The following is a 51,232-nucleotide window of genomic DNA, read 5'->3' on the forward strand; positions in this document are numbered from 1 at the left end:
GTTGAGCATTTCGCGGAGTACATCGGCGACGAAGGTGTGGGACTCACTATCCCGGCACCGGTGATTCATGGTCGGGTTCCGTTCATCGCGAACCTGCATCAAAAGTGGGCGGGGCTGGAGGCCGATACCTTCTTCACGGAGCGTCTGGGGCGCCCGGTTACGCTCGTCAACGACGCTGACGCTGCTGGCCTCGCGGAGGTGCGCTACGGGGCAGCCCACAACAATCAGGGGGTGGTTGTCATGACCACCCTTGGAACGGGCATCGGCTCCGCCATCATCCACAAGGGAGTCCTGCTACCAAACACCGAGCTGGGCCATCTGCTGCTTGATGGTCAAGACGCAGAGAAGCTAGCTGCATCTTCAGTGAAGGACAGGGAGGGCCTGAGCTACGAGGAGTGGGCGGTGCGCCTGCAGCGCTACTACGAGCACGTCGAGATGCTGTTTTCGCCCGACCTGTTCGTGATCGGAGGCGGTGTGTCGAAGGATTGGAAGAAGTTCGGGCACCTGCTCACGCTGGACGTTCCCGTCGTACCCGCGCAGCTGCGGAACAAGGCTGGCATCATCGGCGCCGCGATGGTGGCTGCGGATAGTTAGTGCGGCTGTTGGGGCGACACTGAGCGATTGGAATACCCCAGGGGGGTTTTGCGTTCTAAGGGCATGACCAACACTCAGCTCACGTTCAATCTTGCGGTACAAGCCTTCGAGGCGCGCGACTACGCCACTGCGGTCGATCGTTTCCAGCGAATCCTCGACGACGATCCGGGCCTGACGCTCGTGAGGGAGTATCTGGCTCGAGCGCACTACCACCGAGCCGCCCTGCCGCTGGCGGAGCGCGAGGCCCGAGCCCTGCTGGCGCACGACCCGACGGACACCTTCGCGCTGCTGCTCTTGGCCCGAACTCTGGAACGGCAGTCTCGTACCGAGGAGGCGCTTGGTTTTCGGCGCCAACTTGCCGCGCTGACCGGTGACGCGAGCCAATTGGAGTCGCACCAAGCCGCTAGGTAGCGGTGCTCGGTGTTGTTCAGGGGGCGCCTTTGCGCCCCTTGAGCAACGCAGCGAATCCGCCCGGAATCTCTCGAATCTTCCCATCGTCTTGCACTGATGCTCTGAAACCGGCCACCGAAGTATCCGCTCTCAGGACCCGGCTAACGAGTTCGCCTGCGGCCCGTCGGACACGAACAAATAGGTCCTCATGCCCGGCGAAATCATCGGTGGCCGCGAAGACTCCCGTAGGCACTATATCGGCGCGCAAATAGGCAAACAGGGGACGCATCGCATACTCGATTACGAGAGAGTGTCGCATGGTGCCTGCGGTTGCAGCTAGCAGCGTCGGCTTTCCGATGAGAGCGTCTTTATCCATGGAGTCGAAGAACATCTTGAACAAGCCGGAGTAACTTGCCGAGAAAACTGGCGTCACAGCCACCAGGCCGTCGCTGCCCAGGATTTCCCGCTCGATCGCTTGGAGGTCGGGACAGGGTGTCCCACTGGTCATCCGCTTAACCAGGTCTGCGGCCAGTTGACGTACCTCGACTTCAACGAAATCCACGCTCTCGCCCCGGGAGGTGACCTCAGTGTGCAGTGCGTTTCTGATCTGTTCCGCTAGCTTCCCAGTGGTAGAAGGGGTACTGAGGCCGGCGCTCACAATCGCTATTTTTCGGGTCATCTACTTCCTTTCAGCTGCTCTGGTCTGCCAGCGTCTCCTCAGACCCTGGGTCAACCAGCCGGTGCGGGTGGTTCTTCGACGTCGAGACCAACGTCTCGTGCGTTGGCGGATCGCTTGGCACGTCGGCGGGGCGCCTACGCTCGAACTCTGCCCGAAGGACCGGAATCACGTCGCGGCCCAGATACTCAATCTGTTCCAGCACGAGGTCGAGAGGCAAGCCCGCATGGTCAATCAGGAACAGCTGTCGCTGATAGTCCCCGGCGTAGTCAGCAAAGGACAGCGTCTTCTCAATCACCTGCTCCGGCGTACCCACCCGCAACGGGGTCAGTGCCTCATACTCCTCCAGCGAGGGGCCGTGCCCGTAGACCGGAGCCACGTCGAAGTACCGTCGGAAACGCGATTTGGCCTCTGCCTCCGAGTCAGCGAGGAACACCTGCCCGCCCAGGCCCACGATGGCCTGCGCGGCCGAACCGTGACCGTAATGCTCATAGCGGCGCCGGTAGAGCTGAATCATCGTCCGGGTGTGCTCTTGGTTCCAGAAGATGTTGTTATGAAAGAAACCATCCCCGTAGTAAGCAGCCTGCTCTGCAATCTCGGGCGAACGAATCGAACCGTGCCAGACGAACGGAGGCACGTCGTCAAGCGGCCACGGGGTGCTCGTGTAGCCGCGCAACGGCACTCGGAACTCGCCTTCCCAGTTAACCACCCGCTCCCGCCAAAGCCGACGCAACAGGTGGTAGTTTTCCACCGCAAGCTCGATGCCCTTGCGGATATCCTTGCCGAACCAGGGGTACACCGGGCCGGTGTTGCCCCGCCCAAGCATCAGATCCATCCGCCCGCCGGACAGGTGCTGCAGCATCGCATAGTCCTCGGCAATCTTCACCGGGTCGTTTGTGGTGATGAGCGTGGTCGCGGTGCTGAGTCGCAGCTTCGTCGTCTTGGCTGCGATGAACGCCAGTTGAGTGGTCGGGGAGGAAGGAACGAACGGCGGATTGTGATGCTCACCCTGGGCGAAGACGTCGAGCCCCTCCTCCTCCGCTTTGAGGGCTATCCGCACCATGGCTTCAATTCGCTCGCCCTCCGACGGGGTATTCCCGGTAACCGGGTCCTCGGTCAGATCCCCAACGCTAAAAATACCGAACTGCATACTATCCTCCCGGATGCGCGCCAAAAGTGGGCGCGTTTCACTACCTACACAGTAGTTGACCTGACAAGATTACCCAAGCCTGACCCCCATCGATTCGCCAGCATGATCAAAAGCGGACAGTCTTCACCTCATCTGCACGACGAGTTCTTCGTCGCGAAAGCGTGCGTTGACCACCTGCCGTCCCGACAGAGCGTCGGGCAGGGCAATGCGTCGACGCTCGTTCCGGTAGGCCAGCAGCAGATCGGTGCCATCCTGGCTGAGGTCCAATTCGGCCTTGTCCGCGTGCGGCAGGCTGAGATGCAGCAGAAACGCGCCGCCCTCCCGGGTGACGCGCAAGTAATCACCCCGGTAATTTATCGCCGCCAGGTCGGCCTCACCGTAGGTACGCTCAGCCAATGCACGCAGCGCATCGATCCCGACTATCTCCCTCTCTTGCAGCGGCAGCCGGTGGATCGGCAGATGGGTGAAACTCTCCACCACCTGCTGGATACCCGCCTCCTGGCTGAACTTCCACGGCGCGAAATATCCGCCGAGCGCGGCCGTCGGGTAGATGCGATTGAGGATTACTGCGTCCACGACGAACCCGTACATTGTGAGCCAGGTGTGCGCGCGGCGGGTTTCCGCGACAACCACCCTCTCCGGGGTGGTGACCAGCCTCAGGGTGGTGGTGCTGCCGTCGCCGAGCAGGGCGCCGAGCCGCTTCAGCCGATCGAGCAAGCCGAGCGCATCATCGAAGAGGCGGTCCTCGGGCATGGGGATGCGGGTCAGTTTCTCGATGGGCCTACCGAGGAGCTTCACGAGCGCCCGTTTCGTGGGCAGGGCGGTTCGGAACAGCTGGTCGAGACGCTCCGGATACTTCAACAGTGACATGGTCTCGCCCGTCGGGGCGCAATCCACTACCAACACGTCGTAGCGCCTGGACGACGCGTGGTCGAGGATCCGCAGCAGGCTGAACAGGTCGGCGAGGCCGGGCAGCAGCAGCATCTCCTCGTCAGCCAACGTCATCTCCTGACCTCTAGTCAGCAGCCTCCCCAGATATTCGCGCAAGTTGGCCCATGCCTTGTCGTTCTCAGCGAGGGCGTCGATCTCCAGCGCGTCGACGCGGGGGGCGACGCGGGCGGGCTCGTTGGCCAGGGGCAGGCTGAGGGCGTCGCCGAGCGAGTGTGCTGGGTCGGTGCTCATCACCAGCACCCGATGGCCTTGGTCGGCCAAGCGCAGCGCGGTGGCCGCCGCGACGGTGGTTTTTCCGACGCCACCCTTTCCTGTGTAGAGGATGATTCGCATCCTTACTCCTCGATGTCGATCCGCCGGGGGCCGGTAGGCGTGCCGGGCTCATCTTCCGGGCGCTTCTCGCGGAGACATTCGACGATGAGCGCCCGCCATTCGCGCTCGATCGTGCGCAGCCGTTCGCGTTGCGCGGGCGGAACCAAACTGAGTGCGGCCTCTCGGAGATGGCGGCGGGCTGCGAGGAGATGGGTGACGAATTCACGGTTCATGACTGGGCCTCCTGGGTGGAGCGGAAACGGACGGTGAGGGCGCCGTCGCGCAGCCTGGCGCCGGCGACGTCGTGGTGACGGAGGGCGCCGGGCAGGGCGATGTTGCGCCGAAAGCTGCCGATGCGCACGCTGAGGTCTGCGGGGCTGAGGCTGAGTTCGACGTCGTCTGCGGTGACCCCAGGCAGCGGCAGCTCCAGGTCGTAGCCGTCGTCGGCGCTCACGTAACGTTCGTGGGCGAGACCGGGCACGACGTCGAAGGCGGCCTTGCCGATCGCGAGATCGGCGAGACGGGTGATGTCGTCCAGGCCGCAGAGATCTTCGGGGAAGCGGGTGACTCGGGTGATGGGGAGGTGCCCGAACGATTCCTTGATCTCGGCGAGATGCTGGCGCTGGTGTTCCAGCCAGGTGCCGAAGAACTCGTCCACCTTGTCAGGCGGGTAGAGGCCGTTGACGAAGACGTGGTCGACGCTGTAACCGAAGAGGTTCAGGTAGACGTAGCTGCGGCGGGTTTCCTCGATGACCATGCGTTCGGGCAGGGTCACCAACCGGACTGAGGTGGTTTCCGGGTCCTTGAGGAGCCGCTGCATCTCCTGGAGCCGTTGGTACAGCCGTTCGATGTCGTTCATGGCTTGGGCATTGGGCAGCTCGATCTGCCACACGCCCTTGACAAGCGGCCGGAGCGCACGAACCGCCAGCTTTTCAAGCGGGAAGATCCGCTCCATCCACCAGGACAGCAGTTCGGGGAGCTGGAGCAGAGACAGGGTCTCGCCGGTTGGGGCAAGGTCGAGGATGATTCTGTCGTAGCCACCGGTGTCAGCCAACTGATGCACCCTGAGGAGGAAAAAGAGCGGATCGAAGCCGGGCAGGTCCACCACCTGATCGTCGTCCGCCTCGGTAATGATCCTGGTTAACGCGGCGCTCATCTCGGCGAAGTCCTCCTCGGCGACGCGTCTGGCGTCCACCTCGATGATGTCCAGATTGGCCGCCACCGGGCTTAGGGTCGGCGCGGGTGGGCAGTGGAACAGGTCAGCCAGGTTGTGGGCTGCGTCCATGCTGGCGAGCAGTGTGCGGCGCCCGTCGCGAGCCGAGGCGACGGCGTGGGCCGCGGCCAGCGAGGTCTTGCCCACGCCACCTTTTCCGGTCAGCAGGATCATTCTCTCCATCAGCATTACTTCTTTCTGCGAATGCTTCGGTAGGCGAACTATTTGGTATGGTCGGGCTCGGTTGAGCCTTAGTCAGTCAATGGGAATGCGGCGGATAGCGCGCGACTTCGGCGGGCCAGCACGTTCGGCCAGCAGCTTGGGAATGCGGTTCAGCACGCGGATCAACACCTCGACCTCCTCTGCCGTCAACTCGTCGAAGAGGCGACCGACGAGTCCGACCATCTCTTTGAGGCTGTGCGCAATGAGGCTGCGGCCCGCACTGGTAAGCGAGATCAGCACGATCCGCTTGTCATGCGGGCTGTGTTGGCGCTCTACCAGGCCTCGTTGCTGGAGGCGCTGGACCACGCCCGTCGCGGTGTTAAGTGGCGCGTCGAGGTAGGCGGCTAGGTCGCTCATGCGCGACTCGCGAGCGCGGTGCAGGTGCAGCAGCGCCAAGATGTCATTCTTGCTGAGGTCTTGGACGAGGCCGCGCCACCCACCCGCGGGCAGCAGGGAGCGGAAGCTGTCCACCCAGTCGTGGAACATCGTTTCCAGATCCAAGGCCCTACCTCACGCAATACTTCGATGCTCGAACCACTCTAGGGTAGCACTCCACCAGCCTCCAGCCCAGCCCGAGGCGCCGCGCCCCCGCAAAGCTGTCCGAAGCTGACCTTAGCCTTGTAGCTCCGCGAGCACCCCGGCCAGGGTCGTGTCGAAGGGCGTATGGGTTTCGCCCAGGAGATCCCGGGTGTCCTGGTCGTCCATGAGGTAGGGCCCGGTCAGTTGCGGCAGGAGAGAGGCAACGGCGCGCATCGTCGGGGAGAACCACCCCAGCGACGCGAGCAGCGCGCTGGACATAGGACGCAGTCGCGGGTCACGGCCGATCCCGGCGAGCGCCAGGAAACGGGTGGCGGCCTCCCGTCGGCTCACGGCAGGGGCGCTTGGGACGTGCCAGACGCGGCCGCTCATCGTCGCATCCGTTGCGGCGCGGGCGAGTAGGCGGCCGAAGTCCGCGACCGCACTCCAGGTGTGCGGCGCGTCCGGGTCCCCCACGATCCGCACGGGGCGCCCAGCGAGCAGCGGTTCAAAAAACCGCCTGCTCAGATGGGTGATGCTTCCGGAGTCGGGGCCGAAGTAATCAGAGCCGCGCACCTCGACGCCGCGCACCCGGCCAGCGGCGTGGGCCGCAAACAGGCGCCGCGACACGAGTGCGCGCACCTCGCCCAGCACCGTCGGGGGCTGCAGGGGGTCAGTGGCACGCATCGGCATGCGCAGCGAGTGCGCGTAGAGGTTCCCGGCGACTACCAGCGTCGCCTCACGGCTCTGAGCCAGCGTGAGGAGGTTATCAATGGCGGGCGGCCAGCAAGAGCGCCACCCCTTCGCACTATAGGGGAAGTTGCAACAGGCCACCACAGCCTCCGCCGGGGGCAAGTCGGCCAGGCCGTCACCGGTCACGACGTCTACTCTCGCACGCTGAGCGCCGGGCAGTTCGGTGCCCGAACGGGTGCCGACCACGACGTCGAGGCCGCGGGATACGAGACTTCTGGTGGCGGCACGGCCGAGCGGCCCGGCGCCGATGACGATTATGCGGCTCATTGCTTCCTCCTCTAAATACAGTGAACATCGTTCACAGTAGTATCGTATACACCGTTCACACTTTTGGGAAGGGGCCTATGAGAAACTGTCCCCATGACCACCAGAGCCGAGGCACGCAACGAGTTCCGCCGTCGCCTCCTGGCCGCTGCCTACCGCACCCTCGCCCGCGACGGGGCCGCCGGGCTAGGAATGCGCGCCCTCGCCCGGGACCTCGGCGTGACACCGGGAGCGCTCTACCGCTACGTCAAGAGCCGCGACGAGCTGCTCACCGTCCTGGTACTCGACGCCTACAACTCCCTCGCCCACGCCATCACCCAAGCGCACGATCGGATGCCCCGCGCCGACCACGAGGGCCGCTGGGTGGCGATCTGGCTGGGGGTCCGCGAGTGGGCGGACAGCCACCGACACGAATACGCGCTCATCTACGGCACCCCCGTCGAGGGCTACCACGCACCCGAGGAAACCGTCGCCCCCGCCACCCGGCTGACCCTGCTGCTCGCCCGGGTGGCCGCCGACCATCTAGCCGCAGTCGGCCTCGGAGCCGAACCACCGTCGGAGCCGCTGCCCGACGCGCTGGCCCAGGACGTGGCGCGAATCCGGCACTGGCTGCGCACGCAAGACGTGCCCGAAGCCCAGGCTCCCGACGCGCTGATCGTCCAGGTGCTGCGCAGCTGGAGCGCCCTCATCGGAGCCATCAGCCTGGAGTTGTTCGGACACTTCCGGCACAGCGTCGAAGACGGCGCAACCTTCCTCGAACACGCCGCCCACGCCAGCTTCGCCGACCTCACCCGCACCATCGGCCGCTGACTCCCCGCCCGGGCCTCACATGTTGTGCCGGAGGTAGGCGGGCTCCCGCCAACCCAGCAAGGCCTCCATCATCCGAGCCAGCTCGACGTGCCGCGCAACGTCGTGCACCCGCAGCACCCGCGCGCCACGCTCAATGCACCACGCGGCCGCCGCCAGCGAACCCGCGAGCCGTCGCTCCCTCGGTCGATCCAGCGTCTCGCCGATGAAATCCTTGTTTGACAGGGCTGCCAACACCGGCAGCCCCAGCGTCGTGAACTCCTCGAACCGGCCAAGCAACTCCAGCGTATGCCTGGTGTTCTTGTTGAGATCTGGGCCAGGATCGACGATGAGCTGGCTGCGCCGCACCCCAGCCGTCTCGGCCAGCCTCAGCCGATCCGCTAGGAAGGCCAACACCTCCGCCGTCACATCGGCATAGTGCGGACGTGGGTGGTGGGTGCGCGGCGTCGCCAGCGAATGCGTCAGCACCAGGCCCGCCCCCGTGCGCGCCGCCAGCGGAGCCAACCCGGGATCCGCCAGGCCCGTCGTGTCGTTGATGATCGCCGCCCCTGCCGCGATCGCGGCCTCGGCCACCCGCGAGCGGAAGGTGTCCACGCTGATCAGCACATCGCTCTGGGCGCGGACCGCGGCCACGAACGGGCAGACCAGATCGATCTCCTCCGCCTCGGAGACATCGCGCGCATCCGGCGAGAACGGCACGCCACCTACATCGACGATCTCCGCCCCCGCAGCGGCCGCCGCCAGCGCCGCCTCCACCGCGGGCCCCAACTCGTAGGTGGCCCCCGCGTCGAAGAAGGAATCACGGGTGCGATTGACGATGGCCATCACGGCCACGTGCCGATCCAGGTTGAGACGTTCCATCACGAGACCCATTGAACCAGCAGGCAGAAACCACACGACAAGCCCTGCCAACGCGCCACCCCAGAGACACCCCTCGCAGGCGACACAGGTCCTCACATTCGTTCGGGCGCGTCAATCCCCAGCAGGTAGAGCCCCTTGGCCAGAACATCCCTCGTCACCGCACACAGCGCCAGCCGGGACGCCCGCACGTCACCCGCGCTCTTCAACACCGGGCACGCCTCGTAGAAGGCCGAGAATGCGCCGGCCAACTCGTACAGGTAGTTGCACAGCTTGTGCGGGGTGAGACGTTGCGCCACCTCGTCCACCACCTCGCCAAACCGGGTCAGCAGGAGCGCGAGCTGCTGCTCCTCGGGCTGGGCCAACTCGACCACCGCGCCATAGCCGACGCCTTCCGCCTCGGCCTTGCGCAGGATCTGACAGATGCGTGCGTGCGCGTACTGCAGGTACGGGCCGGTATCGCCAGTCGTCTGCACCATGCGCTCCGCGTTGAACACGTAGTCTTTCTGCAACCCGTTCGACAGGTCTGCGTACTTGATCGCCGCCAGGGCGATGTTCGCGGCCGCCTGCTCCTCGGCAGCGTCGAGCAGCGAAGTCAACGTCGCCGCCGAACCATCGCGCGTCTTGAACGGACGGCCGTCCTCACCCAGCACCATGCCGTAGCCGACGTGCTCAGCCACCACATCGTCGGGCAGGAAGCCCGCCTTGCGGGCCGCGGCGAACACCTGAGCGAAGTGCCCGGCCTGGCGGGCGTCGGTGACGTAGATGATCCGGTCGGCCCTCAACTCGCGCACCCGACGCCGGATCGCGGCCAGATCGGTGGTGGCGTAACCGTACCCGCCGTCAGACTTTCGCACGATCAGCGGGGCGTCGAACCCCTCGACGAAAACGCACAGCGCTCCCTGGTCCGGAACAGCAGCACCCGAGGCCGTCATCTCCCCAACCAGCACGGGCAGGTCGCCGTTGTACGTCGACTCCCCGGCCAGGTGCTCGTCCGTCAGCAACACCCCGAGCCGCTCGTAGGCTTCGTTGAACGCCGGCTTCGAGATCTCGACGAGCTGACGCCAGATCGCCAGCGATTCCTCATCGCCGCCCTGGAAGACCGCCACGCGGGCGCGCGCCTTGGCCGCGAACTCCTCGTCCTCCTTGAAGTGTGCCGCCGCACGCTTGTACAGCGCGTCCGCCTCCGCCAGAGTGAGCCTGGACGCGTCGAGCCCCTCGAACAGCACCTGCTCGATGAGCATGCCGAACTGAGTGCCCCAGTCGCCGATGTGGTTCTGCGGCAGCACCTCGTGGCCCAGCGCAGACAGCACCCGGTTGAAGCAGTCGCCGATGATCGTCGTACGCAGGTGCCCGACGTGCATCTGCTTGGCGACGTTCGGCGCCGAGTAGTCGATCACGATGCGCTGCGGGTAGTCGGTGACGCTCAGCCCGTGATTCGGGTCTTCAAGGATGGCGGTGGCCGCCGCCGCCAGCACCTCCGGCTTGAGCCGGAAGTTGATGAAACCCGGCCCCGCGATCTCCAGCGGCTCGCAGAGATCATCCACCTGGAGTCGCTCGACGATGCCGGCCGCCACCTCACGCGGCGGCTTGCCCGCCTCCTTCGCCAGGCGCAGCGCGACGTTGGACTGGAAATGGCCGAACTGGGGCCTCGTGGCGGGACGCAGCTCCGGGTCGACACCGGTGAGGGCGTTCAGGCGCGCGTCAAGCAGGGCAGGCAAGGATTGCATGGCAGCATTCTTCCACCTCCCCCAGCCAGGCCCCAACCTGAGGACTTCTCAAACCTGAGGAAAGCATGAGAACTTCCTCACAACTCTCTCCGCAACGCTTCATGTCGCCTCACTACAGTTCCGAATATGCGAATCTCAGTCATTGGTTGCGGATACCTCGGTGCGGTACATGCCGCCTGCATGGCCGAACTCGGCCACGACGTCGTCGGCCTCGATGTTGACGCCGAGAAAGTAGAGAAACTGGCCAACGGCATCGCCCCCTTCCATGAGGAAGGGTTGCCCGAGTTGCTAGCGAAGCACGTCGGAGGCGGAAAGCTGCGCTTCACTACCGACCCGCGCGAGATCAGCGACGCGCAGATCCACTTCATCGGCGTCGGCACGCCACAGCGCAAGGGGCACATCGCGGCGGACATGACCTACGTCGACGCGGCAGTGAGCACCATCATTGAATACGCGACGCCCGGGGATCAGCCGGTGCTGGTGGCGGGCAAGTCGACCGTGCCGGTGGGCACCGCGGCGCGCCTGGCCGAGCGTCTAGCGGGCTCCGGAAAAAACTTCATCCTGGCGTGGAACCCCGAGTTCCTGCGCGAGGGCTATGCGGTACATGACACCCTCACCCCCGACCGTCTGGTCTACGGCCTGCCGGAGGACCGGGAGGTTGGGCTGCTGGCTAAGGGAATGCTCGACGAGTGCTACGCACTGCCGCTCGCTCAAGGCACGCCGCTCGTCGTGGCCAACTACCCCACTGCCGAACTGGTGAAGGTGGCAGCCAACTCTTTCCTAGCCACCAAGATTTCCTTCATCAACGCGATGGCCGAGCTATGCGAGGCCACCGGCGGCGATGTCACCCGCCTCGCCGAGGCCATCGGCTACGACGAGCGCATCGGAGCGAAGTTCCTCCAGGCCGGCATCGGCTTCGGCGGCGGCTGCCTGCCGAAGGATATCCGCGCCTTTATGGCCCGTGCCGGCGAACTGGGCGTTGACCAGGCCCTCACCTTCCTGCGTGAGGTGGACGGCATCAATCTGCGCCGACGCGACCACGCCGTCGCCCTAGCCGAGCAAGCCGTGGATGGACGTCTCGTCGGGAAGAAGGTGGCGGTGCTGGGCGTGACCTTCAAACCCGACACCGACGACCTGCGCGACTCGCCGGCTCTCGACATCGCCACCCGGCTGTGGGCTCGCGGTGCTGAGCTAGCGATCGCTGACCCAGCAGCCGCAGACGAACTGCGCCGTCGACGCCCAGACCTGACCATCGTCGACACCGCTGAGGAGGCCGTGGCTGAGGCCGATGTTGTGATGATCCTCACGCCGTGGCGTGAGTTCGTGAATCTCGACCCACAACAGTTGAGAGAGATCGTCGGGACCGCGAACATCATCGACGGCCGCAACGTCCTCGATCCCAAGGCCTGGCGTGCGGCCGGGTGGACCTATTACGGGATGGGGCGCGGCGACTCCATCTGGTGATTCGTGTGGGCGGCGGTAACCCGCCGCCCACACGAAATCTGCGCGGACTGTGCGGGCTCGGCTAGGGGCGAGCCCGCACAGTTAGGCGTCACGCGAGCTGCGCACCCAACGCACGCAGTTCGTCTGCGTGTGCCGCCACGAGACCCGCAGCGTCAAGGCCGGACTCGCCCATGAACTCCTGGAAGCTGAGCAGCACGCTGCCCTGAACCACCTTTGCACCGACGTTTTCCAGCAGCTGCGTGAGCGGAGGGACCGCTCGGCCTCCCCCACCGAATCCGTACCCAACGATGGCGGTGGGCTTCTCAGCCCACTCTGGGCCCAGCGTATCGATAGCGTTCTTGGCAGCAGCCGTGAAGAACCCGTTGTACTCGGGGGTCACCCAAACCACGGCCTCCGCATCGGAGATGGTCTTTGCCCAAGCCTTGGTGTGCTCGTTTTGGTAGTTCCCCATACGAGGCATCTCAGGCTCATCCAGAAGGGGCAGAGCAACCTCGCGGAGGTCAACGAGCTCGACCTGCTTCCCCGAGGCCTCCGCCAGAAGCGGAGCAATTGCCTCCGCGATGTGACCGCCATTGCGCAGCGGACGGGTGCTGGTGACGATGATCTTGATTACCATGAAGCTCCTACTGGTTGATAATGAATTGCCGCCAGTCTAGCTCAAATCATCAACCCTCGTAACGGGGCGAGCGGCCGCTGAAGAGATCCCACTCCATCTTTATCACGGCAAAAGGTTCACGGATCGCAGCCTTCCACCAATATCCTGGCCATTCCCGGCTCAGCCGCTTATCCCCCACCCCGAGCGTATCGATCCCCACCCAGCGGCAGATCGCCACCGTACGCCGAATGTGGTAGTCCTGGCTCAACACCACAGCCTGTCGCAACCCGTAAACATCATGAGCCCGCTTGCAGGTGTCATACGTGTCATACCCGCCCGGATCCTCGGTGATAATGCCGGGGTCGATCCCCTTGCGCTCCAAATACCCGCGCATCACCCGGGGCTCGTTGTTAGCCCCGGGTCGGCCATCGCCAGAGACAATCACTCGGCTGAGCCGCCCCGCGCGCACCAACTCGACGGCGAGGTCCAGCCGGAACGCGAGCGATGCCGAGGGCTGCTCCGGGTCCGCCCGCGCACCCAGTACGATGCCCACCCGCCCGGGCGGCACCGCCGTCGGCTCGATGTAGCGGCCCCAGGAAGCGGCCAGCGAATGCGTCAGGCCCAGAACGGTCGGCATCGTCGCAAGCAGCGCGACACCGACCGCCCAACGCCACCGACGCCTAGCCACGGTTGGCTCGGTACCACTTCACCAAAGACTGCGTGGACGGATCCTGCTTGGCGAGCGCCTCATCGTCGCCGAACACTGCAGGAGCGATCTCCAGCGCCAGCTTCTTACCCAGTTCGACGCCCCACTGGTCGAACGAGTCGATGCCCCAGACGATCCCCTGTACGAAGGTGATGTGCTCGTAGAGCGCGATCAGCTGACCCACCACCGACGGCGTCAGAGCGGGCGCCATGATCGACGTGGTCGGTTTGTTCCCCGCGAACACCCGGGCCGGCACGATGGCCTCCGGAGTACCCTCCTCGCGCACCTCGTCGGCGGTCTTGCCGAAGGCCAGCGCGGCCGTCTGCGCGAAGAAGTTAGCCAGGAACAAGCCGTGCACATCCTTGTCGCCGTCAACGAGCGGCCGTGCCGGGCTGGCCACTGCAATGAAGTCCGCCGGGATGAGGCGCGTGCCCTGGTGGATCAACTGGTAGAAGGCGTGCTGGCCGTTGGTTCCGGGTTCACCCCAGAAAATCTCGCCGGTGTCGCTGGTCACCGGGGTGCCGTCGGCGCGCACGGACTTCCCGTTCGATTCCATCGTGAGCTGCTGCAGGTAGGCCGCGAAGCGATGCAGGTACTGCGCATAGGGCAACACGGCGTGCGAGTGGGCGCCAAAGAAGTTGACGTACCAGATGTTGAGGAGACCCATCAACAGCGGCACGTTTCGCTCGGGAGCGGCCGTGCGGAAGTGCTCATCCACGGCGCGGAACCCGGCGAGGAAGTCGCGGAAGCCATCCATACCAATCGCCAACGCCACCGGCAGCCCGACGGCAGAGTCGACGGAGTAGCGGCCGCCCACCCAGTCCCAGAAGCCGAAGGCGTTCGCCGGGTCGATGCCGAACTCGGCCACCTTGTCCAGAGCCGTGGAAACGGCGACGAAGTGCTTGGCGATGGCAGAACGCTTGGCCGCCGCATCGTCGCCGATCGCCCCCTTCTCGACCAGCTTGTCGAGCAGCCACTCCCGAGCGAGACGCGCATTGGTAAGGGTCTCCAGCGTCGTAAAGGTCTTCGAAGCGACGATGAACAGCGTGGCCTCGGGGTCGAGGTCCGCCGTCTTCTCGTACACGTCGGAAGGGTCAATATTGGAAACGAAACGGCAGCTCAGGCCCTCCTTCTTGTAGGGGATGAGCGCCTCGTAAACCATCACCGGGCCGAGGTCGGAGCCGCCGATACCGATGTTCACCACGGCGGAGATCGGCTTGCCCGTGACGCCCACCCACTCGCCAGAGCGCACGGAGTCGACGAAACCGCCCATCCGGTCGAGTACCTGGTGCACGTCCCCCACGACGTCCTGACCGTCCACGATGAGTTCCGCGCCCTTGGGCAGTCTGAGCGCGGTGTGCAGCACGGAGCGGTTCTCCGTGACGTTGATCCGCTCTCCGTTAAACATTGCCTCCCGACGCTCGGCCAGACCCACCTGCTCGGCGAGCTCCAGCAGGGCAGTTACCACCTCATCGGTGATCAGGTTCTTGGACAGGTCGACGCGCAGGTCGGCCAGGTCGAAGGACAGTTCCTCGGCACGGCGCGGGTTGGCCGCGAACCAGGCACGCAGGTCAACGTTCAGGCTTTTCTTCAGCTCGCCTAGCTTCGACCAGGCGGGCGTAGTGGTGGCATCTACTGGCTTGTTCATGGCCCAAGCCTAGGCCGTGGTTGGGCCGGAGAACACCCCCGCCTGCACTAGGACACGTTTCGAAAGTCGCGCGGGACCCGATCAAGCGACCCCAACGCGCCGGGCCGTCCTAGGCCGACGCTCCACTACGCGGGTCCTAGCGCACGCTGATGTGCACGTGGTCGTAGTGATTCGCAGAGACCGAGCCGCGATCGCTCATGTGGCGCCAACCATCGCCGGAGCGCTGAGTGGTCCAGATCTTCTGCTCGTAGATGACCTCGATGACGCCGAGTTCGCTCGCGTTGGCACGCGCCCAGTTCGCGATCTCCCAGCCGGCCTTGCCAGAGATCATCACGTCAATGGCTCGCCCTGAAGAGTGGTATGAGCCACCGCCGGCTCGACGGCCGTGATAGCCGCGTACGTTGGGGAACTTGTTGCACACCGCGCGCAGCACACCCACGGTGCGGTCGGTGAGACCGCTCTCGATGCGCGCCGCCTGCGGGCAGGAACTCTTCCCGCCACTGACGCCCTGGGCCTCCGGTGCGGCCGCAGGCTCCTCGTCGGTGAGGAATTCGCTGACAATGAAGCCCTCGTGCTTGCCCGCCTTGACCTGCTGCCAACGGCCCTCAACGACGGAGGTGACGCTGACCTTCTTACCCGCACCGATCGTCGCAAGAATGCCGAAGTCGGTACCGGGACCCTTGCGCACGTGCACGGACTTGGTGGCCCACTTCTCCCCCACGATCTCGCCGAAGGCCGGCACGGCGGGGCTGGGCGTTGGCTGGGCGCTGGTGGGCTCTGGCGTGGGTTCAGGGCTCGCCTCCGGGGTGGCCTCCTCCGCAGGCTCGGGCGTCGCCTCGACGGCGGTCTCCGTGGCTTCCGGGGTGGGCTCGGGCGTGCCGCTGGCTTCCGGGGTGACGCTCGGGGAAGCCGCGAGCGGCAGCGGGGTGCGCTGGTTGGTGCGACTCAGGGATTCCGAACGCTCCGACGGCAGGGCGAGCGTGTTCGGGTCGGTGTGGGCGGCCCCGTCGACCTCGCCGGGCACCAGCAGGACGCTACCCACCAGGAGTCCCACCGTGGACAGCGCGGCCAAGCCCCAGCGCGTCACGGACGACAGCCGCCTGGCCTGGGGCGTCTCGTCATCCAGCAGTGCGCGGCGTGCAGGCTTTGCCTCGGCGATGGGCGCCGTGTCTTCGGCCGTGTCGTCACCGATCAGTACGCGTCGAGCTTCCACAGCGAATCCTTTCCTAAGATTCTCTCAGTCAATATTAAGAAACCGGAAACGGGGAATCAAATCGGGCTTGCGCCTGCCGGGTTTCCTTGACATGCTCAGGCTTGGCAGAAAGCCAGGACGCTTCGAGGTCAGGAGTTCCCATTCACCCACGACGCACGCGGTTTACCGCCTGGGCCATCTCAGTAGCAGTTGTTCTGCTCGGCCTGTTCGCGCCCAGCGCGTCGGCGGCCGGATCGCACATTGACATTGACGTGCAGCTCAGCGCGGAGTTGGAGGTGCATGTCACCGGCACCCTGTCCGCCGACGATCGCAAGCCCATCGTCGGCGGCCGGGTCAGCGCGCTTCTCGAAAACCGGACCCTGGCGTCGGGCTCTACTGACAGCTCCGGACGCTTCGATCTCAAGTTCATCGTGCCCGGTGACCTGCGCGGCGGTCAGCGACCGCTGACCGTGCGCTTCGCGGGCGATCAGCAACACTCCGCCGCGCAGAGCGGCGTCACTCTCGACATGTCGGAACTCGCCGCCCCGGCAGCCCCAACGGAGGCACCCGCCGACGGCAACAGTGCGCTGACCCTGAACGCGAGCAATCCCACCCCGAGCAACGGTGATGTGGTGACGCTCTCTGGGAAGCTGCTTTCCCCCCAGGGGCTGCCACTCACCAACGCCGGACTGTCCCTGTACAACGGCGATGTCGAGATCGAAGAGTCCTACATGATCACCGACGCCGAGGGCACATTCACCACGATCTTCGAGGTCCCAGCGGACCAAAAGGATCCGGTCACGCTCTCCGTGCGGTTCGCCGGTGGCGAGGGCTACCCGGCGGCAGAAGCCAGTGTCTCTCTAGACATTAATTTCCACGAGATCGGCTCCAGCACGCCTTCACCCTCCGCGACGCCCTCCGCAGAGTCCTCTCAAACTCCTTCGGCCAGCCCGTCAGCTTCGGCCAGTGCGACCGCCGCTCCCCAGACCACTGCGGAGCTGGACAACTCGCTGTTCTCCGGCGTCGGCGCCTGGATCATCGGGGCCGTGGTGATCGTCGGCGGCTTGGCCCTCGTGACGGTCGCCCTGGTTTTCAGCAGCTCGCTGCGCGCCCGAGCCCGGCACAGCCAGCAACTGGCGGAGGAGCCTGAGGAAGAGGGCACGCTCGACATCTTCGCTGAGGAAGAGAGCGACTCCCCCACCCCGCGCCACGGACCCTAGGGGCCCCTCCGAAGACGAGACCATGCTCGTCTTTCGCACCAGGCCTTAGGACTCCGGTTGAAGTTTCCGGAACGCCCCGCACCGATCGCGCAGCTGACCGAGGTCCCCCCCGGCCGCAGCATCGCCCAGCAAGGTCGCATCGACAGCGGCGGCCGGGGCCCCCGATTCCAGCCATTGGCTAGCTGCGTAGGCTCCGAGACCGCCCATCGGGATGACCCGATCGATCAGCCCCACCCTGGCCAGATGGCCAGCCATGGTGTGGCCGACGATGTCTGCCGGCCACAGGAGCGCCCCGGAGGCCCCGCCGGCCAGCACCGAGCGCACCTCCGTCGGCGTACAGGCCGACGCGTACACCGCCACCCCGGCCTCCCTGGCGATGCCGGCCAGCTCCCCGTCGAACCGATCGGCGAAGACGAAGTCCGCGCCCGCATCGACGGCCCGCTCCAGCTGCCCGACATCAGACACCTGCCAGGCGCCAAGCGTCGCCCGCGCAGCGAACACCGCGCGCAACTCGCCCAACACGGCCACCGGCACCGCGAAGCTCGGCAGCCGTTCCTGGATCAGCACCTCGGCCACGCCGATGAGTTCGTCGCAGGCCACATCGGGCAGGCAGGTCACGATTCCGCGGGGAGTGTTCATAGCTCTCATTGTGCCAACTTTCGTGCCGCCGTCGACCCCGGGCTTCACGGCAGGAGAGCCCTCGGGAGCGGGTGCCGTGGCCCGGGATAGCGATCTCGTCCTGGGCCCCAGGCCACCCGATGGAGCCCCACCCAGCGACCCCGCCTGCCGAGATGGGCCCAATCTTTGCAGACCAAAGTTCGGGCTGCGCTCCTCCTGCGGCGTAACATGTGTTCAGTAACCACGGACGAAGTTTTAGGAGCCGGTGTTGAAGGCAGAGGGTGTTGGTCGCCGCAGCGTAGTTAAGTTGCTGGCTTGGACTGTTGCGGGTACGGGGTTGGCGGCATGCGCCAACTCCCCTGCGGATACGAGGGGCCGCGACGACGGTTCCGCAACCGAAACGGGCACTCCCGGCGGCGAGTCGCCCGCACCGGACCAGCCGCAGGACAACCAGAGCACCGAGGCATCCTCCGTCAACGTGGACTCGGCGCTCGTGGCCGGCTATTCCACAGTTACGCTGGCGGTCGGCGAGGGAGTGTCCGCCGTTACCCCCCGGTTCGCCACTGCCCGTAACCTCTCCCAGGCCTGCGAGATCGTGCGCGACCGTTTCCTGCGCGGAGCCCGCTGGGTGGATGCGAAGAAGGTGGACATCTCGGCCTCGTTTGTCGCTTGCTCGGCCGATGTCGTCGGGGTGCAGTTCACGAGCACGGTGGACGGCAGGACCGATTACGCGATGCTGTGGTACGACGCGCGAAAGTCGCAGACCTTCTCCTCCCCGGAGTTGATCGAGCCCTACGGCTGGGGCAATTTCGCACAGGCCGTGCACGACGCCGCCACCGAGAAGGGCCTCGATGCCGCGAAGGTGGATGAGGCTCTGATCGCCCGTCAGGCCCCCTACGGCCCCGGCCCTGGGATGTACTTCGAGAGCGACGGCCGACTCAGGATCACATTCAACTCGGGCGTGCTGGGCGACGCTCCGCACAGCCTGACCCTCGACGCGAACGACTGGCTCAGCGAGTTTGGTTCGCTGGCGCAGAGTGCTGCCACCAGCCCCGTCGAGTTCACCGGTAAGCCCAGCCGTAAGGAGACGCATTTCACGCCAGGCAAGGAGCGCCCCGCCCCCATCTCCTCGCCGAACGCCCCATCCGACGGGGACACGCACGACAAGCTGCCCAAACCGAAGCCTGGCGGAAAGGTGCGCCCCAGCACCGCCGTCGGCTACGACCCGATCGTCGAGCCATGCGTGGCCCTCACCTACGACGATGGCCCGGGACCGCGCACACCGGAACTGCTGAGCATCCTGGACAAGGCCAAGGTCACAGCCACTTTCTTCGCCCTGGGCAACAGCATCAAGTCCTACCCCGACACCGTGAAGCGGATGGCGCGCAGCGGGTACGAGGTGGCCAGCCACACCATCACGCACGCCGATCTGGCCAAGCAGAGCGTCGAGAAGATCCAAACGGAGGTCAACGGCAACTCCGAGCTGATTGCGCAGACGACGGGCTATGCCCCACTGCTGTTCCGTCCGCCCTACGGCAGCCACAATGAGAAGGTGGACAACATCCTCACCGAGGCGGAGTTGGCCGTCGTGATGTGGAGTGTGGACACCAACGACTGGAAGCACCGCAACACGGGCCAGACGGTGGCCAAATCCGTCGGCGAGGGAATGAAGTTCACCCAGCCCATCGTGCTGATGCACGACATCCATGACTCCACGATCGATGCGGCTCAACCGATCGTGCAGCAGCTCACGGAGAAGAACTTCCACCTGGTTTCGGTCAGCGAGCTGACCGTGAACACCGGTGGCTTGTTCGCCGGGCACTCGTACTGCCGGGGCACCGGCATTCTGCAGGAGGGATTCGGCTGCAAGGGCTAATCGGAGGGCCGATCATAGGCTGGGGTGGCGACCAGCTAATCGGAGGACCAACCAAAAGCTGGGGTGACCAGACGATCTGGTGGCGCGCCCGCCCGGCAGTTCTCCCTGAGAGGTCGAGCGGCGGGTATTCGTCCCTACGCTCGATGTACGACCGGGTGTTGCAAGCGGACTTGCTGGGAGTTTCCGGGCTGATTCTGGGCCCCGTGCTGGCCGCCGACCCGTCGGACGGTGGCTTGGTGGATGCGCTGCGCGTCGACCCTCGGCTGGGTGAGGAACAAGACCTTCGCGCCGCCGTGCTCGGCTTCAAGTACGAGGGTTTGAAGGTGCTGATGGAGGCGTCGTTCGCTCTCGTCAGCAGGCAGCATCCCGACGTGGCGCGCGCCCTGCTCGGCGGACCGGACTCGCCGGAGGGCCGGCTCTTCGACATCGACTGGGACGCCCCCGGGGGCCCCCGCCCGCGCCCGGCTGACGGCGCCGGGCAGCTGGTTCGCCTGAACCAGTCGAGCGACGAGGCGGTGGAGTTCGCGGCGACCGCGATGCTGCACTGGCTCTCGCGCGGGGTGGATGGCTTTTCCCTCTCGTCGGCCTCCGCGGTGCCGCCCGAGTTCTGGCGTCGGGCGCTGGCCCGCACCCGGGAACTCTTTCCCTACCAGTGGGTGCTGGCCGATTTTGGCCGGGGGGATCTGGTGGATCTCGTCGAGCGGTCGACGGTGGATTCGGCCATGCAGTTCGACCTGCGCGACGGAATTGTCACATTCTTCAGCGACCGGAATCTTCGGAGGCTCGACCGGGTCATTGAACAGCACAACCGCTGCCTGGAGAGCTTTGTTCCGCAGACCTTTCTCACCCTCCCCGGCGAACCAAGCATCACCCGCACGTTGGGCGAGGACAACGCCCGGCAAGCCCTCGCGCTACTGCTTTTCCTGGGCGGGGCGCCGTCGGTCGATTCCGGGTACAAACTCCCTGGTATTACGCCGCCAACCCATCCGATTCTCCCGTGGCAGCGTGCCTCCTTCGGTCCCCGGATTTCGGGCACGTCGGAAAGCTTCCCCGCAATACAGTGGAGTCTTTTGGAGAAACGCGACAAGCTGCGGGGAGGCCGCCAGTGGCGCAGTCTGGAGCGGTCGCGGGCCGAAAGACTGCACCTCAGCGACACCTACGCCGTCTATCAGCTGCGGGGAGAACACCCCGATGTGTTCCTGGAGATCCGCGTGGGCCGCACCGTCTCCGTCCAGGTCAGAGCGCACAGTTCCATGTCCGGCTCGGACAAGCTGATCTGGGGCTGATAGCCGGGGCACGCCGCCGGACGGGCTTCGGCCCCTCAGGGGCGGTTTCCATAAATGGTCGCGTGTTTCGGTCCATAACCCGGGCGGACAACACAGAAATGATGCAGCAGGCTCCCGCGAAGCGCGGAAAGGAAGAAGCTAGTCCCCTTGCCTGATCCAACGCCGACCCGCTCGCCCCTCCCAGCGGGTCGGCGCCGCGGCTGCCGACGACATGCCGCAGGTAAAGCCCGGTCCGGCCTCAGCCACTGCCTCAACAGCCGCAACCGACCGGGGCGCGCACTCAGAATGTGAAACTCTGGCTTAACCCCTACTCGTCGGATTACTATTTCTGCGATTCACAGTCCGGACTTACCGGCCGACGCAGAAAGATCGGCAGAAATGAAGCGCACCACCATCAGCGATATTGCCCAGCTTGCCCAGGTTTCCAGGGGCGCTGTTTCGTTGGCGCTGAACAATAAACCCGGGGTATCCGACGCGACCCGCGCCCGGGTGGTCGCGATCGCTCAGTCCTTGGGGTGGACGCCGCACATCGCCGCCCGGGCGCTTTCCTCGTCGCGGGCGGCGGCCATTGGCCTCGTGCTACCGCGGCCGCGCGCGGGTGCCGACGCGGAGCGCTACTATTTCAAGCTGATCTGCGGCATGGAGGCCGCACTGACCGGGCACGGGCACTCGCTGGTGTTGCAGATGGTGGACGACGTGGTGGAGGAATTGGAGGTCTACCGTTCCTGGTGGGCACAACGCCGCGTCGACGGCGTGCTGCTCGTGGATCCCCGCACCTCGGACCCTCGCCCCGCCCGACTCGTCGAACTGGGCATCCCTTTTGCGACGGCCGGCTCGCCGCTGCCCGGCGGGGGCGCCATCGTGGTTGACGACGCAGAGATCATGGAGCGGGCCCTCAGCCACCTTGCGGCGTCCGGCAGGACGAGCATCGCTTACGTCGGTGGACACAGCGGTTTGCAGCACACGCTGGGCAGGCAGCAGGCTTTCTTCGAGCAGGGTGACAGGCTTGGGCTCATCACCCGGCTGGCGAGCCCCAGCGACTACTCCGAGGCAGCCGGCGGCGCCGAAACCAGGCGTCTACTGTCGAGCCACCGAGTACCCGACGCGATCGTTTACGACAACGAATTGCTCACCCTGGGCGGGTTGTCGGTAATCGTCGAGAGCAGGATCGACGTGCCCACTCGCCTGGCCGTACTCTCGTTGGAGGATTCGCCGTTGTGCCGCGTGGTCAGCCCTCAGGTGACGTCCTTCCTGCACGACCCGGCAGAGCTTGGTGCGGCAGCCGTCGAATTGTTGCTTTCCCCAGATCCAGCCCGAGTTCAGCGACTCGCCTCCCCCGCCCTGGAGGTGCGCGAATCCACCCGATGACGCCTATTGTCACCGGTTTTGGGGCGGGTATTGCTAAGGTTACGTATGGTCAAGCGATCTATTCTCGTCATCTTGGCACTGTGTTCGGCGCTAGTGGGTCTCGCTGCGTGCGCTGATTCGACCGGACAAAGCACCTCCTCAGGGGCTTCACAATCCGCCTCCTCTGAGCAGCCAGCCCGGCATGGGGAAGAAGTCACCGTCGGGATTTTCCATCTTCCGGGGACCCTACTGGTGCCCGAGGATGGCAAACCGATTGCTGTTCTCCTGCTGTGGGGCTCCGGCCCACAGGATCGAGACGAGTCCCTGCCCAACAGCCCCAACAAGCCGTTGCGTGATCTCGCCGAGGGCCTCGCCGACCGGGGCATTGCCAGCCTGCGCTTCGACAAGCGCACCTTCGCGGCGCCACGCAAGCTTGACCTCAGCACGTTGTCGCTGTCCGACGAATACCACGACGATGCCGCAGCGGCGCTGCGCCTGCTGCGCGACCGGTTGCCCGGGTATCGGCTTTTCGTGATTGGCCACAGCCAAGGGGCGATGGTGTTGCCGGACATTCTAGAGGCGAACGAATTCGCAGCCGGCGGTGTCTCTCTGGCAGGAACCCCCCGTTCGCTTTTCGATCTGATTCTGGATCAGCTCCATCACCAGTTGGAGTCCCAGACCGGGCTCTCCCCCGAGGAGCAGGCCCGGCGCCGCGTCGAAGGCGAGGCAAGCATCGCGGAAGCGAAGGCGGTCGACGCGCTGAGCGACGTGGTGCCGATGCCGTTCCGGCTGTCAATGAGCACCCGCTACGTGATCGATATCAACCGCCTGGATCCGGCCAAGACCGCCACAAAGCTTAAGGTCCCCCTGCTCTTCCTGCAGGGCGACGCAGACCAGCAGGTTTTCGCGGATACCGATTACCGCTTGTGGCAGGAGAAACTCGCGGGCCAGCCCAATGTCGAGTTTGAGCTGTTTAACGGGCTGAATCACTGCTTCTACCCCACCAAGGGGCTGGATCCGTTCCGCGATATTCAGGAGCCCGCAACGATCCCGCCCCAGGTGATTGAGCGCATCGCCGGGTGGCTTGTGAAGCAGGCCTGACGACCGGCCACTCGTCGTTGCCGTCCTTGGCTGGTGATGAGACGCGCGTCTCTTCGAACCTCCCCTGCGGACAGGCGGTTTCTTCCCTACCGTGAGTTCCAGGAATCAAGCCCTACCCAGCAGCCACATGTCCGGATTTACGGAGGCATGCTTGGGAATTACCCGCCCCGCGAAACCATTGGGGCGATTTCACGGGGTTCTTCCGATGGATCAAAGAGTCTCAGAGCACCGCTGGCTGCGGCTGCACTGGCAGCGCTGCTCGTCTTCTCCGGCTGCCAGAGCGGCTACCGCTCGCCCAGTTACCCACAACCGTGAGTCAGCCCTCGATTGCTACCAGCGTTGCCCCGCGTGGTCGAGGACGAGCTCGGGCTAGTGAGCGTTTCCACAAAGGCGAAACGCACCGCTCCCCCGCCTACACCATTGCCGTGCTGCTGCGTGGAGGAGCCGGCAAGTTCGTAGCTTCGGAGGGCAGCTACGGCAAAATGAATGGTTCAAGACCACGTACCCACGTCCGGCTCAGCTGTCGGTGGTGTTCTCCAGCAGCGAGATCAACGTAGAGGCGCTGCTGATTCAGAGGCCTGATTTGGCGGCCTCCAGCCCGACAAGGCCGCCGAGTGCTCCAAGGAGTATCTGGCCATCAGAGCCGAGACCGAGGAGAGACCGCCCCCTCTCAGGTTCCGAGTACCACCGTCGTTCAGGCCTTCACCGCAGGAGGAGCCCTCCAGGCAAACAATGGGTCAACGACCGGTCAGGGACTCATAACCCTTGCGCACCGCATCAACGCTGGAGCGGGAACCATCGGCGAGCCAAAAGATTCCTCGGGGGAGGCCAAGACGAAGGCCTTTACTTGGAATACTTCGGCTTTGAGATCGCCGAAAGCAGTCTGAAGTACCTGCTCATCCTGACCGACGGTCAGCGCGCGACGGACATGTTCGACTTCCACCACCGCTAGCCCCCATGATGACGAGGTCGCAGCCGATCCCAAAACATGGACGAGGCCATCGCACATGTCCGTTCTGGGTCAGCTTACTTATCGCCGCCTCCGTCCTACTCTTCGACGTAGCTAGCCCCTTCCTAGTGGGACGCTACGCTATTGGTCCGCGGGAAGCGATGTGGATCATGCTGTGGAATCTCGTTCCCATTGAGCCGACCTGGAGCGGGATCGCCGAGAAAGTGTTCCGGGAGATGTGCTGGCCCCGCACCTGATGGCGGTGCTCGTCGGTGCAGCGCTGTCATGCTCCTGAGCTGTGCGCCAAGGGATGTTCCGAAACTCTTTAGCGCCTCGACATATTGGGGGTTCCGCCGCCGCACCGCTGGCTATCAGCCTCACCGACGCCTACCCGCTCATGGTGCCTGCTCTCCCTCTCGCGATGGGAATCTCTGGCATGATGTTGGCCTGTAGGGCTGGCCCGGGCGAAGGGGAAGACAGCAGCAATCATATTGGTGCTGGAGGGAGCAGCGGTCAGCTCGGTGCTCGACGCTGGCGTGTCCATGATGAAGTAGTTGGCTGATCCGGCGGATGACCTGCTCGCCATCACTTTTGGTGGATGAGCTCCTTCTCCGGGATGCAGTGGGATAGCCTCGCCTTTGCTTCCCTCATCTTCCAGCTGGCCCTACTGAGCATCTTCTCGATCGCCTGGTGATTGAGCCTGTTAACGATGGGTGATTTCGAGGTTCGTCCGGCGAAGTGTTTATCATTCTGGACGCCAACTGCTGCGGCAAGTCAACCCTCGTGCAGGCAATCGTCGAGGAACTTCAACCGAATTGAAGATGAATTCATCTCGGCGTATCGGATATCAAAACTCCCGGCATCAAACACTTGGCGAGGAAAACGACAATAGCTCTCCAGGAGCATTCGATGTAGTTCCCCTTCACGGACCTGAACGTGGCGCAAATAGGGCGCGCCCCGCGCTCGCTCCTGGGCCTCCCACCCGTAGAGATCAATCGATCTACCGGGAAGCTCCTGATGCTGTTGGCCTGCGCGAACTGGACATGGAGCAGCACACACATTTGTCCGGCGGCGAAAGGTAACCGGCCCTGATTGATCGGACCTCAGCACAGCAGCCCGACTTGGCCCTATCGGATGAGCCCACCAGTCACCTCGATTACCATCATGTCGCAACAGTACTCACCACGGCCCACTCGTCGCACGGATTCAGGGCAAGGCGGCGGTGATGTTTACTCACTCACTCGGCCAGGTCTCTCACTGCCCGTCGCGCACCGCCTGACGAAAGATGTGCGTTTCTTCACCATTAGCCCGAGCAAAGAGGTGATGTCTGACGATAACCCCAGCGAAGTCTGCGAAGTGAGGATGCTAGTAGTCACCACACGCGACGATTCCAGCCGCGAGGCACCTCACTTGTCGTCCCGTCCTGGAGCTAGGGAACCTTGAGCTGAATGACCAGGACATGGCTGGGCAAGCGACACCGCCCGCCTGGGACGCTCCGTGCCGCGTTACTCCTCCCAACGCGAATAGGGACTCGCCGCCTGAACGCCGGATTTAAGCCATCCCACAGGTCAATCCTCCTGTCCCACTCTGACAAGGAGTTGAGCCCAACTCGCGGGTTCGGGGATCACACCCCTTTGGAGAGGCGCGGAAGCGCCCTCGACGGACTCGCAAGGCGGTTTCGTTCGCCTCGGTCACACGGGACGCTCCCGGTGGGCGGCGCCCCAAGCGAGAAGATCAGGGATTCTGTCGCACACCCACCCTGTTTGCTCGCCCACTGCGAGAGGATGGGGCCATGAATGATTCTTGGCAGTGGATGGGCCAGTACGGATGGAACAGTAGATTTCTGGATGCCCTCGAAGTTCAGACGGCCGAGGCTGCCGCGTTGCGCCAGACCGTGTCCAAACACGTCGAGGGCATTCAGAAGGAGTTGAAGACAGTACAGGGCAGCGTCGATGGCCGACTGAACGAACTCACCGAGGCTTTCTTAAACTATGCCAAGATGGACGGCTTCGAGAAGGAGCTCGGGACCTTCCCCGGGCATGCCGTGGCCCGCAACCAGGCTCGTGGCAACATTCGTCGTCTCATGCAGGGGCTACCCCCAGAAGCCGCGGAGGACATCCCGTCCTACTGGCTCCCCCCGGCCGTTGCGGCGCTCAGCCCCGACGGAAGCGTCGACACACAGCTGGCCGCGCGAGCCCTTCAACGCTACCCTGAGGCGGCGCGGGACTTCCTGGCGGTGGCCCAAGGCGCACTGGGGCGCGGTGAGGCCGCGCTCGGCGACCTACCGAGCCTCCTCAGAACCGACGGGGATGGCCGCTGGGCACGCTGGCAGGTTCTGGTGTGGTCAGCCGTCGCCAGGGGAGCCTTTGGGCCGAACGCCCTCGCCACCATCCGCGACATCGTCGAGACCACTCTGTCGAGAAACGACGACTGGGAGCAGTGGCTTCGCGAGGAGCACCGCAATGTCCCCAGTCCGGAGCGGGCCGACGATGTGCTCGCCTGGGCGCTCGACCAAGCAGAAGCCCCGGCGCCGACGACTTCCGCACCCAAGCCACAGGAGGGGATGCCCACGGACGAGGAAGTCGGCCGCGCGATGCTGTTGGAGTCTCTCACTCTCCTGCCGCTGGGAAGCTGCCCGGAGGAGGAGGCCCTGCTGGCCCAGGCCAGAGAAACCCGTCGAGCTTTTATCCAGAAGCTGGCGCCCGTGGCTGAAGGCCAGGCTTACGAAAACGATAGCCCTCCCGTGGATGTCGTCATGCTGCTGCGAGACACAGCGGTGAGCCCGGATGTACCGCAGACGATTTGCGCCTGGCTGTGGCAGCGCTTCCTGCCGCGCTTTTCTCCGATCGCGGACGACTACGCGGCCCAACCGCAGCCCGCCCCTCCCGAAATCGCGCTTCCCGGGGAAGCGAGCATCCTCGTCGGCCCGAAGGGTGTGCTCAACCCAAGCCAGCTAACAGCTGCCCGCGCCGCACTGCACGACTCGCTCCCGACGGGGATGGTGTCCCAGGGCTTGCCGGTCAGCTTGGTGGGCGCCGCCGTCGTTTTGCTGTCACTCGGACTGTGGGTGGCCGGTATGGACTTTCTCGGCTTCCCTCTGCTGGTGGCCGGAGGCCTCATCGTCGTGCTGGGCATCAGGCTAGTGAACTACTCTCGGGACAGCCACGATCGGGTGCGCGTCTCGCTGGAGGAACTCGATTCGAACATTCGCAGGACCACCAAGCGCGCCGCAGAGCAACACGAGGAGCAGCTCGCCCTGTGGGCAGTTAGGCGCGACTGCGCGGCGCGGTTTCTTGAGAGGCGACGCCGAGCCTGACCGTCTCGGTGGGGGTGCTTGGAGGGTCGCAGTGGGCCGCCCGAGCGCCCCCGAAAAAGTGAAGTCCCGGGGCGCTCACCTTGGGCGCCCCGGGACTTGGCTTGGTGCGCGAGAGAGGAGTTGAACCTCCACGCCCTTGCGGGCACCGGCACCTGAAGCCGGCGCGTCTGCCATTCCGCCACTCGCGCGTCCCGCCGATCCGTATCGAACCGACGCTGAACTTTAGCACAGTCCGAACGGAACGCACAAAACGGCCCCAGCCACCCTGACCCACGCTGCCGGAGAGCATTTCGAAAGCCAGGCCGGGCCGGAGCCGCGTCGTCGACGCTCCTGGCCCCGCCAGTTCCTTCGAGACAGGTCCTAGGCTAGGGGCATGCGCCTTTACCTGATCCGCCACGGACAAACCGAGTCAAACGTCAAGCACCTACTCGACACGGCCTACCCCGGTGCCCCCCTGAACTCCACCGGCTTGGCGCAAGCTCGCGAGTTGGCCGACCGGCTGGGCGGTGAACCGATCGAGGCCGTATACGCCTCAAACCTCACACGTGCCCAACAAACAGCGGCGCCCCTTGCCGAGGCACGAGGAGTCGAAGTGCAGACTCTCGACGGCCTGCGCGAGATCGCGGCCGGCGTCGAAGAGTTGAACCCGGTGTGGGACACCTACATCGACATGCTCAGTTCCTGGTCTCCGTCGAACATGGACTCAGGCTTGGAAGGCGGCGAGACGGCTCGACAATTCGTCGAACGCTACTTCGGGGCCATCGCCCACATGGCGTCCGCCGGACACGACGTGGCCGCCGCGGTCAGCCACGGCGCGGCACTGCGCGTATTCGGTCTGACCATCTGCCCCGATCTGGATCCCGAAGTCGCCATCCCGTTGGGAAACACCCAATGGATTCTGCTGGACGGTTCCCCCACGGAGGGCTGGAATATTGTCAGTTGGGGAGAAACCCACTTCAACTGAGCCGGGGAAACCCAGAACCCGCCGACTTTCCCACTGCAATTCGCCCCTTGCCAGACTAGGATGATCGTGATCGTGTCCTACTTTTCAGGGGGGCCAATGCGCAGGGAGACGTTCAAACTGAAAATCGACATCAGCCGCAAGGATGCCGCTCCAATTCACGTTCAGATCAGCGGTGTACTGCGCGAGCTGATCGAATCGGGGAGGCTGGCTCCGGGCACCCGGCTTGAGGATGAGGTGTCCATGGCGCGACGCCTACAGATCTCCCGGCCCACGGCGCGCAAAGCGCTGGAAACCCTGGTCAACCTCGGGCTGATCGTCCGCCGGCGCGGCGCAGGCACCGAGGTGGTGGCTCGGCGGGTTGAGCCGCCGCTGGTACTGACCAGCCTCTACGACGAGTTGGTCCGAGGCGGGCACAGCCCCACCACCAGCGTCCTCGACTGGGTTGAGGAGCCAGCCACCCCCAGCATCGCCCAGCTGCTGCGCCTGCCTGAGGGCAGCCCGGTGGTGCACATCCAACGCCTCCGCCTCATCAACTCGCGCCCCCTCGCGATCCTGCGCGACTACCTGCCCGCGCACTTGGCCCCCAGCCGGGCAAGCCTCACCAGCCGAAACCTGTACGACCTCCTCCGGGAAGCCGGCGCAGAGCCGCGCTCCGGCTCGCAACAGATCGGCGCGCGCCTCGCCACCCCCGCGGAGGCGCGCCTGCTGAACGAGCCCGTCGGCGCCGCGCTGCTCACAATGAACCGGGTGGCCTTCGACGTGGCCCGCCAGCCGATAGAGGTGGGCATCCACGTCTACCGGGCAAGCATCTACAGTTTCAACCATCAACTGACCCGATAGCCACCCTGATCGTTTGGGGGAATCGGTCGGCCGGCCGATCGCACGTAGAATCGATGTCATGGCCAACCCGCTCAAACTGATCAAGACCGCCACCGGCCTACTCGCCGCCGCAGGCGCCCTCATGCAAGCGACGCTCGCCCTGTGGAGCGGCCTCAAAGAGAACGAGGAAGTAGCCGAGAAGACGAAAAAGGCTCTGGAACAGGCAAAGCGGGCGCTTCGCTCCCGCAGCCCCGAGACCAGGTTCACCGCCGCCATCGACAGCATCGAATCCTGCGTGTCCGGGATCGAAACACAATTCCCGGACACCGACGAGTTGCCCGCCTGGCGCACCCGAGTCACAGCGCTCAGGATGCGCGGCCAGCTCACCGCCGGAGCGGCCAAAGGACGCCAACGCAAACCGATCTGGCGCGAGCTGAACGCCGAGGCCGCTGCACTATTCGAGGAGATCAACACACGCCTCGCCACGCTCTCGCCCGACGTGGTGCGCGCCGCGCAGTTGGGGTCCGTTGACGCTTCGCCCGAGCCGCCGAGCAGCTGAGCACTTCCCGGGCGATAATGACTGTCATGCGCCAGATAATGCCTTTCATCGCAGCCACGCTGCTCGCCGCGTCGTGTTCACCTCAGGCGGCGGCACCGCCGGACCCCGCACCCGCCCACGCAGCCGGCGTGCAGCTGTTCCAGTACCCGTGGCCGAGCGTCGCCCGCCAGTGCAAGGACACCCTCGGCCCGAACGGCATCGGTTTCGTGCTCCTCTCCCCGGCCCAGGAGCACATCGCGGGGCCCCAATGGTGGACCAGCTACCAGCCGGTCAGCTACCGGATCGAGTCCAAGCTGGGCACGCGCGAGGAGTTCCGGCAGATGGTGCAGGACTGCCACGACGCGGGCGTGCGGGTCGTCGCCGACGCCGTCATCAACCACATGGCCGGAATCGACTCCGGCACCGGCGTCGCTGGCAGCTCCTTCGAGCACTACAGCTACCCGGGCATCTACACCAGCGAGGACTTCCACCACTGCGGGCTGACCCCCAACGACGACATCGCTATCTACTCCGACCAGGCCCAGCTGCAAAACTGCGAGCTGGTAAACCTAGCCGACCTCGACACCAGCAGGCCGAACGTGCGCGAAACCATCGTCGGCTTTCTGAACGATCTGCGCTCCCTGGGCGTGGACGGCTTCCGCATCGACGCGGCAAAGCACATGAGCGCCGACGATGTGGCCGCCATCGTGGGCGCAGTCGAGGGTGAGCCGTTGATCATTAGCGAGGTGATCCGCGCCCACAACGAGCCGGTGCAACCGGAGGACTACCTCGGCTTCGGCGGGGTCTTTGCCTTCGGCTGGTCGAAGGATCTGGCGGGCGTGCTGCGCGGCGGATCGCTCGCCCCCGCCTTCCAACTGCGCGACGGCGCCGTACCCTCCGACAAGGCCTACACCTTCGTCGCCAATCACGACACCGAGCGCGCCGACCGGCACCTGAACCCGCGCGACGAAGACCTCTTCCGGCTGGCCGAGCTGACGATGCTCGCCGGCGACTACGGAACACCGGTGCTGTACTCCGGCTACGCCTTCGACGACCGGGACGCCGGGCCGAGGCAGGACAACGGCCGGGTGCTCGACGTCGTCTGCCCCGAGCAGCAGTTCCGCTGCCTGACGCCCGAGGTGCTCGGCATGGCGAAGTGGCGCTCGCTGGTGGGGGCCGAGCCTATCCAAAACGTCACCTGGAACTCGCCGGTGCTGACGTTGGACCGCGGCGGCAAGGGGTTCTTGGCGCTGTCCATCGCGGACGAGCCTAGGCCTTTCGAGGCCAGCACGGCGCTGCCGGACGGCGAATACTGCAACCTGGCCGCGCCCGACCAGTGCGGCTTCGTGGTTTCGGGCGGCAGGATTTCGGGCAGCGTCCCGCCCAAGAGCGCGGTGGCTCTCCACTCCGAGCGGTGAGTTCCCGCGGCCTGGTCCCGCTTCGTCGGGCGTACGAGGTGCTGGACGCGACGATCGACCCGGGCCGCTGGTGGCCTGCGGACACGCGCTTCGAGATCTTCGTCGGGGCGCTGCTCACCCACAACACCGCGTGGGCGAATGTCGAGCGCTCCCTGGGGCAGCTACGCGCGGCGGGCCTGCTGGACGCGGCATCGCTGAGCGACGTTTCCGAGGCAGAGCTGCAAGAGCTGATCCGCCCGTCGGGGTTCATGGTCGCGAAGGCCCGCTATCTTCAGGGCGCTGCCCGATGGTTCGGTGCCCACGACGACGGCGCCCGCCTCCTGCCCGACGGACCGTTACGCCGCCGGCTGCTGGAGTTGAGCGGCGTCGGCTTCGAGACGGCCGACGTGCTGCTGCTCTACGCCTACGAGCGGCCAGCATTCGTCTTCGATGCCTACGCGCGCCGCATGATCTCAGCCATCGGGGGCGGCACTTTCCGCAGCTATCCGGCCGCCCAGCGGGCGCTCGGCGGATGGGTTGATGACGCCGCCCTCAGCGTGGCCGAGCTGGCGCGCCTGCACGGGCTGATCGTCGAAGCCGGGAAACGGGCTGGTCCAGCTGGTTGGCCGGCGCTCTGGGCGGAGCTTTCCTCCACCCGGGAGACGACCAACCGCTGAACCAACCTGTCCCGGCCCTAAAGGACACACGCTCGGGTGATGTCAACCAGTCTGCGGTTGGCGAGCGACCCAGGACGCGAGATCGACTCGCCGACCGATGCGATAATCCACAGCCACGCCCAGGAGAAGCATCAGCTGATTCAGCCAACCCATCGCGGCAGAAACCGCTTCGGGGGAGTCCGCCTCCGCCAGAAGCACCGCACACTGTGTCCCCATGGCCTGGCCCGCGAAGCACGACGCACCCCGCATCGGGACCATCAGGCCAGGATTGTCCGCAACCCGGTCGGTCGGTTTCTTAATCGGCAGCGGTCCTTGCTCGCCGTAGGCCACCCAGCCCTTGTTGGTGGGGGCTCCTGGTTCTCCCGAGCCCGTTTCTCGCCCTCCAAAGACAACCACGGACGACACGGGGCGCATAGAAATACCCAATGAACCGCCCAGGAGCGCATGGTAAGCGAGTTGCAGCCTGCCCGGCTCAGCAGAGTGCAGCCACACCAGTAGGTCGGCGTCCCCGTTGAAGCCTCCCAGGTCAAAGTATCCTCGCACCTCGACGCCGGTACTTTCCAGCGCTCTAGCTGTCTCGTCTGCGACATCGATGCCCGCCAGAAAGGCCATCTCGGTACGCAGAACCGTGAACATGGTGTATTCAGACAAGTAGGTGCCCCGATCCTTACGCTCCTCCGGCCCGGTTACCGGGTACTCTCCAACCACCGGTCTCCCCATCATCACCGCCTCTCCCAAGCTCCAGCCCCGGGCCTCCGGCCTCCGAGCGCCCTCCGACCCCAACTGCTCATCCGGGTATGCTCTGTCAACGTTCATTTCCATGTCCCTTTCTCAACGGTTTTCCATTCGACTGTCCGCCAGCGTATTCAGCCCGACAGCACCCAAAGGGGTTTTCCACAGCTCCGCGCAGTCCGGGGTGAGGACTGGAAGATTTTGCCGCCTGGTTGGGGAAAACTCCGCTCAGCAGCCGGCTTACGAGGCAGCCCTGCTAAGGGGTCACCGCGCCGTTTCGGCCCCCGTATTCTGGCCATCGGCAGCACCCGGCCAGGTCAGCGAACCGATCCCACACAGCTCATCCAGCGCAGCCAGGTATTCCTCCGCCCGCCCCTCCTCGGCAGCCTGCCGGGCCCGCGCCGACGGGACGTGCAACAGCCTCGTGGCGAGCCGCCGCAGGGAGTGCGCCACATCGTCGCGGGACAGGGGACGATTGGGCAGCCTGCCCAACTCGTCCTCCACCAGCATCAACGCCACTTCCCGCAGCGTCGCGACGGCGTGGTCGACGGCCCGCGAGCGCAGCCGGGCCAGCGCGTTCGCGATGCCCTGCTCCACGAGCGCCTCGGCCTGAGCTGAGTCGTGCGCATAGCGCGGCTGAATGGCGGCCTGGATCGCCGCCAGATCGACCACGCTCACCCCCTCGACCCGATCCACCAGCCGGTCCACATCCCGATTGAGCGACAGATCCAGCAGCTTCATCCCCGCCCGCACGTGGTGCGGGAAAACCACCGGCCCCCGTCCCCGGCAGGTGACGACGAGATCCGCGCCCGGCAGCTCCTGGCTGAGGTCCGTCACTGCGGCCACCCGGTGGCGGCGCGCAAACTCGCCCGCGCGCCCACTGGCGGAATGCACGACGATGTCCCCCGCACCGCGCGCCCGGAGCGCCGCCACGACGGCACCCGCATAGGCACCCGTGCCCAGGATCAGCACCCGCGCCCGCGACCAGTCGGGCAGCTCGACGAGCCGCAGCCCCTCGTTCACCACCGACCGGCCCGCGGAATCAAGGTTGGTGCGATTGGCCACCAGCCGCGACGTCTTCAGCGCCTCCTCAACAACGATGTTCAGCGCCTGCGACGACCGCCCGGCCTCCTGCGCGTCGCCCAGCGCTCGCCGCAGCTGGCCGGAAATCTCCCGCTCACCAACCACCATCGAACTCAGGCCCGCAGCGACGGAAAAGACATGCCGCAGCGCGCCCTCCCCCTGAAAGACGTCCCAGTCCGGCGGCACGTCGAAATGCCCATCCACCACCATCCGCAGCCAGCCGAGGGCCGCGTCGCCCTCCATCAGCAGTTCGACACGATTGCACGTCGCGAGCAGGGTGACCCCCGAAACCCCAGGCTGGTCACGCACGCACGCGGCCAGGCCGTCGAGCTGCTGGCTGATCCGCTCAACCTCCGACAGCCCTTGCCTGTCGTGCTGGATGGAGAACACTCTGATGGCCATGTCGCCGCCTATTCAACCACCTTCCCCTGGTTTGGCAGAATCGCTTGCATGAGCCTGCACCGCCCCGCAATCCACCCGACTCACATACCCCACGCCCACCCGCACGCCCGGGGTGCCCGGTGAGGCTACGTCTGGGCACGCGCGGGTCAGCGCTGGCCGTCGCCCAATCCGAGTCCGTGGCCCAGCTGCTCCGCTCGCGCGGCCACGACGTGGAACTGGTCCGGATCAAGACCCGCGGCGACATGGAACGCGGCTCGCTGACCAGGCTGGGCACTCTCGGCGTGTTCGCCGCCGAGCTGCGCACCGCGATCCTCGACGGCCGGTGCGACTTCGCGGTGCACTCGCTGAAGGACCTACCCACCGCTCCCGTCCCCGGATTAACCATCGCCGCGATCCCCGGCCGCGAAGACCCCCGCGACGCGCTCGTCGCCGGCGGCCAGCGACTGGCGGAGCTGCCCGCTGGCGCCGCCGTCGGCACTGGCTCGCCGCGGAGGGTGGCCCAGCTGCGAGCGCTGCGCCCCGACCTGCGGTTCGTCGATGTGCGGGGCAACATCGGCACCCGGCTGGCGCGCGTCGCCGACGATGACCTGGCGGCGGTGGTGCTAGCCGCGGCGGGCCTGCGCCGCCTCGGCTTCGATCACCTGATCGACGAGCTGCTGCCCATCATCGGCGCCCCCGGGCAGGGGGCCCTGGCGCTAGAGTGCCGCGCGGACGCCGACGATGTGCTCGCCCAGCTGCGACCCCTCGACGACGCCCGGGCCCGACTCGCCGTCGAGGAGGAGCGTGCCGTGCTGGCGCTGCTCGGCGGGGGCTGTGCCGCGCCGATCGCCGCCACCGCCGTCGACGGTGTCCTCTCCGCCGCGGTGTCCTCCCTCGACGGCGCCGCGTCGGCTCGCGCCGTGGTGCCGCTGCGCGTCGGGGCCGGGCGCGAGGCGGTTCAGCAGCTGCGCGCGGCGGGTGCCGAGCTGGTGGCCGACCTGCGCGCTACCCGGCCATCAAGGCTGGCCGAGCTGCACGACGACGAGTCGCTGTGGCTGGGCGACGGTTCGCTGGCGGGCATGCAGGTGCTGCTGCCCCGCGAGGAGGGCGCACTGGCCGACGGCCTGCGCGCGGCGGGCGCGGAGGTGACGTGCTGCCCGGTGCTGGAGACGGTCGTCCTCGCCACTCCCGAGGTGCTGGCGGCCGATTGGGTGGTGTTCACGTCGCCCAGGGGCGTCGCGCTGCTGGACCGCGGGCCGACGCGGGTGGCGGGCCGGATCGCGGCGGTCGGGGGCGCCACCGCCCGCGCGCTCACCAGCCGCGGGTACGCCGTGGACCTGTGCCCCGAGGGCGCCAGCAGCGCGGCGGCCCTGCTGACCCTCTGGCCCGCGGGCTCCGGCCGGGTGCTGCTTCCCGGCTCCGCCCGCTCCGGCCCCGAGCTGGCCGAGGGCCTCAGCCGGAGGGGATACACCGTCGAGCGGCTGGCCACCTACGACGTCCATGCGGCGGCCACGGTTCCCGAGCCGGTGGTGGCGGCTTGGCGGCGGGGCGACTTCGACGCGGTCGTCATCACCTCGGGCTCCGTGGGCGAGGCCTTCAGTGAGCTGTTCGGGTGGCACGACACCCCCGTCGTGGCCTTCGGGCCGCCGTCCGCGGAGGCGCTGCGCGCGGCCGGGGTGCCCGTGGCCGGCACCGCACCCACCCAGGATCCCCAGGGCGTGGCCGCCGCGCTCGCCCGCCTGCCCGACTGAATCGCTCGGGCCGCGGCCACCGACCGGCTGCCGAGTAGGCTGACCCCATGCCGATCCCGATGCGCCCGCGCCGCCTGCGCCGCACCCCAGCCCTGCGTCGCCTCGTTCGTGAGGTGGAGTTGCGGCCCGCCCAGCTCGTCCTACCCGTGTTCGTCGCCGAGCGGGAGGGCCCCATCGACTCGATGCCCGGGGTTCGCCGGCACACCGTGTCGGGGGTGGCCCGCGTCGCGGAGCAGGTGGCGGCCGCCGGGCTCGGCGGCATCATGCTGTTCGGGGTGCCCGACGACGACGCCAAGGACGAGCTGGGCTCCGCGGCCTGGGCAGCCGACGGCATCCTGCAGCGCGGGTTGCGCGCGGTGAGCGACGCCGTGGGCGGCGAAACCGTGGTGTTCGCGGACACCTGCCTGGACGAGTTCACCTCCCACGGCCATTGCGGGTTGCTGACCGACGGCGTGGTAGACAACGACGCGACGCTGCCCGCCTATGTGGCGATGGCGCTGGCCCAGGCGGAGGCGGGCGCCGACGTGGTGTCGCCGTCGGGGATGATGGACGGCCAGGTGGCGGCGATCCGCGCTGGCCTCGACGACGCGGGCTGCACGCACACCGCGATCCTCGCCTACGCTGCGAAGTACGCTTCGGGGTTCTATGGCCCGTTCCGGGAAGCCGTCGCCTCGACCCTCACCGGCGACCGCCGCACCTACCAGCAAGATCCCGCGAACCGCCGCGAGGGGCTCCGGGAGGCCGAGCTGGACCTCGCCGAGGGCGCGGACATCGTGCTCGTGAAACCCGCGGGCTACTATCTCGACGTGCTGAGCGACGTGGCGCGCCTTTCTCGGGTACCGGTGGCGGCCTATCAGGTCTCCGGAGAGTACTCGATGATCGAGGCGGCCGCGGAGCGCGGCTGGCTCGACCGCAGGGCCGCTATCTGCGAGTCTGTCACCGCGATCGTACGTGCGGGGGCAGACATCGTACTCACCTACTGGGGATTGGAGTTGGCCCAATGGCTGAAGTGATCGACACGGCGCAGCTCTTTCACAGGGCGCAGCAGGTCATCCCGGGCGGGGTTTCTTCCCCGGTGCGGGCCTTCGGGTCGGTGGGCGGCACCCCGCTGTTCGTCTCCGCCGCGAAGGGCCCGTACATCTACGACGTGAACGGCCAGCAGTACGTGGATCTGGTGTGTTCTTGGGGGCCCGCGCTGCTCGGGCACGCACACCCCGACGTGGTATCGGCCGTGCAGGAGGCCGCCGCCCACGGCCTGTCCTTCGGCGCCCCGACGAGCGCAGAGGTCGAGTTGGCGGAGTTGATCCGCGCCCGGGTGCCGGTGGCGGAGCAGGTGCGTTTCGTGTCCACCGGCACGGAGGCCACGATGACGGCCATCCGGTTGGCGCGCGGCGCCACCGGGCGCGACAAGATCGTCAAGTTCTCCGGCTGCTACCACGGCCACTCCGACGCGCTGCTGTCCGCCGCCGGTTCCGGGCTGGCGACGCAAGGGCTGCCAGGCTCCGCCGGGGTGACGACGGCCGCGGCGGCCGACACCATCGTCGTGGAGTACAACGACTTCTCCCAGCTGGAGGCGGTGTTCGCCGAGTGCGGCGAGGAGATCGCGTGCGTCATCACGGAGGCCGCGCCCGCCAACATGGGGGTCGTCGCGCCCGCCGAGGGGTTCAACCTGGCCCTTCAGCGACTCTGCCGAGCGCACGGCGCGCTGTTCATCGTCGACGAGGTGCTCACCGGTTTCCGGGTGAGCCCGTCGGGCTGGCTGGGGATCGAGCCTGACCTGGCCCCCGATCTCGTCACGTTCGGCAAGGTGGTGGGCGGTGGCATGCCGCTGGCGGCGCTCGCCGGTCGCTCGGCGGTGATGCAGCTGCTGGCTCCCGTGGGGCCGGTGTACCAGGCGGGCACACTCTCCGGGAATCCGCTGGCCACCGCCGCGGGCATCGCGACGCTGCGGCTGGCCACGGAGGGTGTCTACGAGCGGGTGGACCACGCGGCCGCGGAGCTGAGCGGAGCGGTTTCATCCGAGCTGACGGCGGCGTCGGTGCCGCACGTGGTGTCCACGGCGGGCAACCTGTTTTCCGTGTTTTTCCGCGAGGGGCCGGTACGCAACTACGTCGACGCGCGCGCCCAGGACACCGCCGCCTTCGGCCGATTCTTCCACGCGATGCTGGACGCGGGCGTGGCGCTGCCCCCGTCGGCTTTCGAGTCGTGGTTTGTCTCCGCGACCCATGACGAGCGGGTGCTTGAGCGCGTCTCCGACGCCCTGCCGGCCGCCGCGCGGGCGGCCGCTAAGGGCTGACGGTCAGCGCTTGCCCAGCAGCCCGTCGAGGCGGGCGGCGATATCCTTTTTGCCGAGCGCCCCGAACGCCACGTCGCGGACCGTGCCGCTGGCGTCGATGAAGTAGTGCGTGGGGATTGACCGGACCCCGTAGGCGGCCGCCAGCTTCTGCTCCGGGTCGGGGATCGCCGCGAAGGTGAGCCCGACCCGCTTGGCGTAGTCGCGCACCTTCTCCTCGTCCTCCCCGAGGTAGACCGCGACGACGTTCACCTCACCCAGCTCAGCCGCCTCCTGGATATCCGGCGCTTCGACGCGGCACTGCTGACACCAAGAGGCCATGAACACCAGCCAAACGGGTTTGCCCGCCCGAAGGGCGGGTGCGCCGTCAAGGGTCGGCGCCGAGAAGGGCGGCGCCGGTTGCCCCACCTTGGGCGCGGGCTGGGCGCCCGCGACGCTCACGACGTTGCTGGCGGGCGCATGGTCGCCCACCACCCAGCGGCCGACCAGCAGTGCCCCCGCGACGAGCAGCACCAGCGCAACCACCCCCGCAACGGGGAACTTTTTCCCGGCCATCATGCGTAGGAGTGCAACCCGCCGAAGAACAGGTTGCCGAAGTAGGTGAACAGGATGGCGAAGAACCCCAGCACCAGCAGCCAGGCCGATCCGGTGCCCCGCCAGCCGCGGGTGACCCTGGCGTGCAGGTAGCCGCCGTAGACGAGCCACGTCACCAACGCGGCCGTCTCCTTCGGATCCCAGCTCCAATACCTACCCCAGGCGACGTTGGCCCAGATGGAGCCAAGGACGATCATGATGGTCAGCAGCGGGAAAGTGACGACGACGGCCTTGTAGCCGATCTCGTCGAGCAGCTCCCGACGGGGCCAGCCTTTCCACTTCACGTGTGGCGCCAGCAGGTACATCACCGCGGCCCCGAAGCCGACGGCCGCGGCGCCGTAGGACAGCGCGGCGGTGAAGACGTGGATGGTGAGCAGCGGCGAGTTCTGCAGCGCCGGCATGAGTGGCTTGGCCTCGTAGGACAGCGTCGTGGCATAGACCAGCATGCCCAGGATCACCGGCAGCATCACCACCGCCAGCGTCCGCACCCGGTAGCGCCACTCGACGAAGAGGTGGGCCAGCAACATGCCCCAGCAGAAGGAAACAGCGAATTCGTAGTGGTTAGCGAAGGGGGCGTGCCCGGTGTCGATGGTTCTCAGCACCATCGACGTGGTGAGCGTTGCGAAGGCCGCTTTCGACAGCATCGACCCCAGCCACACGATGCCGTGCCCGCCGGCCTCGGCCGCTTCACGCGGCCGGTTGGTCGGCTCCGCACCGCTTCCGGCACCCACGGCGGCCGGCTCGGGAACCCGGGCCGGGCTCTTCGAGAACCACACGGCCACCACGTAGCACGCGAAACCGATCAGGGTGAGTACTGTCGTCGCGACAAGGAGAAGTTGGGCAGCGGTAAGCATTGTCGTCGCCTTCCTTTCTACGGCTCGACGGCTGTCTTCATTGACTGGACTGCCTGGTCAAATATCCTACGACGTCCGGTGTCCGGCTTGTCCGGGGTGGCTGTTTCGACGCGTGAGCCGTCGCCGTCGGCGGTGACCCGCACCCATTGGCGCCGGTGCGGCAATCCCATGGTGAGGCAGGTGCCGACGATGAGCAGGGCGCAGCCGAGCCACACCACCCAGCTGCCCGGGTCTCTTTTCACGATGAGGCTGGTGTATTTCTGCTCCCGCTCGTAGGACACCTTGAGCGGGCCGACCTCAGCGGAACCCTTCGGGTCGATGACAGCGGTGCCCAGCGGGCTGCGTTGCCCGAGGGGATACGCCTCGACATTCACCTGGCCCGGCGCCAGGCCCGGCACCGTGGCCCCGGAGGCCGCGGCGGTGACGAAGACCTCCATCTGCTGCTCGTCGAGCAGCACCACCCCGTACTGTCGCTTGCCGTCGGGGCTGCGGAAGGAGAGCGGCACCCCGTCGGCATACAGCTCGCGCCCGGTGTTATCGGCGATGCGCACCACGGCGGAGATCCCGAAGGAGGCTTGATGGAAGTAGATGTCGTCGATGATCAACGGATCGTTGACCCGCACCTCGTGCTGAAACGTCTCGGCTCCGCGAGTAACCCGGAGGTCCGTGACGTAGTCGATCGGCGTCGACCACTCCGGGTCGTAGGTGTCGGTGAACGACAGGGCCTCCGCGGTCAGGGCGCTGCCTGCCCCAACTTCCTTGGGGATCCCTACGGTCAGGTCGAAGCCCTCTAGGCGGAAACCGGTGAACGAGCTGACCACGAATCCCGCCATCACGATCACGTATCCTGCGTGGGCGGCCGCCGTCCCGAAGGGTGCCCAGTGGAAGCGGTCGGCATAGAGGCTCTCCCCCGACGGGTCCTCGACGACGCGGTACCGGGCGGCCCGCAAACCTTCGGCGACGCGCGCGCGGGCCTGCTCGGGCGGCAGGCTCGCCACAAAGGAATCATTCAGCTTGGCGTGGGTGTAGAAGCTGGGCCGGACATGCGTGTGCGGGCGGTAGGCGTTGCGGTAGAGCAGCGGTAGCCGGTGTGTGGTGCACCCGATGATGGACAGCGCCAGCAGCGCGGTCACTGTCAAGTAAAGCGGCGAGGAGAAGAGGTGGAAGAACCCCAGCAGGTCGAGGAGGTTCGTCCAGCCGCCGTAGACGGCGCGGGCCTGCTCCAGCCAGCCGACGCGCGCCGCCTCGTCGAGGCGGACATGGTCGGGCATCTGCTTTGTCAGCACTCCGACGAGGGTCAGTCCCCCGGTGAGGAAGATCAGCGCAAGTCCGACGGTCTTGTTGTAAAAGATGGCGTAGATGCGTCTGAGGAGGCCGCCCGCACTGACGTCGATGTGCGCGTCTAGACCGTCTACCGGGTCCTCGGTTCGGGTGGACACGTCACTGCTCCTTGTCCAACTGTTCGAGGTGCGACTTCGCGGTTTCGGCCAGCTGCGAGTCGGGGGCGATGCGGATCAGGTTCTCCCAGCTTTGCCGAGCCTTCTCTTTCTCGGCTGGCTCTTTCGCCAGGTAGATGAAGCCCAGGTTGAAATGCCCCTCGGGTTTATCCGGCGCGGATTTCGTCGCCTTCAGCCATGATTCCTCCGCCTTGGCCAGCTCCCCCAGGTTGAAGTGGATCACGCCTGAGGCGAGTAGCGCGTCGTAGTCGTCCGGGGTTAGCGCGAGCACCTTGTTCTGGAAGTCGAGGGATTCCTGCCACTGGCCGGCGTCGTTGTACAGCTTGCCCAATTCCTTCAGCGCCGCGACGTTGTTGGGCTCATCCTCCAGCTGCTTCTTCAGTTCCTCGACGCGCTTGTTGTCCAGCTGGGCAAACTGGGTCATTCCCTGCTGCATCGCGTTCATGTCGCCGTGCGGCGACTGCGCCACCTGCTGGGTGGGGCGCCCCCACTGCTGCACGAGCAGGACAATCGCTGCAGCGAGCAGGGCCACCAATACCTTGTTGATTCCGCTGGCGATGCCTGAGGCTGCCGCTTTGATAGGTGGGCGCGTCTCGTCGTCGGGCAGCGCGTCGGCCTCGGTAAGTTCGGCCAGGGTCGGGCCGAGGGCCAGCTGTTCTCGCTGTGCGTCGGCCCACTCCCTGAGGTTGGGGGGAGCTGTGGCGAGGTACGCGTCGAGTTCCTTGGGGTCAACCTCAGGGGTGGGCCGGCTCATCAGTTCTGCCCGCTTCCCGTGACGGGACCGACGTCGATGCCGTGCAGGGCCAGCTGTCCCTTGCGCGCGAAGTCGGTTGCCTGGTTCAGCGTCGCCACCTGGTACTGGGGCGCATGGAAGCCGTGGCTGTTCTCGCTGACGTTCATGTCGATCAGGAACTGTGCCCACCGCTGGAAGTCGCGTGCCTTGGCGAGGTCCTCAGGCTTCGCGGTTTCCTTGTTTGCCTCAATGTCCTTGATTAGAGCATCCAGCGCGTCGAAGGACACGTTAACGGCGTCCTGCCAGCGGTGCTGGATGGTATCCACGCGCTCCTTCATCTCCTGTGGGGTGGAGTGGTGGCAGGTGAGGCAGGTGGCGTTGATCATGTCGTCGTTGCGCATCGGGCTGGCGATCTGATGGTCCATCACCTTGGCCGCGCCGTCGCGACGGTACGGCATGTGGCAGTCGGCACAGGTCACACCGTTGGCCGCGTGCGTGCCCTGCATCCAGGTCTCGAAGTCCGGGTGCTGGGCCTTGAGCACATTGGCGCCGGTGAGTGTGTGCTCGAAGTCGTTCCAGCCGATCTCGTCGTAGAACTTGATGGCATCCATGGCCTGGAAGCCGTAGCTCCACGGGAAGGTCAAGGTCTTGCCCTCGCCCTTGAAGTAGTACTCGACGTGGCACTGGGCGCAGACAAAGGCGCGCATCTCCTGGACGGTGGCGTCGCGGTTGACGTCGTAGCCCTGGATACCCTCGACCTTCTCCTTGTAGCGCGCGATGCCCTCGATGAAGGCCGGCCTGGTGATTCGCAACTCCATCGTTCCGGGGGTATGGCAGTCAATGCAGGCGATCGGCCCCTTGGCGTGCTGAACTGCTTCCTCGAAGGGCAGTTTGTTCATTTCAGCCCAGCCCTTGGCTCTGTCGCCGTCGCCCAGAGTGTCCATCACTTCGGGCAGGGAGGCGTGGCAGTTCAGGCAAGCGCCGGGCTGTTTGACCACCTTTACCCGCTTCGTCAGCTTCTGGTCTTCCAGCATGTACTCATGCCCGCGGGGGCGCCGGTAGTCCTTGGAGAAGGCGTAACCCTGCCACATGGTGACGAGCCTGGGATCCTTCTCCAGCTTGCTGAGCGCGATCTTGGTTCGGGGGTCGTCGTCTGTGGGCTCACGGTCCACGACGTTGTCTTCCTCCATCTCCCGGGTGGCGATGTGCGCCTGGTAGTGACGAGGGAAGTTCTGCCCCCAGACCGCCGGATCGTAGGTGGTGTCGGTGACGTTCACGACGTGCGAGAACGGCTCCTTCGCCTCCTGCTTGTGTTCAAAGATTGTCGTCAGGAACCAGGTCAGGGCCGCAGCGGAGATCGCGACGAATACCAGCACCAGCACTGGCACCCAACGCGCTCGCGGACCAGCCCACACCTTGCCCCCTGCCGGAGGGGGTTCGGCGCTGCCCGCCTGTTCGTGCTTGAGTTCGTCAGTCATTTTGATCACCTCTTGTGACCCACGCCGTCGTGGCATCTGATGCAGGACAGGGTTTCGCCTCCGGCGGCGGAACCATGTGTGATGTTCTCCACCATGTTGCTATGGCAGTAGATGCAGGACGCCTCTGCTATCCGCTGGTTGTGCGGACGGATCTGGATATTCTCCGGGTAGTCCTGCGTGGTGAACTTGAGGGCGTGCATGAAGCCGTTCTCCGCTTTGTTCACATACTTGTCGATGATGTTGGTGTGTGGGGTGTGGCAGGAGTTGCACGTGGCGACGTCGCGGTGCGGCCCGCGCATCCACCCGTCGTACTGCTCCTGCATGGCGTGACAGGCCGCGCACGTGGCGGGGTCGTCGTAGAAGTAGTTGAAGAAACCAGAGTAGGAGAAGGTGAACGCCGATACGCCGACGACCACCCCCACCAGCGCCGCCAGCGTGATTCCAATCCAGCCGGTGAAGGCATGCGTGAAGTCGCGCCAGAGACGCCTAACCAAGCGGACCATGCTGTCCTCCTGCAACCTCTCGCAACGTCCACTACCAGACGTAGTACGTATGTGTCCACTATAGGGCGGAAGCCTTGCGTCTCACCTTGGAATCAGCCAAATACCCCCTTCTGTTAACGGCATACTTTCCTCACTTAATAGCGCCTGGCCAAGTAGGTCTTACCAACTCAGCCCCCTTTCGCAGCCGGAAAGTGCACCGACTAGAGTTTCCCAGTGGGGCCATACCGCGCCCCGGACCCGGATGGAGAGCTATGAGCGCTGAGACGCAGAACTTCAACCTGGCCGCAGACTTCGCTACCCCTTCACAGGAAGACTGGGAGAGGGAAGTCCTGAAGGTGCTGAACCGCAAGCGACCAGAAGGCAAAGAGCTGAACACCGAACAGGCCTACCAACGCCTGACCAGTTACACGGTGGATGGGCTCCAAATCAAGCCGCTGTACGTCAAGGAAGACGGTGTAGAGGAACTCGGTTACCCGGGTGTGGCTCCCTACACTCGTGGCACGACGATTCGCACCGGCGAGATGCAAGACGGCTGGCAGATCGCCCAGCTGCATGAGGATGGTGACGTCGCCTTCACCAAGGCGCAGATCCTCGCTGATCTAGAGCGCGGCGGCTCCGCCGTCTTCCTGCGCGTCGACCCCGATGCGCTGGCAGCCGACGACGTGGCGGCCGTGCTGGGAGGCGTGCTGATCGACCTCGCCCCCATTTACGTAACCTCAAAGACCCAACAGATCGAGGCCGCACGCGCTTTGGCGGCCGTCTTCACCAAGGGCAAGCCCGCCCAGGTTTCCGGCAACCTGGGGGTCGATCCGATTGGCGCGGCAGCCCTCGCAGGCACCAGCCCGGATCTGAGTGTGCTGCGCGAGGCTGTTGAACTGGCCAAACCGTTCCCAAAGGTGCGGCCGATCGTCGTGGACGCGACGATCTACCACAACGCCGGGGCCGGGGACGTGCACGAACTCGGCTACGCGATCGCCGTGGGCGTCGAATACGTCCGCGCGCTGGTCGACCTCGGGTTGAGCGCCGACGAGGCCTTCGGCCAGATCATGTTCCGCGTGTCTGCCTCCACCGAGCAGTTCCTCACCATCGCTCGGCTGCGTGCGCTGCGCACTCTGTGGAGCCGCGTCGGCGAGGTGCTCGGCGTCGCAGAGGAGAATCGTGGCGCGCTGCAACACGCCGTCTCCTCCCTGCGACAGCTGAGCCGCGATGACGCCTACGTCAACGTGCTGCGCACCACGATCTCCTCGTTCGCCGCCGCGGCTGGTGGTGCCGATGTCGCGACCGTGCTGCCCTTCGACACGGTTTGGGGCCTGCCCAGCGAGTTCTCCCGCCGCATCGCGCGCAACACGCAGGCGCTGCTGGCCGAGGAATCCAACGTCGGCCGCGTCAACGACCCGGGCGGCGGCTCCTGGTTCATTGAGTCCATGACCCGCCAGATGGGCGAGAAGGCCTGGGCGGTGTTCCAGGAACTCGACGGCGCAGGCTTCATCGCCCGCCTGAGCGACGGCACCGTCGCGGGACAGCTGGAGCAGATCAACAAGGACCGCGCCGCCCGGCTGGCCACGCGCAAGCAGCCGCTGACCGGCGTGTCGATGTTCCCCAACTACGAAGAGAAGAAGGTCGTGGCCAAGGCCCGTCCGGCCGCGCCCGCGCTCGGCGGACTACAGATGGTGCGCGACTCCGAGGTGTTCGAGGCGCTGCGCGACCGCTCCGAGAACGCGCGCGCCGCGGGCCTGAACCCGCAGGTGATGCTGGCCTGCATCGGTCAGCGACGCCACTTCGGGCCACGCGAGGGCTTCACGTCCAACCTCTTCCACGTCGCGGGCATCGAAACAGTCCTCGTGGAGGGCACCGACCCGGCGGAGTTCGCCGGCCAGCTCAAAGACAAGGGCATCAAGGTTGTGGCGCTCTGTTCCAACGCTGTGATGTACGCCGAGCACGGCATGGCCGTCGCGAAGGCGCTGAAGGAGGCGGGCGCCGAGCGTGTCCTCCTCGCCGGTCAATTCAGGGAGCTCGGTGTGGAAGACACCGAAGGCCTGTTCTATGGCAACGTCTTCGACGGCATGGACGTGGTCGAGCTGCTTGAATCCACCCTCGACCTGATGGGAGTAGCCAAGTGAGCATCCCCCGCTTCTCGGATATCGACCTTGGCCAGCTGAAGCCGGGCAAGGACCACCACAAGTACGACGCCGCCCTCGGCGCGAACGGCTACTCGCAGGGCTGGCAGACCCCGGAGCACATCCTCGTGCCGCCGCTGTACGGCGACCAGGATCTCCAAGGCCTCGACTTCCTTGAGACCCGCCCCGGCATCCCGCCGTTCCTGCGCGGACCCTACTCGACGATGTACGTCAACCAGCCGTGGACCATCCGCCAGTACGCGGGCTTCTCCACCGCCGAGGAGTCCAACGCCTTCTACCGCCGCAACCTGGCGGCCGGCCAGAAGGGCCTCTCGATCGCGTTCGACCTCGCGACGCACCGCGGCTACGACTCCGACCACCCGCGGGTGACCGGCGACGTCGGCATGGCTGGCGTGGCCGTCGACTCGATCCTCGACATGCGTCAGCTGTTCGACGGCATCCCGCTCGACCAGATGTCGGTGTCGATGACCATGAACGGCGCCGTGCTGCCCGTTCTGGCGCTGTACATCGTCGCGGCGCAGGAGCAAGGCGTCAAGTACGAGCAGATGGCCGGAACGATTCAGAACGACATTCTGAAGGAGTTCATGGTCCGCAACACGTACATCTACCCACCGCAGCCGTCGATGCGTATCATCGCCGACATCTTCGCGTTCACCTCCCGGAACATGCCGAAGTTCAACTCGATCTCCATCTCCGGCTACCACATGCAGGAGGCGGGCGCTACGGCAGACATCGAGATGGCCTACACCCTGGCCGATGGCGTCGAATACATCCGCGCCGGCGAGTCGGTCGGGCTGAACGTGGACCAGTTCGCGCCGCGGTTGTCGTTCTTCTGGGCGATCGGCATGAACTTCTACATGGAGGTCGCCAAGATGCGCGCGGCGCGCATGCTGTGGGCAAAGCTCGTCAACCAGTTCGGGCCGAAGAACCCGAAGTCGATGAGCCTGCGCACGCACTCGCAGACCTCGGGCTGGTCGCTGACCGCTCAGGACGTGTACAACAACGTTGCCCGCACCTGCATCGAGGCGATGGGCGCCACCCAGGGCCACACCCAGTCGTTGCACACCAACGCGCTCGACGAGGCCATCGCGCTGCCCACCGACTTCTCGGCCCGCATCGCCCGAAACACCCAGCTGTTCATCCAGCAGGAATCCGGCACCACCAAGACCGTTGACCCGTGGGCTGGCTCGGCCTACGTCGAGCGCCTGACGCGCGAGCTGGCCGGTAAGGCTTGGGAGCGCATTCAGGAGGTCGAGCAGGCCGGCGGTATGGCGAAGGCCATCGAGGCAGGCATCCCGAAGATGCGCATCGAGGAGGCCGCTGCCCGTACCCAGGCCCGAATCGACTCCGGTCGGCAGCCGGTGATCGGCGTCAACAAGTACCAGCTGGAGAGCGAAGAAGAGCTCGAAGTGCTGAAGGTGGACAACAAGGCGGTGCGCGAGCAGCAGATCGCCAAGCTGCAGCGACTGCGTGCGGAGCGCGACGAGGCCGCCTGCCAGGCCGCGCTGGAGCGCGTCACCTGGGCCGCGGCCAACCCCGATCCGACGGATCCCGACCGCAACCTGCTGCAGGTTTCCATCGACGCCGCGCGGGCCAACGCGTCGGTAGGCGAGATTTCCGACGCCCTGGAGAGGGTTTTCAACCGCTACACCGCCCAGATCCGTACTATCAGTGGTGTGTACCGCACCGAAACCGGATCCAGCAGCAAGGTTGAAGAGGCTCGCCAGCTCGTCGCCGAGTTCGAGAAGAACGAAGGCCGCCGCCCCCGCATCCTCGTCGCCAAGATGGGACAGGATGGCCACGACCGCGGCCAGAAGGTGATTGCCACCGCCTACGCCGACCTCGGCATGGACGTTGACGTCGGCCCACTGTTCCAGACTCCCGAAGAGACCGCCCGGCAGGCCGTCGAGTCCGACGTGCACATCGTGGGCGCCTCCTCGCTCGCAGCAGGACACCTCACCTTGGTGCCTGCGCTGCGGGAGGAGTTGAACAAGCTCGGCCGCGAGGACATCATGATCGTGGTGGGTGGCGTCATCCCGAGCCAGGACTTCGACGAGCTCCGGGCCAACGGCGCCGACGCGATCTACCCGCCGGGCACCAACATCCCGGAGGCCGCGATCGACCTGATGACCAAGCTCAACGCCAGACTGGCTGAGTGAGGCTGAACTAACCCGGTTGGGGGACGCGCCTAAGGCGTGTCCCCCAACTTTTTGTCCACGAGGACCCGCGCCACCGGCTCCCCCGCCGGAAGGGCCCGAAGAACGGCGCAGCTCGGCGTCGCCCGGCTTGGCAGCGCTCGACGTTCGCCGCCGGGCTTCGGCCCGAATGAACTCCGAGCGGGTAGGCTTGAGCCGACGTGAGGGGGTTCCTTGTGCGAGAAGAGATCAGCGAGACCAGTAGACGGGTGGCCGAAGCCCTCCGGGAGGAGGGGGCCGATCCGGCGGATTGGGGTGCTCGCCCGGAGCACGAGGTGACTTTCCGGGATGCGAGCGGCCGCGTGGAGATCACCCTGCAAGGTTTCAAGGCGGTCGATGTTCAGTTGGATCCGTACTGGTTGAAAGAAGAGTCCTACCAGAAGGTCGAGGAGGTCCTGGCCGATGCGATCACGGGTGCGCTCACCGCGCTCGTCGATGCGGAGATCGAGAGCGCACGGAACACGAGCTACGAGCAGGCTGATGTGCAAGCCAAGTTGATCCAGATTTCGCAGGCCCTGTCCGGGACCTTCAGGGGTCAGATCGATGATCTGCTGGGGGGCCTGCGATGAGCGGCGGGACGATCAGGTTTCATCCAGAGTCGTGGGAGAAGGGTTCCCGGGCCATCGCACAGGACGCGGAGGCCTTCGCCAAGCGAGCGGAGAGCGCCTTCGCGGGCATGACGTCCCAGCGGCTCGGGTGCGATGGCAACGGGACCATGATGGACGCGGCTTTCGCCATCGTCTTCCCGGTTGCCGTAGAGGCTTTCCGGGAGACCGCCGCCGGGCTCGCCGAGGGGTTCGACGCGGTGAGCGACGGGATGAGCGCCACCGCCGAAGCCTACCGGGCGGCGGCCGAATACGCGGAGCAGGTTGCGCTCAAGGTGGGGTCCTGAGATGGCGCTCATGCTTCCCGCCTGGCTGGGCGAGGCCCTGAACTATCTTGGCTTCAACTGGCCGATCAGCAACGAGGACGTGCTCTCCGAATGGGCGCGCGAGTTTGAGGAGACCGCCCGGAGCGGCAGGAGCCTGGAATCGGATTTCTTGACGGCTCTGGAGCACGTAAAGTCAAACAATGAAGGTCCCGCTCTGAGCAACTTCGTTCAGGCCGTGTCCACCGGAGACTCCAACTACGAGGCCCTGCGCTCCTTCAACGAGGCCTGCGACGGAGCCGCAGTCGTCTGCAGAGTCTCCTCCGGGATCGTGGTGGTGTTGAAGGGGGTGTTCATTGCTCAGTTGATCGTCATGGCCGCTTCTCTGGCTAGCGGCCCCGGAGCACTGGTCGTTAGGGAGGCCGTGAGACGAGTGATCAACGCCGCAATCGACTACGCCGCCGACCAGGTTCTGAACGAAGCTTTGGGGTGATCCGATGGCCAAGAAACCCAGCAAGATAGCCAGGGGCATCATGGCTTCCATCACTCGGAAGCTGAAATGGGTGTCCGAGCCCTTCGAAGCCGGCGGCGACACCGTCCTCAAGAAGAATGTCATCTACTCCACTGGCAAGTCTGGCACCAGAACCAAGTATTACTACACCACCGACGACATGGGCCGCATCACCTCGGCCCACGCGCGACCGCTGAAGCTGCCCGAGAAGAGCCCCCGTGCCCCGCACGCCCAGAACACCCCGGGAAAGTTGGAGGGCGACCACGCGGGGCATCTCTTCGGCGACCGCTTCGGGGGCTCCCCCGAGCTGGACAACCTGGTCTCCCAAGCCAGTTCCGTCAATCTGTCCAAGTTCAAAAAGATAGAGAACGACTGGGCCAGGCGCCTGGCCGCGGGAGAAAAGTTCGACGTGGACATCACCATCCACTACGGGGCTGACGCCCGCCCCGTAAGTTTCACGGTAAAAGAAATACTGTCCGACGGGACTGTAAAGGCCCATAGACCCATATCTAACTAGCAGATAGGAAATCCTCTTGACTGGGACTTTTCAAGATAAGTTCGAGGAGCTTGCACCCCACTTCATCGCAACCGCCTGGGACTTCACGACCGGGTCGAAACCATCTGGGTTGCCATCGGCTTTGACGATGAAGACTGGACAGTAGCGGTACCAACTTACCAAATAGCTGGCAGCCTATATCGGCCCCACCAAGTTGCTCCTCTCGGCCTCGACGCCAGCCCGGCTGCTCAGGGTGATCTGCTTGACTCTCTCAACGCGCTCGCAGTCCAGTACACCCAAACCGACGACGAAGTCCCATCCCTCACGGTACTGCGATTCCAACCCGTGGACAGCGACCTGCAAGCAGAGTTCTCCTACCAACCCTGGGAACCAGGCATCAAGGAAGACGACAGAAGGCTCATCACCGAGCTCGTCCACCTCTGGTGCAAGCACCTCGTGGAAACGGGAGACGACTCCGCCGACTGGCGCCCACCCCAGGACTACAAGCTCGTCTAGCACCCGAGCGCCGAGCACGCCGTCGGCCCCCTGAGCCGTGCGGGTCTTGGCTGTTTTCGGTGTTTTGGTGGTTGGAGGTGCTTGTCGGGATGGTTGTTGCTGGCTGGTTTCGGGGTACTAATTCGGGGCCATCATCGGGCAGTGTTGGCCATGGATCCGGGCGCTCTACCGTGCGCCCCTGTGGTTGGCCACCACCGCGCCGACTGAGCGGCCGTGATTGATCACCGCTTCCGCCACCGCCTGCCGCATTCGACTCGCGCACCGGGCTCGTACACAGCTCGCAGTCCTTGCCTGATCGGATAGTTCGCAACACCCATCCCATCCCAGCGCGAGGCCACGAAGCCTTGCATCAACGACCCAACGCACCCAACCGCGAGTAGCCTGTAAAGGCCCATAAACCCATATCCAGCTAGCAGATAGGAAATCCTCTTGACTGGGACTTTTCAAGATAAGTTCGAGGAGCTTGCACCCCACTTCATCGCAACCGCCTGGGACTTCAC

Annotated in this window: 47 protein-coding genes, 1 tRNA gene and 1 pseudogene (1 of these 49 running past the window's edge); 25 read left to right on the forward strand and 24 right to left on the reverse strand. The window is 65.8% G+C overall.

Going from position 1 to position 51,232, the window contains the following annotated elements:
* Window positions 1–594: the 3' portion of a polyphosphate--glucose phosphotransferase gene (gene ppgK / locus EII42_RS04080; RefSeq protein WP_125170846.1), read on the forward strand. The gene continues 153 nt to the left of window position 1, outside the view; 594 of the gene's 747 nt are visible here — the last part of the coding sequence; its start codon lies off the left edge, out of view; its stop codon occupies window positions 592–594.
* A 63-nt stretch (window positions 595–657) separates the two neighbouring features.
* Window positions 658–1,005, forward strand: coding sequence for a tetratricopeptide repeat protein (locus tag EII42_RS04085; protein WP_125170847.1), 348 nt, complete (start codon window positions 658–660; stop codon window positions 1,003–1,005).
* Window positions 1,006–1,021: 16 nt separating this feature from the next.
* On the opposite strand, the gene EII42_RS04090 is transcribed toward EII42_RS04085, so the two are convergent.
* From EII42_RS04090 to EII42_RS04120, 7 genes are all read right to left on the reverse strand, one after another.
* The gene (locus tag EII42_RS04090; RefSeq protein ID WP_125170848.1) at window positions 1,022–1,663 is read right to left on the reverse strand and encodes a CE1759 family FMN reductase; all 642 of its coding nucleotides are present in this window, start codon (window positions 1,661–1,663) and stop codon (window positions 1,022–1,024) included.
* 10 nt (window positions 1,664–1,673) lie between these two features.
* Window positions 1,674–2,810: an LLM class flavin-dependent oxidoreductase gene (locus EII42_RS04095; protein WP_125170849.1), complete on the reverse strand. Its 1,137-nt coding sequence runs from the start codon at window positions 2,808–2,810 to the stop codon at window positions 1,674–1,676.
* Between the two features lie 123 nt (window positions 2,811–2,933).
* Complete coding sequence (locus EII42_RS04100; RefSeq protein ID WP_125170850.1) at window positions 2,934–4,094, reverse strand: ArsA family ATPase; 1,161 nt, start codon at window positions 4,092–4,094, stop codon at window positions 2,934–2,936.
* A 2-nt stretch (window positions 4,095–4,096) separates the two neighbouring features.
* Window positions 4,097–4,306: a hypothetical protein gene (locus EII42_RS04105; protein WP_125170851.1), complete on the reverse strand. Its 210-nt coding sequence runs from the start codon at window positions 4,304–4,306 to the stop codon at window positions 4,097–4,099.
* On the reverse strand, window positions 4,303–5,469 hold the full coding sequence (locus EII42_RS04110) for an ArsA family ATPase (RefSeq protein WP_158676399.1): 1,167 nt from the start codon (window positions 5,467–5,469) through the stop codon (window positions 4,303–4,305). The genes EII42_RS04105 and EII42_RS04110 overlap by 4 nt, the downstream gene beginning before the upstream one ends.
* Before the next feature lie 72 nt (window positions 5,470–5,541).
* On the reverse strand, window positions 5,542–6,009 hold the full coding sequence (locus tag EII42_RS04115) for a MarR family winged helix-turn-helix transcriptional regulator (protein ID WP_125170853.1): 468 nt from the start codon (window positions 6,007–6,009) through the stop codon (window positions 5,542–5,544).
* A gap of 111 nt (window positions 6,010–6,120) precedes the next feature.
* Entirely contained in the window at window positions 6,121–7,044 is a 924-nt protein-coding gene (locus tag EII42_RS04120; RefSeq protein WP_125170854.1) for an NADP oxidoreductase, read from the reverse strand.
* Window positions 7,045–7,137: 93 nt separating this feature from the next.
* Here EII42_RS04120 and EII42_RS04125 point away from each other — a divergent pair, with 93 nt between their 5' ends.
* Window positions 7,138–7,851, forward strand: a complete 714-nt coding sequence (locus tag EII42_RS04125; protein WP_125170855.1) for a TetR/AcrR family transcriptional regulator — start codon at window positions 7,138–7,140, stop codon at window positions 7,849–7,851.
* 15 nt (window positions 7,852–7,866) lie between these two features.
* On the opposite strand, the gene folP is transcribed toward EII42_RS04125, so the two are convergent.
* Window positions 7,867–8,709, reverse strand: coding sequence for a dihydropteroate synthase (folP, locus tag EII42_RS04130; protein WP_233558270.1), 843 nt, complete (start codon window positions 8,707–8,709; stop codon window positions 7,867–7,869).
* Window positions 8,710–8,801: 92 nt separating this feature from the next.
* Complete coding sequence (gene argS, locus EII42_RS04135) at window positions 8,802–10,436, reverse strand: arginine--tRNA ligase (RefSeq protein WP_125170857.1); 1,635 nt, start codon at window positions 10,434–10,436, stop codon at window positions 8,802–8,804.
* 126 nt (window positions 10,437–10,562) lie between these two features.
* Here argS and EII42_RS04140 point away from each other — a divergent pair, with 126 nt between their 5' ends.
* Window positions 10,563–11,900 (forward strand): UDP-glucose/GDP-mannose dehydrogenase family protein, encoded by a 1,338-nt coding sequence (locus EII42_RS04140; protein WP_125170858.1) that lies wholly within the window; start codon window positions 10,563–10,565, stop codon window positions 11,898–11,900.
* Window positions 11,901–11,988: 88 nt separating this feature from the next.
* On the opposite strand, the gene EII42_RS04145 is transcribed toward EII42_RS04140, so the two are convergent.
* The 4 genes from EII42_RS04145 to EII42_RS04160 all read right to left on the reverse strand — a co-directional run bounded on the left by EII42_RS04145 (window position 11,989) and on the right by EII42_RS04160 (window position 16,062).
* Window positions 11,989–12,516: an NADPH-dependent FMN reductase gene (locus EII42_RS04145; protein ID WP_125170859.1), complete on the reverse strand. Its 528-nt coding sequence runs from the start codon at window positions 12,514–12,516 to the stop codon at window positions 11,989–11,991.
* Window positions 12,517–12,565: 49 nt separating this feature from the next.
* On the reverse strand, window positions 12,566–13,183 hold the full coding sequence (locus tag EII42_RS04150; protein WP_125170860.1) for a vancomycin high temperature exclusion protein: 618 nt from the start codon (window positions 13,181–13,183) through the stop codon (window positions 12,566–12,568).
* Window positions 13,176–14,849: a glucose-6-phosphate isomerase gene (gene pgi / locus EII42_RS04155; protein ID WP_125170861.1), complete on the reverse strand. Its 1,674-nt coding sequence runs from the start codon at window positions 14,847–14,849 to the stop codon at window positions 13,176–13,178. Before pgi ends, EII42_RS04150 begins: the two co-directional genes overlap by 8 nt.
* Before the next feature lie 136 nt (window positions 14,850–14,985).
* Window positions 14,986–16,062 carry an SH3 domain-containing protein gene (locus tag EII42_RS04160; RefSeq protein WP_125170862.1) on the reverse strand — a complete coding sequence of 359 codons (1,077 nt, stop codon included), beginning with the start codon at window positions 16,060–16,062 and terminating at the stop codon, window positions 14,986–14,988.
* Between the two features lie 101 nt (window positions 16,063–16,163).
* On the opposite strand from EII42_RS04160, the gene EII42_RS04165 reads away from it, so the two are divergent.
* Window positions 16,164–17,261, forward strand: coding sequence for a carboxypeptidase-like regulatory domain-containing protein (locus EII42_RS04165; RefSeq protein ID WP_125170863.1), 1,098 nt, complete (start codon window positions 16,164–16,166; stop codon window positions 17,259–17,261).
* 45 nt (window positions 17,262–17,306) lie between these two features.
* On the opposite strand, the gene EII42_RS04170 is transcribed toward EII42_RS04165, so the two are convergent.
* The gene (locus EII42_RS04170) at window positions 17,307–17,900 is read right to left on the reverse strand and encodes a hypothetical protein (protein WP_158676400.1); all 594 of its coding nucleotides are present in this window, start codon (window positions 17,898–17,900) and stop codon (window positions 17,307–17,309) included.
* 244 nt (window positions 17,901–18,144) lie between these two features.
* Here EII42_RS04170 and EII42_RS04175 point away from each other — a divergent pair, with 244 nt between their 5' ends.
* The 5 genes from EII42_RS04175 to EII42_RS04195 all read left to right on the forward strand — a co-directional run bounded on the left by EII42_RS04175 (window position 18,145) and on the right by EII42_RS04195 (window position 27,754).
* Entirely contained in the window at window positions 18,145–19,755 is a 1,611-nt protein-coding gene (locus EII42_RS04175; RefSeq protein ID WP_125170865.1) for a polysaccharide deacetylase family protein, read from the forward strand.
* Between the two features lie 158 nt (window positions 19,756–19,913).
* Entirely contained in the window at window positions 19,914–21,041 is a 1,128-nt protein-coding gene (locus EII42_RS04180; RefSeq protein ID WP_125170866.1) for a hypothetical protein, read from the forward strand.
* Between the two features lie 378 nt (window positions 21,042–21,419).
* Window positions 21,420–22,409 carry a LacI family DNA-binding transcriptional regulator gene (locus tag EII42_RS04185; RefSeq protein ID WP_125170867.1) on the forward strand — a complete coding sequence of 330 codons (990 nt, stop codon included), beginning with the start codon at window positions 21,420–21,422 and terminating at the stop codon, window positions 22,407–22,409.
* A 231-nt stretch (window positions 22,410–22,640) separates the two neighbouring features.
* Window positions 22,641–23,489 carry a S9 family peptidase gene (locus EII42_RS04190; protein ID WP_158676401.1) on the forward strand — a complete coding sequence of 283 codons (849 nt, stop codon included), beginning with the start codon at window positions 22,641–22,643 and terminating at the stop codon, window positions 23,487–23,489.
* A 2,741-nt stretch (window positions 23,490–26,230) separates the two neighbouring features.
* Window positions 26,231–27,754 (forward strand): hypothetical protein, encoded by a 1,524-nt coding sequence (locus EII42_RS04195; protein ID WP_125170869.1) that lies wholly within the window; start codon window positions 26,231–26,233, stop codon window positions 27,752–27,754.
* 102 nt (window positions 27,755–27,856) lie between these two features.
* On the opposite strand, the gene EII42_RS04200 is transcribed toward EII42_RS04195, so the two are convergent.
* Window positions 27,857–27,942, reverse strand: a tRNA-Leu gene (locus tag EII42_RS04200).
* Window positions 27,943–28,127: 185 nt separating this feature from the next.
* Here EII42_RS04200 and EII42_RS04205 point away from each other — a divergent pair.
* The 5 genes from EII42_RS04205 to EII42_RS04225 all read left to right on the forward strand — a co-directional run bounded on the left by EII42_RS04205 (window position 28,128) and on the right by EII42_RS04225 (window position 32,149).
* Entirely contained in the window at window positions 28,128–28,718 is a 591-nt protein-coding gene (locus tag EII42_RS04205; RefSeq protein WP_125170870.1) for a histidine phosphatase family protein, read from the forward strand.
* 96 nt (window positions 28,719–28,814) lie between these two features.
* On the forward strand, window positions 28,815–29,558 hold the full coding sequence (locus tag EII42_RS04210; protein ID WP_125170871.1) for a GntR family transcriptional regulator: 744 nt from the start codon (window positions 28,815–28,817) through the stop codon (window positions 29,556–29,558).
* 58 nt (window positions 29,559–29,616) lie between these two features.
* Window positions 29,617–30,096, forward strand: coding sequence for a hypothetical protein (locus EII42_RS04215; RefSeq protein ID WP_125170872.1), 480 nt, complete (start codon window positions 29,617–29,619; stop codon window positions 30,094–30,096).
* A 26-nt stretch (window positions 30,097–30,122) separates the two neighbouring features.
* Window positions 30,123–31,493, forward strand: a complete 1,371-nt coding sequence (locus tag EII42_RS04220; protein WP_158676402.1) for an alpha-amylase family protein — start codon at window positions 30,123–30,125, stop codon at window positions 31,491–31,493.
* Complete coding sequence (locus EII42_RS04225) at window positions 31,490–32,149, forward strand: endonuclease III domain-containing protein (protein ID WP_125170874.1); 660 nt, start codon at window positions 31,490–31,492, stop codon at window positions 32,147–32,149. Before EII42_RS04220 ends, EII42_RS04225 begins: the two co-directional genes overlap by 4 nt.
* Before the next feature lie 42 nt (window positions 32,150–32,191).
* Here EII42_RS04225 and EII42_RS04230 read toward each other — a convergent pair whose 3' ends face one another.
* Window positions 32,192–32,965: a hypothetical protein gene (locus EII42_RS04230; RefSeq protein ID WP_125170875.1), complete on the reverse strand. Its 774-nt coding sequence runs from the start codon at window positions 32,963–32,965 to the stop codon at window positions 32,192–32,194.
* 180 nt (window positions 32,966–33,145) lie between these two features.
* The gene (locus EII42_RS04235) at window positions 33,146–34,366 is read right to left on the reverse strand and encodes a glutamyl-tRNA reductase (protein WP_125170876.1); all 1,221 of its coding nucleotides are present in this window, start codon (window positions 34,364–34,366) and stop codon (window positions 33,146–33,148) included.
* A 119-nt stretch (window positions 34,367–34,485) separates the two neighbouring features.
* On the opposite strand from EII42_RS04235, the pseudogene hemC reads away from it, so the two are divergent.
* The 4 genes and pseudogenes from hemC to hemL form a co-directional block, all read left to right on the forward strand.
* Window positions 34,486–35,367: pseudogene (gene hemC / locus EII42_RS13830) on the forward strand (hydroxymethylbilane synthase); the annotation flags it as partial.
* Window positions 35,368–35,424: 57 nt separating this feature from the next.
* Complete coding sequence (locus tag EII42_RS13835) at window positions 35,425–36,096, forward strand: uroporphyrinogen-III synthase (RefSeq protein WP_370318095.1); 672 nt, start codon at window positions 35,425–35,427, stop codon at window positions 36,094–36,096.
* Between the two features lie 47 nt (window positions 36,097–36,143).
* Complete coding sequence (hemB, locus tag EII42_RS04245) at window positions 36,144–37,109, forward strand: porphobilinogen synthase (protein WP_125170878.1); 966 nt, start codon at window positions 36,144–36,146, stop codon at window positions 37,107–37,109.
* The gene (gene hemL / locus EII42_RS04250) at window positions 37,106–38,392 is read left to right on the forward strand and encodes a glutamate-1-semialdehyde 2,1-aminomutase (protein WP_199729796.1); all 1,287 of its coding nucleotides are present in this window, start codon (window positions 37,106–37,108) and stop codon (window positions 38,390–38,392) included. Before hemB ends, hemL begins: the two co-directional genes overlap by 4 nt.
* Before the next feature lie 3 nt (window positions 38,393–38,395).
* Here hemL and EII42_RS04255 read toward each other — a convergent pair whose 3' ends face one another.
* From EII42_RS04255 to nrfH, 6 genes are read right to left on the reverse strand one after another with little or no spacing between them, the layout of a single operon-like run.
* Window positions 38,396–38,947: a TlpA disulfide reductase family protein gene (locus EII42_RS04255; protein WP_125170880.1), complete on the reverse strand. Its 552-nt coding sequence runs from the start codon at window positions 38,945–38,947 to the stop codon at window positions 38,396–38,398.
* Window positions 38,944–39,837 carry a c-type cytochrome biogenesis protein CcsB gene (gene ccsB / locus EII42_RS04260; protein ID WP_125170881.1) on the reverse strand — a complete coding sequence of 298 codons (894 nt, stop codon included), beginning with the start codon at window positions 39,835–39,837 and terminating at the stop codon, window positions 38,944–38,946. The genes EII42_RS04255 and ccsB overlap by 4 nt, the downstream gene beginning before the upstream one ends.
* A gap of 17 nt (window positions 39,838–39,854) precedes the next feature.
* Window positions 39,855–41,276 carry a cytochrome c biogenesis protein ResB gene (locus EII42_RS04265; protein ID WP_125170882.1) on the reverse strand — a complete coding sequence of 474 codons (1,422 nt, stop codon included), beginning with the start codon at window positions 41,274–41,276 and terminating at the stop codon, window positions 39,855–39,857.
* Between the two features lies 1 nt (window position 41,277).
* Window positions 41,278–42,048, reverse strand: coding sequence for a tetratricopeptide repeat protein (locus EII42_RS04270; RefSeq protein ID WP_125170883.1), 771 nt, complete (start codon window positions 42,046–42,048; stop codon window positions 41,278–41,280).
* A complete protein-coding gene (locus EII42_RS04275) occupies window positions 42,048–43,505 on the reverse strand; it encodes an ammonia-forming cytochrome c nitrite reductase subunit c552 (protein WP_125170884.1) in 1,458 nt (485 codons plus the stop codon). Before EII42_RS04275 ends, EII42_RS04270 begins: the two co-directional genes overlap by 1 nt.
* Window positions 43,506–43,510: 5 nt before the next feature.
* The gene (gene nrfH, locus EII42_RS04280) at window positions 43,511–44,008 is read right to left on the reverse strand and encodes a cytochrome c nitrite reductase small subunit (protein WP_125170885.1); all 498 of its coding nucleotides are present in this window, start codon (window positions 44,006–44,008) and stop codon (window positions 43,511–43,513) included.
* A gap of 251 nt (window positions 44,009–44,259) precedes the next feature.
* Between nrfH and mutA the strand changes: the two genes are divergently transcribed.
* The 6 genes from mutA to EII42_RS04310 all read left to right on the forward strand — a co-directional run bounded on the left by mutA (window position 44,260) and on the right by EII42_RS04310 (window position 50,237).
* Window positions 44,260–46,128, forward strand: a complete 1,869-nt coding sequence (gene mutA / locus EII42_RS04285) for a methylmalonyl-CoA mutase small subunit (protein WP_125170886.1) — start codon at window positions 44,260–44,262, stop codon at window positions 46,126–46,128.
* The gene (scpA, locus tag EII42_RS04290; RefSeq protein WP_125170887.1) at window positions 46,125–48,305 is read left to right on the forward strand and encodes a methylmalonyl-CoA mutase; all 2,181 of its coding nucleotides are present in this window, start codon (window positions 46,125–46,127) and stop codon (window positions 48,303–48,305) included. The genes mutA and scpA overlap by 4 nt, the downstream gene beginning before the upstream one ends.
* 197 nt (window positions 48,306–48,502) lie before the next feature.
* Window positions 48,503–48,910 carry a hypothetical protein gene (locus tag EII42_RS04295; protein ID WP_125170888.1) on the forward strand — a complete coding sequence of 136 codons (408 nt, stop codon included), beginning with the start codon at window positions 48,503–48,505 and terminating at the stop codon, window positions 48,908–48,910.
* A complete protein-coding gene (locus EII42_RS04300) occupies window positions 48,907–49,233 on the forward strand; it encodes a hypothetical protein (RefSeq protein ID WP_125170889.1) in 327 nt (108 codons plus the stop codon). Before EII42_RS04295 ends, EII42_RS04300 begins: the two co-directional genes overlap by 4 nt.
* Window position 49,234: 1 nt before the next feature.
* A complete protein-coding gene (locus EII42_RS04305; protein ID WP_125170890.1) occupies window positions 49,235–49,702 on the forward strand; it encodes a hypothetical protein in 468 nt (155 codons plus the stop codon).
* Window positions 49,703–49,706: 4 nt separating this feature from the next.
* Entirely contained in the window at window positions 49,707–50,237 is a 531-nt protein-coding gene (locus tag EII42_RS04310; protein WP_125170891.1) for a DNA/RNA non-specific endonuclease, read from the forward strand.
* A gap of 174 nt (window positions 50,238–50,411) precedes the next feature.
* On the opposite strand, the gene EII42_RS04315 is transcribed toward EII42_RS04310, so the two are convergent.
* On the reverse strand, window positions 50,412–50,735 hold the full coding sequence (locus tag EII42_RS04315) for a hypothetical protein (protein WP_125170892.1): 324 nt from the start codon (window positions 50,733–50,735) through the stop codon (window positions 50,412–50,414).
* Window positions 50,736–51,232 lie beyond the last annotated feature (497 nt).

It is taken from the genome of Tessaracoccus sp. OH4464_COT-324 (genome assembly GCF_003932855.1).
In the GTDB taxonomy this organism is placed as follows: domain Bacteria; phylum Actinomycetota; class Actinomycetes; order Propionibacteriales; family Propionibacteriaceae; genus Arachnia.

Excerpts from the sequence above, each read along its gene's own strand:
- EII42_RS04230 (WP_125170875.1), bottom strand. The coding sequence starts at position 32,965 with ATGAACGTTGACAGAGCATACCCGGATGAGCAGTTGGGGTCGGAGGGC.
- EII42_RS04255 (WP_125170880.1), bottom strand. The coding sequence starts at position 38,947 with ATGATGGCCGGGAAAAAGTTCCCCGTTGCGGGGGTGGTTGCGCTGGTG.
- mutA (WP_125170886.1), top strand. The coding sequence starts at position 44,260 with ATGAGCGCTGAGACGCAGAACTTCAACCTGGCCGCAGACTTCGCTACC.
- EII42_RS04275 (WP_125170884.1), bottom strand. The coding sequence starts at position 43,505 with ATGACTGACGAACTCAAGCACGAACAGGCGGGCAGCGCCGAACCCCCT.
- EII42_RS04235 (WP_125170876.1), bottom strand. The coding sequence starts at position 34,366 with ATGGCCATCAGAGTGTTCTCCATCCAGCACGACAGGCAAGGGCTGTCG.
- EII42_RS04140 (WP_125170858.1), top strand. The coding sequence starts at position 10,563 with ATGCGAATCTCAGTCATTGGTTGCGGATACCTCGGTGCGGTACATGCC.
- EII42_RS04085 (WP_125170847.1), top strand. The coding sequence starts at position 658 with ATGACCAACACTCAGCTCACGTTCAATCTTGCGGTACAAGCCTTCGAG.
- EII42_RS04145 (WP_125170859.1), bottom strand. The coding sequence starts at position 12,516 with ATGGTAATCAAGATCATCGTCACCAGCACCCGTCCGCTGCGCAATGGC.
- EII42_RS04220 (WP_158676402.1), top strand. The coding sequence starts at position 30,123 with ATGCGCCAGATAATGCCTTTCATCGCAGCCACGCTGCTCGCCGCGTCG.
- ccsB (WP_125170881.1), bottom strand. The coding sequence starts at position 39,837 with ATGCTTACCGCTGCCCAACTTCTCCTTGTCGCGACGACAGTACTCACC.
- EII42_RS04095 (WP_125170849.1), bottom strand. The coding sequence starts at position 2,810 with ATGCAGTTCGGTATTTTTAGCGTTGGGGATCTGACCGAGGACCCGGTT.
- EII42_RS04205 (WP_125170870.1), top strand. The coding sequence starts at position 28,128 with ATGCGCCTTTACCTGATCCGCCACGGACAAACCGAGTCAAACGTCAAG.
- EII42_RS04310 (WP_125170891.1), top strand. The coding sequence starts at position 49,707 with ATGGCCAAGAAACCCAGCAAGATAGCCAGGGGCATCATGGCTTCCATC.
- nrfH (WP_125170885.1), bottom strand. The coding sequence starts at position 44,008 with ATGGTCCGCTTGGTTAGGCGTCTCTGGCGCGACTTCACGCATGCCTTC.
- EII42_RS04105 (WP_125170851.1), bottom strand. The coding sequence starts at position 4,306 with ATGAACCGTGAATTCGTCACCCATCTCCTCGCAGCCCGCCGCCATCTC.
- EII42_RS04195 (WP_125170869.1), top strand. The coding sequence starts at position 26,231 with ATGAATGATTCTTGGCAGTGGATGGGCCAGTACGGATGGAACAGTAGA.
- pgi (WP_125170861.1), bottom strand. The coding sequence starts at position 14,849 with ATGAACAAGCCAGTAGATGCCACCACTACGCCCGCCTGGTCGAAGCTA.
- EII42_RS04090 (WP_125170848.1), bottom strand. The coding sequence starts at position 1,663 with ATGACCCGAAAAATAGCGATTGTGAGCGCCGGCCTCAGTACCCCTTCT.
- EII42_RS04210 (WP_125170871.1), top strand. The coding sequence starts at position 28,815 with ATGCGCAGGGAGACGTTCAAACTGAAAATCGACATCAGCCGCAAGGAT.
- folP (WP_233558270.1), bottom strand. The coding sequence starts at position 8,709 with ATGGAACGTCTCAACCTGGATCGGCACGTGGCCGTGATGGCCATCGTC.
- EII42_RS04100 (WP_125170850.1), bottom strand. The coding sequence starts at position 4,094 with ATGCGAATCATCCTCTACACAGGAAAGGGTGGCGTCGGAAAAACCACC.
- EII42_RS04300 (WP_125170889.1), top strand. The coding sequence starts at position 48,907 with ATGAGCGGCGGGACGATCAGGTTTCATCCAGAGTCGTGGGAGAAGGGT.
- argS (WP_125170857.1), bottom strand. The coding sequence starts at position 10,436 with ATGCAATCCTTGCCTGCCCTGCTTGACGCGCGCCTGAACGCCCTCACC.
- EII42_RS04185 (WP_125170867.1), top strand. The coding sequence starts at position 21,420 with ATGAAGCGCACCACCATCAGCGATATTGCCCAGCTTGCCCAGGTTTCC.
- hemB (WP_125170878.1), top strand. The coding sequence starts at position 36,144 with ATGCCGATCCCGATGCGCCCGCGCCGCCTGCGCCGCACCCCAGCCCTG.
- EII42_RS04215 (WP_125170872.1), top strand. The coding sequence starts at position 29,617 with ATGGCCAACCCGCTCAAACTGATCAAGACCGCCACCGGCCTACTCGCC.
- EII42_RS04120 (WP_125170854.1), bottom strand. The coding sequence starts at position 7,044 with ATGAGCCGCATAATCGTCATCGGCGCCGGGCCGCTCGGCCGTGCCGCC.
- EII42_RS04170 (WP_158676400.1), bottom strand. The coding sequence starts at position 17,900 with ATGAACACTCCCCGCGGAATCGTGACCTGCCTGCCCGATGTGGCCTGC.
- EII42_RS04125 (WP_125170855.1), top strand. The coding sequence starts at position 7,138 with ATGACCACCAGAGCCGAGGCACGCAACGAGTTCCGCCGTCGCCTCCTG.
- EII42_RS13835 (WP_370318095.1), top strand. The coding sequence starts at position 35,425 with ATGCAGGTGCTGCTGCCCCGCGAGGAGGGCGCACTGGCCGACGGCCTG.
- EII42_RS04110 (WP_158676399.1), bottom strand. The coding sequence starts at position 5,469 with ATGGAGAGAATGATCCTGCTGACCGGAAAAGGTGGCGTGGGCAAGACC.
- EII42_RS04270 (WP_125170883.1), bottom strand. The coding sequence starts at position 42,048 with ATGAGCCGGCCCACCCCTGAGGTTGACCCCAAGGAACTCGACGCGTAC.
- EII42_RS04305 (WP_125170890.1), top strand. The coding sequence starts at position 49,235 with ATGGCGCTCATGCTTCCCGCCTGGCTGGGCGAGGCCCTGAACTATCTT.